General features: G+C 64.8%; 42 protein-coding genes, 1 tRNA gene and 1 pseudogene. 16 read left to right on the top strand and 28 right to left on the bottom strand.

Features of this window, described 5'->3' with window-relative positions:
• Positions 1-264 precede the first annotated feature (264 nt).
• Both GOPIP_RS27930 and GOPIP_RS27925 read left to right on the top strand, forming a co-directional pair.
• Positions 265-867, top strand: coding sequence for a hypothetical protein (locus tag GOPIP_RS27930; protein WP_006373272.1), 603 nt, complete (start codon positions 265-267; stop codon positions 865-867).
• Entirely contained in the window at positions 864-3,215 is a 2,352-nt protein-coding gene (locus GOPIP_RS27925; protein WP_006373271.1) for a HelD family protein, read from the top strand. Before GOPIP_RS27930 ends, GOPIP_RS27925 begins: the two co-directional genes overlap by 4 nt.
• Before the next feature lie 88 nt (positions 3,216-3,303).
• On the opposite strand, the gene GOPIP_RS27920 is transcribed toward GOPIP_RS27925, so the two are convergent.
• Complete coding sequence (locus tag GOPIP_RS27920; RefSeq protein WP_006373270.1) at positions 3,304-3,747, bottom strand: universal stress protein; 444 nt, start codon at positions 3,745-3,747, stop codon at positions 3,304-3,306.
• Between the two features lie 136 nt (positions 3,748-3,883).
• Positions 3,884-6,046 carry an excinuclease ABC subunit UvrB gene (uvrB, locus tag GOPIP_RS27915; RefSeq protein ID WP_020171021.1) on the bottom strand — a complete coding sequence of 721 codons (2,163 nt, stop codon included), beginning with the start codon at positions 6,044-6,046 and terminating at the stop codon, positions 3,884-3,886.
• A 76-nt stretch (positions 6,047-6,122) separates the two neighbouring features.
• On the opposite strand from uvrB, the gene GOPIP_RS27910 reads away from it, so the two are divergent.
• Positions 6,123-6,689 (top strand): ribonuclease FAU-1 family protein, encoded by a 567-nt coding sequence (locus GOPIP_RS27910; protein WP_006373268.1) that lies wholly within the window; start codon positions 6,123-6,125, stop codon positions 6,687-6,689.
• 7 nt (positions 6,690-6,696) lie between these two features.
• Here GOPIP_RS27910 and GOPIP_RS27905 read toward each other — a convergent pair whose 3' ends face one another.
• Genes GOPIP_RS27905 through aztD form a run of 3 tightly spaced genes read right to left on the bottom strand, consistent with a single transcriptional unit; the run spans position 6,697 to position 9,638 of the window.
• Positions 6,697-7,404, bottom strand: a complete 708-nt coding sequence (locus tag GOPIP_RS27905) for a hypothetical protein (RefSeq protein WP_006373267.1) — start codon at positions 7,402-7,404, stop codon at positions 6,697-6,699.
• A 36-nt stretch (positions 7,405-7,440) separates the two neighbouring features.
• Positions 7,441-8,346 (bottom strand): dephospho-CoA kinase, encoded by a 906-nt coding sequence (coaE, locus tag GOPIP_RS27900; RefSeq protein ID WP_205741409.1) that lies wholly within the window; start codon positions 8,344-8,346, stop codon positions 7,441-7,443.
• Between the two features lie 53 nt (positions 8,347-8,399).
• Positions 8,400-9,638, bottom strand: coding sequence for a zinc metallochaperone AztD (aztD, locus tag GOPIP_RS27895; protein ID WP_035728949.1), 1,239 nt, complete (start codon positions 9,636-9,638; stop codon positions 8,400-8,402).
• Positions 9,639-9,796: 158 nt separating this feature from the next.
• Here aztD and GOPIP_RS27890 point away from each other — a divergent pair, with 158 nt between their 5' ends.
• Together GOPIP_RS27890 and GOPIP_RS27885 are read left to right on the top strand one after the other, a co-directional pair.
• A complete protein-coding gene (locus GOPIP_RS27890; RefSeq protein ID WP_006373264.1) occupies positions 9,797-10,444 on the top strand; it encodes a hypothetical protein in 648 nt (215 codons plus the stop codon).
• The gene (locus tag GOPIP_RS27885) at positions 10,441-11,844 is read left to right on the top strand and encodes a linalool dehydratase/isomerase domain-containing protein (protein ID WP_006373263.1); all 1,404 of its coding nucleotides are present in this window, start codon (positions 10,441-10,443) and stop codon (positions 11,842-11,844) included. Before GOPIP_RS27890 ends, GOPIP_RS27885 begins: the two co-directional genes overlap by 4 nt.
• A gap of 87 nt (positions 11,845-11,931) precedes the next feature.
• Here the strand turns inward: GOPIP_RS27885 and rpsA are convergent, their stop codons facing one another.
• Complete coding sequence (gene rpsA, locus GOPIP_RS27880; RefSeq protein ID WP_026920065.1) at positions 11,932-13,407, bottom strand: 30S ribosomal protein S1; 1,476 nt, start codon at positions 13,405-13,407, stop codon at positions 11,932-11,934.
• Positions 13,408-13,678: 271 nt separating this feature from the next.
• On the opposite strand from rpsA, the gene GOPIP_RS27875 reads away from it, so the two are divergent.
• Complete coding sequence (locus tag GOPIP_RS27875; RefSeq protein ID WP_006373261.1) at positions 13,679-14,239, top strand: 2'-5' RNA ligase family protein; 561 nt, start codon at positions 13,679-13,681, stop codon at positions 14,237-14,239.
• A 47-nt stretch (positions 14,240-14,286) separates the two neighbouring features.
• Positions 14,287-15,135 (top strand): class I SAM-dependent methyltransferase, encoded by an 849-nt coding sequence (locus GOPIP_RS27870; protein WP_006373260.1) that lies wholly within the window; start codon positions 14,287-14,289, stop codon positions 15,133-15,135.
• A 26-nt stretch (positions 15,136-15,161) separates the two neighbouring features.
• On the opposite strand, the gene GOPIP_RS27865 is transcribed toward GOPIP_RS27870, so the two are convergent.
• The 5 genes from GOPIP_RS27865 to GOPIP_RS27845 form a co-directional block, all read right to left on the bottom strand.
• Positions 15,162-15,617 carry a nitroreductase/quinone reductase family protein gene (locus tag GOPIP_RS27865; protein WP_035728948.1) on the bottom strand — a complete coding sequence of 152 codons (456 nt, stop codon included), beginning with the start codon at positions 15,615-15,617 and terminating at the stop codon, positions 15,162-15,164.
• A 26-nt stretch (positions 15,618-15,643) separates the two neighbouring features.
• Positions 15,644-16,426: an amino acid ABC transporter ATP-binding protein gene (locus GOPIP_RS27860; RefSeq protein ID WP_006373258.1), complete on the bottom strand. Its 783-nt coding sequence runs from the start codon at positions 16,424-16,426 to the stop codon at positions 15,644-15,646.
• Positions 16,413-17,381, bottom strand: coding sequence for an amino acid ABC transporter permease (locus tag GOPIP_RS27855; protein WP_006373257.1), 969 nt, complete (start codon positions 17,379-17,381; stop codon positions 16,413-16,415). The genes GOPIP_RS27860 and GOPIP_RS27855 overlap by 14 nt, the downstream gene beginning before the upstream one ends.
• Before the next feature lie 2 nt (positions 17,382-17,383).
• The gene (locus GOPIP_RS27850; RefSeq protein ID WP_006373256.1) at positions 17,384-18,316 is read right to left on the bottom strand and encodes an ABC transporter substrate-binding protein; all 933 of its coding nucleotides are present in this window, start codon (positions 18,314-18,316) and stop codon (positions 17,384-17,386) included.
• A 125-nt stretch (positions 18,317-18,441) separates the two neighbouring features.
• On the bottom strand, positions 18,442-19,536 hold the full coding sequence (locus GOPIP_RS27845; protein WP_170320251.1) for an isocitrate/isopropylmalate dehydrogenase family protein: 1,095 nt from the start codon (positions 19,534-19,536) through the stop codon (positions 18,442-18,444).
• 158 nt (positions 19,537-19,694) lie between these two features.
• On the opposite strand from GOPIP_RS27845, the gene GOPIP_RS27840 reads away from it, so the two are divergent.
• Genes GOPIP_RS27840 through GOPIP_RS27830 form a run of 3 tightly spaced genes read left to right on the top strand, consistent with a single transcriptional unit; the run spans position 19,695 to position 23,486 of the window.
• The gene (locus GOPIP_RS27840; RefSeq protein ID WP_006373254.1) at positions 19,695-21,212 is read left to right on the top strand and encodes an APC family permease; all 1,518 of its coding nucleotides are present in this window, start codon (positions 19,695-19,697) and stop codon (positions 21,210-21,212) included.
• Positions 21,193-22,830: an amidohydrolase gene (locus tag GOPIP_RS27835; RefSeq protein ID WP_035728945.1), complete on the top strand. Its 1,638-nt coding sequence runs from the start codon at positions 21,193-21,195 to the stop codon at positions 22,828-22,830. Before GOPIP_RS27840 ends, GOPIP_RS27835 begins: the two co-directional genes overlap by 20 nt.
• 35 nt (positions 22,831-22,865) lie before the next feature.
• A complete protein-coding gene (locus GOPIP_RS27830; protein ID WP_006373252.1) occupies positions 22,866-23,486 on the top strand; it encodes a TetR/AcrR family transcriptional regulator C-terminal domain-containing protein in 621 nt (206 codons plus the stop codon).
• Between the two features lie 10 nt (positions 23,487-23,496).
• Here the strand turns inward: GOPIP_RS27830 and GOPIP_RS27825 are convergent, their stop codons facing one another.
• The 9 genes from GOPIP_RS27825 to GOPIP_RS27785 form a co-directional block, all read right to left on the bottom strand.
• Positions 23,497-24,021: a hypothetical protein gene (locus tag GOPIP_RS27825; protein ID WP_006373251.1), complete on the bottom strand. Its 525-nt coding sequence runs from the start codon at positions 24,019-24,021 to the stop codon at positions 23,497-23,499.
• Positions 24,022-24,068: 47 nt separating this feature from the next.
• A complete protein-coding gene (polA, locus tag GOPIP_RS27820) occupies positions 24,069-26,810 on the bottom strand; it encodes a DNA polymerase I (protein WP_035728944.1) in 2,742 nt (913 codons plus the stop codon).
• A gap of 72 nt (positions 26,811-26,882) precedes the next feature.
• Positions 26,883-27,449, bottom strand: coding sequence for a GNAT family N-acetyltransferase (locus tag GOPIP_RS27815; RefSeq protein ID WP_006373249.1), 567 nt, complete (start codon positions 27,447-27,449; stop codon positions 26,883-26,885).
• A gap of 36 nt (positions 27,450-27,485) precedes the next feature.
• Positions 27,486-28,229, bottom strand: coding sequence for an ABC transporter ATP-binding protein (locus GOPIP_RS27810; protein ID WP_006373248.1), 744 nt, complete (start codon positions 28,227-28,229; stop codon positions 27,486-27,488).
• A gap of 67 nt (positions 28,230-28,296) precedes the next feature.
• Positions 28,297-29,274: an ABC transporter ATP-binding protein gene (locus GOPIP_RS27805; protein WP_006373247.1), complete on the bottom strand. Its 978-nt coding sequence runs from the start codon at positions 29,272-29,274 to the stop codon at positions 28,297-28,299.
• The gene (locus tag GOPIP_RS27800) at positions 29,271-30,476 is read right to left on the bottom strand and encodes a branched-chain amino acid ABC transporter permease (RefSeq protein ID WP_035728943.1); all 1,206 of its coding nucleotides are present in this window, start codon (positions 30,474-30,476) and stop codon (positions 29,271-29,273) included. Before GOPIP_RS27800 ends, GOPIP_RS27805 begins: the two co-directional genes overlap by 4 nt.
• Positions 30,473-31,519 (bottom strand): branched-chain amino acid ABC transporter permease, encoded by a 1,047-nt coding sequence (locus GOPIP_RS27795; RefSeq protein WP_006373245.1) that lies wholly within the window; start codon positions 31,517-31,519, stop codon positions 30,473-30,475. The genes GOPIP_RS27800 and GOPIP_RS27795 overlap by 4 nt, the downstream gene beginning before the upstream one ends.
• Positions 31,520-31,607: 88 nt before the next feature.
• On the bottom strand, positions 31,608-32,837 hold the full coding sequence (locus tag GOPIP_RS27790) for a branched-chain amino acid ABC transporter substrate-binding protein (protein WP_035728942.1): 1,230 nt from the start codon (positions 32,835-32,837) through the stop codon (positions 31,608-31,610).
• A 163-nt stretch (positions 32,838-33,000) separates the two neighbouring features.
• A complete protein-coding gene (locus tag GOPIP_RS27785; RefSeq protein ID WP_006373242.1) occupies positions 33,001-33,627 on the bottom strand; it encodes an ANTAR domain-containing response regulator in 627 nt (208 codons plus the stop codon).
• 146 nt (positions 33,628-33,773) lie between these two features.
• Between GOPIP_RS27785 and GOPIP_RS27780 the strand changes: the two genes are divergently transcribed.
• The 5 genes from GOPIP_RS27780 (at position 33,774) to GOPIP_RS27760 (ending at position 35,955) form a co-directional block, all read left to right on the top strand.
• Positions 33,774-33,847, top strand: a tRNA-Leu gene (locus tag GOPIP_RS27780).
• 248 nt (positions 33,848-34,095) lie between these two features.
• Positions 34,096-34,524, top strand: coding sequence for a hypothetical protein (locus GOPIP_RS27775; RefSeq protein WP_133092107.1), 429 nt, complete (start codon positions 34,096-34,098; stop codon positions 34,522-34,524).
• Positions 34,521-34,718 carry a hypothetical protein gene (locus GOPIP_RS27770; protein ID WP_006373240.1) on the top strand — a complete coding sequence of 66 codons (198 nt, stop codon included), beginning with the start codon at positions 34,521-34,523 and terminating at the stop codon, positions 34,716-34,718. The genes GOPIP_RS27775 and GOPIP_RS27770 overlap by 4 nt, the downstream gene beginning before the upstream one ends.
• Entirely contained in the window at positions 34,715-34,969 is a 255-nt protein-coding gene (locus tag GOPIP_RS27765) for a hypothetical protein (RefSeq protein WP_006373239.1), read from the top strand. The genes GOPIP_RS27770 and GOPIP_RS27765 overlap by 4 nt, the downstream gene beginning before the upstream one ends.
• A gap of 392 nt (positions 34,970-35,361) precedes the next feature.
• Positions 35,362-35,955 carry a hypothetical protein gene (locus tag GOPIP_RS27760; protein WP_035728939.1) on the top strand — a complete coding sequence of 198 codons (594 nt, stop codon included), beginning with the start codon at positions 35,362-35,364 and terminating at the stop codon, positions 35,953-35,955.
• A 61-nt stretch (positions 35,956-36,016) separates the two neighbouring features.
• On the opposite strand, the gene GOPIP_RS28545 is transcribed toward GOPIP_RS27760, so the two are convergent.
• On the bottom strand, positions 36,017-36,763 hold the full coding sequence (locus GOPIP_RS28545) for a hypothetical protein (protein ID WP_240523947.1): 747 nt from the start codon (positions 36,761-36,763) through the stop codon (positions 36,017-36,019).
• A gap of 108 nt (positions 36,764-36,871) precedes the next feature.
• A pseudogene (locus tag GOPIP_RS29955) lies at positions 36,872-37,030 on the bottom strand (DUF4236 domain-containing protein); the annotation flags it as partial.
• Between the two features lie 246 nt (positions 37,031-37,276).
• Between GOPIP_RS29955 and GOPIP_RS27750 the strand changes: the two are divergent.
• A complete protein-coding gene (locus tag GOPIP_RS27750; protein ID WP_006373236.1) occupies positions 37,277-37,657 on the top strand; it encodes a hypothetical protein in 381 nt (126 codons plus the stop codon).
• Here the strand turns inward: GOPIP_RS27750 and GOPIP_RS28950 are convergent.
• From GOPIP_RS28950 to GOPIP_RS27730, 6 genes are all read right to left on the bottom strand, one after another.
• Positions 37,616-38,356, bottom strand: a complete 741-nt coding sequence (locus GOPIP_RS28950; RefSeq protein ID WP_006373235.1) for a hypothetical protein — start codon at positions 38,354-38,356, stop codon at positions 37,616-37,618. The genes GOPIP_RS27750 and GOPIP_RS28950 overlap by 42 nt on opposite strands.
• Positions 38,357-38,371: 15 nt before the next feature.
• Positions 38,372-38,710, bottom strand: coding sequence for a hypothetical protein (locus tag GOPIP_RS27745; protein WP_006373234.1), 339 nt, complete (start codon positions 38,708-38,710; stop codon positions 38,372-38,374).
• An 815-nt stretch (positions 38,711-39,525) separates the two neighbouring features.
• Positions 39,526-39,669 carry a hypothetical protein gene (locus tag GOPIP_RS29235; RefSeq protein ID WP_165776295.1) on the bottom strand — a complete coding sequence of 48 codons (144 nt, stop codon included), beginning with the start codon at positions 39,667-39,669 and terminating at the stop codon, positions 39,526-39,528.
• Entirely contained in the window at positions 39,666-40,400 is a 735-nt protein-coding gene (locus tag GOPIP_RS27740; RefSeq protein WP_006373231.1) for a hypothetical protein, read from the bottom strand. Before GOPIP_RS27740 ends, GOPIP_RS29235 begins: the two co-directional genes overlap by 4 nt.
• A 27-nt stretch (positions 40,401-40,427) precedes the next feature.
• Positions 40,428-40,925 carry a hypothetical protein gene (locus GOPIP_RS27735; RefSeq protein WP_006373230.1) on the bottom strand — a complete coding sequence of 166 codons (498 nt, stop codon included), beginning with the start codon at positions 40,923-40,925 and terminating at the stop codon, positions 40,428-40,430.
• The gene (locus tag GOPIP_RS27730) at positions 40,922-41,173 is read right to left on the bottom strand and encodes a hypothetical protein (RefSeq protein WP_138944192.1); all 252 of its coding nucleotides are present in this window, start codon (positions 41,171-41,173) and stop codon (positions 40,922-40,924) included. The genes GOPIP_RS27735 and GOPIP_RS27730 overlap by 4 nt, the downstream gene beginning before the upstream one ends.
• Positions 41,174-42,028: the final 855 nt, after the last annotated feature.

The following is a 42,028-nucleotide window of genomic DNA, read 5'->3' as shown; positions in this document are numbered from 1 at the left end:
GAAGATCGGCGACCGCTCCGCCGAGGTCGCCGAGCTCATCGGTGACCGCGCACCGGAGTTGGCGGATTCGGCCAAGTCGCTGGCCGCGACCGCACAGGACAAGGCGGAGGCCGGCCGTCGCCGCTGGCGAAAGGCCGTGTCCTGACCCTGCCGCCCCGGCATCGATCCCCCACCGTCACGGGGAGCCTCGATCCTCATCTCTACCCCTGGTGCGACGAGCTCGTCGTCCCGACGTCGTCGGTATGTCCTCCGACGACGTCGGGAGTGGCCACCCTCGTGGTCGCCGTCGGTTCCAACACCTCGCCAGAAGTGCTGCGCCGCAAGTTCGTCGATGCAGGACTCGACACCGCCGACCTCCTGGACAGAGTCGTGCGGGTGTGGGTGGCCGACCTCGACGTCACCCACTCGGCGCACGTCGCCCGACGCGGCTACATCCCCGCTGCCCCCTATCGCCGACCAGGCGCCCGACTGGCCACCACCGCCGCATGGCTCGAGCCGGCACACCTCGCGGCACTCGACTCCACCGAACCCAACTACCATCGAATGACCGTGAGCTCGACGTCACTTTCCCTGCGCCCCGATGGGCCGGCACCATCCATGGGTTTCCAGCTCCCCGCGACCTTCTGCCTGTACGTCTCCCGGCACGGGGTGCTCGGCGACAGCCCGGACTCGTTGGCGCCCTTCGGCTCCCAGGCCGATGTCTTCGGCTGGCTGGACCGACGCCTTCATCTGAGCCTGTCCACCGACGCGGCAGAGTCATGCGCCGAGCTGGCGGATACCCACCGGGCCGCGCGGCTCGTCGCGGGCATCCGCGCGGCACGCCTCGTGCAGGACGCCGGCCTCACCGACTGCGCGGAGGCCCGATGAGTTCGTCACCCGCACGCACCGACGACCCCCGAACCGTCGAGGAGCAGACACACCTCGATCTGGTCTACGCACGTCTCGACCGCATGCGCGCCACCACCCGCAAGCGCCTCGCAGCGACCCTGCGCGAGTCCGGCGGGACGCCGCAGGCGCAGTCCGAACGCGAGTCCTACGAGCGGATGTACGTCGACGATCTCACCAAATTCGATGCCGCCGAACACAATCTGTATTTCGGCAGACTCGATCTGGAGGATGGCGAGACCCGGCGGATCGGCCGGATCGGGATTCTCGACGACGATGACGCCGACACCACGCTGCTCCTCGACTGGCGGGCACCACTATCACGGGCGTTCTACCTCGCCACGCCCGCCGCACCGGAGGACGTCGCCCGGCGCCGGCACATCCGCACCCGAAATCGCTCGGTGCAGGCGGTCAACGACGAGCTCCTGACCGCCGGCGATGCGTCCGCCGAGGATTTCGGTCATGGCGATGTCGTCAACGAGTCGGCGCTCGTCGCCGCGTTGAACACCGCACGCACCGGTGAGATGACCGACATCGTCGAGACGATCCAGCGCGAACAGGACCTCATCATCCGTTCCACCCATCGCGGGGTGACCGTGATCCAAGGTGGCCCGGGTACCGGCAAGACCGCCGTGGCCCTGCACCGCGCGGCGTATCTGCTCTACACCCATCGTGAGATCCTTTCGCGGAGCGGCATTCTCATCATCGGGCCGAACAGTGACTTCTTGGACTACATCGGCCAGGTGCTGCCATCCCTGGGCGAGTCGGGCGTGTTGCTCGCGACCATCGGCGAGTTGTTCCCGGACGTCCATGCCCGCGCCGACGAACCGCGGACCACTCGTGAGGTGAAGGGCAGACTTGCGATGCTCGACGTCCTCAAACGTGCGGTGCGTGCCCGGGAGTCCTTGCCGCGCACCTCGATCCCGGTCACCTTCGAGGGTTACACGGTCGAGATCGACAGCGAGCTGATCAAGGCCGCCCGCGGGAAGGCACGGTCCTCCCGACGCGCCCACAACCAGGCACAGTCGGTGTTCTTGCGCTCCGCGCTCGACGCTCTGGCGGCGCGCCATGCCAGGGCGATCGGCTCGAGCCTGCTCGACGGTTCCCAGATGCTCAGTTCCTCCGATATCGCCGACATCCGTGCCGATATGTCCCGTGACACCGACATCCGGGCGACACTGCTCGACTTCTGGCCGACCCTGACCCCGCAGGACGTGCTGCGAGATCTCTTCGCGGACAAAGCCGCCCTGCGCAAGTGCACGCCCGGGTGGAGCGACGAGGAGCGTGCCGCCCTGCATCGAAGCCCCGCCGAGGACGCGTCCGATCTCACCCCCGCCGATGTCCCGTTGCTCGATGAGCTCGCCGAGCTGATCGGGTACGGCACCGCCGAGGCCCAGGCGCGGGAGAAGGAGCAGTGGCGCCGTCAACTCGCCGAGGCCCAGGACGCCCTGGATATCCTCACCGGTTCTGCGCCACAGGATCTCGAGGACGAGCTGGACCCCGAGATCCTCATGGCCTATGACCTGATCGACGCCGAACAGCTCGCGGCACGTCAGACCCACACCAGTCGCGCGACCACCGCGGAACGTGCGTACGGGGACCGGACGTGGACGTTCGGCCATGTGATCGTCGACGAGGCGCAGGAACTCTCCGCGATGGCGTGGCGAATGGTGATGCGACGCATACCCAACCGGTGGATGACGATCATCGGCGACACCGCTCAGACCGGGGACTTGGCCGGCACCACCTCGTGGAGTGAGGTACTCACACCGTATGTCGCCAACCGCTGGCAGCTGCGGGAACTGACCGTAAATTACCGCACGCCCGCCGAGATCATGACCTACGCGGCGCGCGTGCTGAGCCGGGTCGATCCGGGGGCCACCGCCCCGACGTCGTTGCGCAGGAACGGAATCGAGCCCGTGGCCATCCGCACCGAGCCGCGTGGCCTGGCCGCGACCATCCTCGAAGCGGCCACCGCACCCGAGCTGACCGGTCTGACCGGCATCGTCGTGCCCGATGCGGTCCATCCGATGGTCGCCGAGGCACTCGAGAATGTCGCCGAGGCACTCGACAATGTCACCGAGGCACCGGAGGCCGGCACCGACGCATCCGGGGAGGTCGCCGACCCGCGGCCACGGTTACATACGGTCACCACGTGCAAGGGACTCGAGTTCGACACCACCATCGTCGTCGAGCCGGCCGAGCTCGTCGATCAGTCGCCCCGGGGCTTCAGCGACCTGTATGTGGCGCTGACGCGAAGCACGCAGCGGCTGATCGTCATTCACAGCCGGGACCTGCCCGCGGAGCTCGCAGATCTACCGTCGGCCTGAGCCCGGACACGAACAACCGCCACACCATCGGAAACCGACAGGGCGCCCCGCTGAGCGGGGCGCCCTGTCGGCTGTGAGGAGATGCTCTCTAGGTGGTGTGGACGATCAAGACATCCGAGGTGGACTTGCGTGCGGCGTCGGCGGGCACCGAACCGAGCAGGCGGCCGGCGATCGAGTTGAGTCCTCGGTTTCCGACCACAAGGAGATCGGCCTGGACGTCGGTGACGAGCTGCAGCAGCGCGTCGACCGGTGCGCCCTTGACCGCGCGCTGCACGATCTGGGTGGCCCCGGCCTTGGTCGCCCGTTCCTTGGCCCGACGGAGGATCTCCTCGGTCGGCGAGGAGCCGGTGACCTGGTAGGCCTCGTCCTTCAGCACGTCGGCCACCTCACCGGCGGAACGGTCGTTGGGGAAATATGCGCATGCGATCACCAGTTTTGCCGACTCTCCGGCGATCGCTCCGGCGCGATCGACCGCCGCCATCGATGACTCCGAGCCATCGGTTCCGACAACCACCGTGGTATATGCGCTCATTCGTACCTCCACTACGTGTTCGGCCCCGCACTTCGCGGGCGCAACCATCCCCCACACTTTAGGGAGCCCTGGGTGTGCAGGCTAGTGCGCCGCGGGGCGATTTGTCCCACGATCGGGCGAGGCACGCCCGTCTGCGTTACTTGATACCGGCGGCGTCCATACCTCGCAACTCCTTCTTCAGGTCGGCGATCTCGTCACGCAGGCGGCCGGCGAGTTCGAACTGCAGGTCGCGTGCGGCAGCCATCATCTGGTCGGTCAGCTGCGAAACCAGATCGGCCAGTTCGGCTCTCGGCATCGCCGACACATCACGCTTCTCGATCACACCGGCGCTGGCGGCCTTGGCACCGGACATCTCGCCCTGCGCACGTCGGCCACGGCTGGCGCTGCGGCCGGACCCGACCACCGCCGCCGAGGTGTCCTCGGCTTCCCGGTACACCTGATCGAGGATGTCGGCGATCTTCTTGCGCAGCGGCTGCGGATCGATCCCGCGCTCTTTGTTGTAGGCGATCTGTTTTGCCCGTCGGCGTTCGGTCTCGTCGATGGCGTTGCGCATCGAGTCGGTGATCTTGTCGGCATACATGTGGACCTGACCCGAGACGTTGCGCGCGGCACGGCCGATGGTCTGGATCAGCGAGGTCGTCGAGCGCAGGAATCCCTCTTTGTCCGCGTCGAGGATCGCCACCAGCGATACCTCGGGCAGGTCGAGTCCCTCGCGCAGGAGGTTGATGCCCACCAGGACGTCGAAGTCACCCGAACGCAGTTGTCGGAGTAGCTCGACGCGCCGCAAGGTGTCGACCTCGGAATGCAGGTACCGCACACGGATTCCGAGTTCGAGCAGGTAGTCGGTGAGGTCCTCGGACATCTTCTTGGTCAGGGTCGTCACCAGTACACGCTCGTCGCGGTCGGTGCGTTCCCGGATCTCGTGCACCAGATCGTCGATCTGGCCCTTGGTCGGTTTCACCACGATCTCCGGGTCGACCAGTCCGGTCGGTCGGATCACCTGCTCGACGAACTCACCGTTGGACTGGCCGAGCTCGTAGGGACCCGGGGTTGCCGACAGGTAGACGGTCTGCCCGATGCGGTCGACGAACTCGTCCCAGGTCAGGGGCCGGTTGTCGACCGCCGACGGCAGCCGGAAACCGTACTCGACGAGGTTTCGCTTGCGGGACATGTCACCCTCGTACATGCCGCCGATCTGCGGGACCGTGACGTGGGACTCGTCGATCACCAGGAGGAAATCCTCGGGGAAATAGTCGATGAGTGTCGCCGGCGCGGTACCCGCGCCGCGGCCGTCGATGTGGCGCGAGTAGTTCTCGATGCCCGAGCAGAACCCCACCTGGCGCATCATCTCCAGGTCGTAGGTGGTGCGCATGCGCAGCCGCTGTGCCTCGAGGAGTTTGCCCTTGCGTTCGAGCTCCGAGAGGCGCTCCTCGAGCTCGTCCTCGATGCTCTTCATCGCCCTCTCCATGCGGTCCGGTCCCGCGACGTAGTGGGTCGCCGGGAAGATGCGCAGTGAATCCACCTGCCGCACAACGTCTCCGGTGAGCGGGTGCAGGTAGTACAACGACTCGACCTCGTCGCCGAAGAACTCGATCCGTACGGCGAGCTCCTCGTAGGAGGGGATGATCTCGACGGTGTCGCCGCGAACGCGGAAGGTGCCGCGCGTGAATGCGGTGTCGTTGCGCGCGTACTGCACGTCGACGAGCAGCCGTAGCAATGCGTCCCGATCGATCTCGTCGCCGACGGCGATCTCCACCGACCGATCGAGGTAGGACTGGGGGGTACCGAGACCGTAGATGCACGACACCGACGCGACCACCACCACGTCCCGGCGCGACAGCAGGTTCGAGGTGGCCGAGTGCCGCAGACGTTCGACGTCGTCGTTGATCGACGAGTCCTTCTCGATGTAGGTGTCGGTCTGCGCGATGTACGCCTCGGGTTGGTAGTAGTCGTAGTACGACACGAAGTACTCGACGGCGTTGTTGGGGAGCATCTCGCGCAGTTCGTTGGCCAGCTGCGCGGCGAGGGTCTTGTTGGGCGCCATCACCAGGGTCGGACGCTGGACCCGCTCGATGAGCCACGCGGTCGTCGCCGACTTGCCGGTACCGGTGGCGCCGAGTAGCACGATGTCCTTCTCGCCTGCGGCGATCCGTTTCTCCAGATCGTCGATGGCTGCCGGTTGGTCACCGGCGGGCTCGTACTCGCTGACCACCTCGAAGTGGCCCTCGGTGCGTTCGATCTCGCCGATCGGGCGGTACTCGGAGTGCGCGATCACCGGTCGCTCTGCTGCAAAGGCCATGACGCCAGGGTAAACGCGCCCTACGACAAGTGTGTTCCATGCGATCGAGCGGTGCGGGCACGGTTAGGGTCGGTGCATGTCCGACTCGGCCGGTCTCCCGTCACACGAGGTCCCGTCTCACGAGCACCTCCATCCGCCCAAACGCGAGACCTTCGACGTGCCGGCGATGACCAACACCGACAACAAGGGTTTCGTGCGGCCGGTCGAACGGTACGAGGTCACCGATTTCGGGTTGTACATGTCACGGACCGCAGACCATCCGCGGTTCGATCACCTCGAGTCGTGGCTGCTCCCCGCGCTCGGGCTCCGTGCGAACATCTTCCATTTCGTGGAGGGACATCGCACGGGTCAGCGACTCTATCTGGACGTGGGTGCTTTCGACGGCCCCGACGGCGAAGGCCGCTGGCATTCGGTGGACTGGTATCTCGATCTCGTCGATGTCCCCGGAACCCCCTTGGAGCTGATCGACGTCGACGAGCTCTTCGCTGCACATCGCGCCGGGTTGCTGACCACCGATGACTGCGTGGCCGCCGTGGGGATCGCCACGCGAGCCCTCGCCGGTGCCGCCGAGCACGGCCATGACGTCGACGCATGGCTCGACGCCGCGGTCGGCGGGCGAGTGTTCTGGCTGGATCGTCCCTGAGTCCTGCTCAGACCGTTCGGTCGCCGTGCAGGAGCAACTGCGCCATCTCGTCGAGTGCCCAGCCGGTCTCGCTCGGTCGGAGCAGCCAGACCATGTCGAACCGGTCGTCGGGCCAGTCGCGTGGGCTCGGGGTGACCTTTCCGAACTCCTGGATCAGGCCACGGATTCGGTGGTGCTCCCAGCTGATCAGCGTCACCCCGGTCTGCCCACGCACGAAGGCGGCCGCACCGCTCAGGTCGTCCTGGGTGAATCGGGTGACCGGCTCGACGCCCAGCCGCGCGGCGAGTGGAGTGATCGTCTGCAGTGGCCGACGGCTCGCGCCGCCTCCACCGGCCGACGCGACGATCCGATCCGGGGTGACCAGACCTTCGCGCGGCGGCTGGCCGTCGGCACCGAACAGGGCGACGAGCCCGCCTGCGCGAGTCCATCCGGTGACCGTCAGCGACGCGGAGTCCCTGGCCCCGGACTCGGTGACGCCGTGCGTGTCCGCCGCCGGTTTCTCCGCGTGCCGAACGATCATCACCAGCGGTGCGCCAGGCGAGGTCGATGGCGTCGATCTCGCCGTCGCGGCGGCGGTCACCTCGCTGCCCGACGTGTCGGGTGTCGTGGCGCAGCCCGCGATCGCCGCGGCGCCTGCGCCGAGGCCGACCGCAGCGAGTAGCCCACGTCGCGAAACCGGCATACCCGGCGACTGGGATCGGTTGTCGCGCAACATTGTTGCGAGACTACGCCGACCGGTCGAGGATTCCGTTCAGCCGGCCGTTCGGATACCCACCGTCGCGGGCCGACCGGGGTCGGCAGACCCGAACCGGCCGTCTCCGATCGGTGCGAATCCCCCCGGCGGAAGCGCGTCGGCGAGTGCGCCCGACGCGTCGGCGTCGCGCGCAGTGATCACGAACCCCGGATCGGCGCCGCCGCTTGCCGCAGCATCGATGGCCGTGGCGTTCGCGCCCGCCAACGCCCACAACCGTTGGGTGATGCGCGTGGGCAGTGTCGAGGAGTTGGGTTCGGCCGCAATGAGTTCGGCGTCCATCACGGCCGGAGTACGGGTACGCACATTGGTCTCGAACGGCACGAGTCGGCGCTCCCACACCCGCACCGAGGAGGCCGCGAGCGCCTCCGGGCTGCCCGAATTGTCGAGCCAGACGTCGGCGACCGCCCGGCGCTGGTCGTCGTCGGCTTGGGCGGCGATGCGTGCACGAGCGTCGGATTCCGGCATTCCGCGCAGCTCGACGAGCCGACGCACTCGTTCCTCGGCGTCGGCGTGCACGATGATCACCAGATGGAAGAACGGGGCCATGTTGCCCTCGACCAGCAATGGGATGTCCTGGATCACGATCGCGTCGTCGGGCGCGGCCTCCAGCAGCTCCTGGGTGCGCGCCCCGACGAGCGGGTGGGTGATCGAATTCAGGGTGGAGCGACTCTCGTCGTCGACGAACGCCTTCGCCGCGAGCGCGGGGCGGTCCAGCGACCCGTCACCGGCCAGGATGTCCTCGCCGAACGCCTCGACGAGCTGCGCGAGGCCCGGAGTGCCCGGTTCGACGACTTCCCGGGCGATCTTGTCGGCGTCGATGTGAAAACCGCCGCGCTCGATGAACGTCTTGGCCACTGTCGATTTCCCGGCCCCGATGCCGCCGGTCAGCCCCACTCGGATCACGGTCCCAGTGTGGCAAACGCGCCCACGGGACCGTGATCCGGACCACCTCACCGTCAGCCGGTGACGCCGGTCAGCTCGATCGTCTGTGCCGGAAGGGTCGCCTTGTTCGCCACCTTCGCTGTGGACAGGTCAACGGCATACAGGGTTTTCGTCGCGGGGTCGCTGACGTAGGCCCGGTCACCCTGGACGAACAGATTCGGCATCGGCGACTGCCATTCGTCGGGTTCGGACCAGGCCGCGATGACCGGGATGCTCGCCGTCTCGGTGGCCGACACGGGCTCGTAGACGTGCAGTGCGCCGTCCGTACCGAGGATCACCGCCTGCCCGTTGGGGCCGCGCTCGATCGACCGGAAGCTATAGCTGGCCGGGAAGTCCACGAGGCGCAGGGTTCCGGTCCGAGTATCGGTGAGGGTGAAACGATTCGGGCGTTCGAGCTCGGCGTCCTTGTCGGTCTTGTAGTCGCCTAGCACGATCGGGGACTCGGCCGCGCCGGCCTGGTTGCCGATGCGGCCGTACGGATCAGGACTTGACACCTTCTGGATCTCGTTGCCGCGCACGATGAGTATGCCGTTCTGGCAGCCGAAGGTGAGTACTCCCCCGGCGGCCTCGGCCTCACCGTGAATGCCCGGGCATTGATCGTTGCGGGCGATCTCGTTGCGGGACTTGTCCAGGATCGCGATGCCCGAGCGGGTGTCCTCGTTGCCGACGGTGACCACCAGGGTGCCGTCGCCGCGCGACACCGCGACCCCGTGATGCGGCTCGGGTGTGCGGTAGGTCGTCGACGCGGCATTCCCTTGTGCCAGTTCGACGGGTTCGACGATGTTCACCTCGCCGGTACCGTCGGAAAAGAGGGTGAGGCGGTCCTCGAAGGACACGACGTGACCGGGTTCGGCACCGCCGAATCGCATGTCGGTGAGTACCGGCGATGTCGTGTAGTGATGGCCGTGGTCGCCGTGCTTGCGGGTCCAGGTGCCCATGTCGAGAACGCGGAACCCGTCGGACTCGCTGATGAAGACATTGCGGCCATTGTCGGCGCTGTTGAGTCGGGTGAACCCCTCGACGGGGAAATCCCCGACCTGCTTCAAGGTCTCGGCGTCGTAGACCAGCACACCGCCGTCGTAGCTCAGTGCGAGTCTCGGTGTGGCACTGCCTTGTTCGACCGGCGATCCCGACGCCGCACTGCTCGTCGCCGAGGTGTCACCGCCGCCATCAGAGCCACACGCGACGAGCGTTGCGGTCACCGCCGTGAGCGCGGCCACGGAAAATGTCAGTTTTGTCCGTTGTATGAGCACGCCGCACAGCTAAGCCGTTGATGACAATTATTGTCAAAATGCCATACACGAATACGTTGGCGAGCGCGTCGGCGCATTCCACGAACGTAGAGACATATTTAATATATTGTTCCAACAGATTCGAGGCCACCGGCCATCGTCCGGGAGAGGAGGCTGCGATGCTGTGTTGCCTGGTGATGGTGATCGTGCTGGGAGCCGGCTCACGCTTCATGCCGTGGCGCGCCGTCCGAGACGACGGCGGCTTCGCGCCGACTGCGGTGCGCAGCACCCCGGACGACACCGATCTCGCGGCCCTTGTCGACGCCCTCTGCGAGCGGCCGCCCAGGGCCGGCCCCGCACTGCTTGGTCGCCCCGCGCTGCACAGTCGCCCCACACTCCACACTGCGGTCCCGTCGGTGATGCAAGCGATCGCGACGGGCGTGGCCGCTTCGCTGCCCGTGACCGTGGCGCTCATGGCCAGTGGACTCGCCCGCACCAGCGCACCCGGCTGGGTGTGGCTGATCCACTGCTCGGGTGTGGCAATGCTCACCGTCGCCGTCATGGGTGCAGCGGCGTTCGTCGGTCTCCGGTGGCCGCAGCGCATCCGTGGGGTCGGGGCGCTCGGTGTCATGGCGATCGGGATCGCGGGCGCATTGTTGACCGTCGTCGAAATCGACACCCGTCTGGTCGACCTGTATCAACTCCGCTCGACAACCGTGCACCTCGTCATCACTTCAATCCTGTTGGGAGTCCTCATGTCCGGGTTCATCGCAGTACTCGCCGCAGCGTCGGTCATGCGCGCACGCACGCCGGTCGGGTCGGCGTGAGCACGGGCATCGCGCCGGTCGCGGTCACCGAGTCGTCCGCCGACGATCTCGCGTCGCTGCGGTACCTGCTCGATCTCGCGCTCCAGCCGATAGACGATTTCACCGGCTTCACCCGGCTCGAGCAGATCGGCGGCAGCGCGCTGCGCTACCAACTCAGTTATGCCGGGTACGCGTTGTCGATGGCGCAGTACACGCGCACACCGGCATTCGGCGGCTATCTCGCGGAGGCGCAGGCCAATCTCATTCGTAAGATGTGCGACAAACGCGTATGGGGGTACTGGGCCACCGAGCAACTGGCGGGATACCTTCGATGGAATCCCGATCCCATGACCTTCGGCAACGTGATGTACACGGGCTTCTTCGCCGCGATGCTCGCGCTCTACGAAAGCCTCAACGGCACCGGAGAATTCGACGATCCGGGAAGCCTGGAACTGCGGTGGAGCACCGAGAAGTCGTTTCACTATGGTTACGCCCCGATCGCCGAGGCCATCGCGCGCAACATGCGGCAGAGTCGTCAGACGTTGTATCCGTGTGAGCCGCACCTGATCTACCCGATGTGCAACGCCGTCGCGATGGTGGGACTGTGTGCCTACGACCGGCTCCACCACCGCGATCTCGCCGGCGATCTGCCTGAAAAGATGCGGCAATCGTTGTTCGACAACAAGTTCCGGCGTCGCGACGGACGCTTTGTCTTCGGACGCGGGCCGCTCGGCCTGGTCTTCCCACCGATGATCGCCAACGACGCCGTGATGACCTACTGGCTCAACGCCTTGACGCCGGATCTCGCGCACGACACCTGGGACACACTGCGTCGGACACGCATTCGCGACCGCTCGACGCGCATCGGACTGCGGACAACGCCCGTCGACCACCTCGACGTCGGGTCCTATCGGCCCGGTGATGGATGGGCGTGGGCAAATCTGCTCATCGCCGCGCGCGAGATGGGAGACACCGAGGTCGCCGACACGATCACCGAGAAGATCGCCGCCGACATCGGGTTCGATCACTCTCCGCACGGCGCGCACAAACTCCACGGCGTCTCGACATGGGTCAACTGCGCCCATGTGCTGGGACGCATGACCAGACCCGACGGCATGCGGGACCTCGCCTCCGGCGAGATCGCCGACACCTGGCGCCACGGCCCTCACCTCGATTCGGCCGGCTATCCGGATGTTCTGGTCGCCAAGGCGCTCACCGACGGCACGACACTCCAACTCGTGCTGCGGCCCGGAGCCGGTCCGACCCGAACTGCGCTGCGGCTCTCGAGACTCCGACCGAGCGCGACGTACGCGTTGCGCGGTGCGATTTCCGACGAGGTCACCGCAGACCACGACGGTCGGGCGATCATCGAGGTCGACCTGTCGGCGCGGCTGGAGGTGCAGGTCCGCCCGCACGTCTGAACCCGGCCACGATCAGGTGGACATACCAACGAGTGCGGCCCCTTCCGTTGTCGGAAGAGGCCGCACTCGTTTGTTCAGATCAGGCGATCAGGCGTTGCCCGACAGTTTCTCGCGAAGCGCCGCGAGCTGCTCGTCGCTGGCCAGCGATCCGCCGCCCGACGAAGAGGTCGACGAGGACGAGGTCGACGAGCTGCTACGGCTCTCCGACGCCGACGAGTAGTCCGTCGGGGCCTTCTCGGCCTCGGCCGCGGCAGCGGCGAACTTCTCGATCTGCGCGGTGTGCATCTTGTGACGACGCTCCGCCTCGGCGTAGCGCGCCTCCCAGGCCTCACGCTGCTTCTCGAAACCCTCGAGCCATTCGTTGGTCTCGGGATCGAAGCCCTCGGGGAAGATGTAGTTGCCCTGCTCGTCGTAGCTGTCGGCCATGCCGTACTTCGACGGGTCGAACTCCTCGGTGTAGTCCTCGTTGGCCTGCTTGAGGCTCAGCGAGATCCGGCGACGCTCCAGGTCGATGTCGATGACCTTGACCATCGCGTCGTCGCCGACGGCGACAACCTGGTCCGGGACCTCGACGTGACGCTCGGCGAGCTCCGAGATGTGCACCAGGCCCTCGATGCCCTCGTCGACGCGGACGAACGCACCGAACGGCACCAGCTTGGTGACCTTGCCCGGGACGATCTGACCGATCGCGTGGGTGCGGGCGAACTGGCGCCACGGGTCTTCCTGAGTGGCCTTGAGCGACAGCGACACCCGCTCGCGGTCCAGATCGACGTCGAGAACCTCGACGGTGACCTCATCACCCACGGTGACGACCTCGGACGGATGATCGATGTGCTTCCAGGACAGCTCGGAGACGTGAACCAGACCGTCGACGCCGCCGAGATCGACGAACGCACCGAAGTTGACGATCGAGGACACGACGCCCTTGCGGACCTGGCCCTTCTGCAGCTGGTGCAGGAATTCGCTGCGCACCTCGGACTGGGTCTGCTCCAGCCAGGCGCGGCGCGAGAGCACCACGTTGTTGCGGTTCTTGTCGAGCTCGATGATCTTGGCCTCGATCTCCTTGCCGATGTACGGCTGCAGATCGCGGACGCGGCGCATCTCCACCAGCGATGCCGGGAGGAAGCCACGCAGACCGATGTCGAGGATCAGGCCGCCCTTGACGACCTCGATGACGGTGCCCTTGACGGCCTCGTCCTTTTCCTTGAGCTCCTCGATCGTGCCCCACGCGCGCTCGTACTGCGCACGCTTCTTGGACAGGATCAGCCGGCCTTCTTTGTCCTCCTTGGTGAGGACGAGTGCTTCAACCTCGTCACCGACGTTGACGACCTCGTTGGGGTCCACGTCGTGCTTGATCGAGAGTTCGCGTGAGGGGATCACGCCTTCGGTCTTGTAACCGATGTCGAGCAGAACCTCGTCGCGGTCGACCTTGACGATGGTGCCCTCGACGATGTCGCCATCGTTGAAGTACTTGATCGTGGAGTCGATGGCGGCGAGAAAGTCCTCAGCCGAGCCGATGTCGTTGACGGCTACTTGCGGCGAGGTGATGGTGGAGGACGGCATATTGGTGAGTTGCTCCGGACAGATATGTAGTAGGTACAGTTCGTGTTGCTGGACAGCGGTGTCGGCGCACTCCCGAAATCGTGTCGGCCTCGGGTCCTGTGCACCCACGCCATCGCGTTCGATGGCACCCGGGTGAGGGCATGCTGAACCGCGCGAGAATGCTACACACGCGCGCAGATCAGCCTACTCCAGGCGCATTGTGCTGGGCAAATGCCGCCCGCGGCCGGTCGGTGCGCGGACCCGGCGGTGGTCGACGACGGGAGATGACCGGATGGCACACTCTGTGGAACTCCTCCTCGATGATGCCTGTGACCAGCACATTCGCCAGCAATGGGCGGCGTTGGGCGACGCCGGCCTGCCCTCTGCGGCCGACATCCGTTCGGCGACCAATCGCCCCCACATCACCGCGATCGCCGCGACCCGCATCTCCCCCGAGATCGACGCAGCTCTGGGCACCGTCGCGATGCGGCTCCCGATTCGCGTCACGCTCGGCGACGTGGTCGTGTTCGGACACGGGGTCCGCCGGGTCCTCGCGCGACTGATCGTGCCCAGCTCCGAGCTGCTGTCGGTACACGCGTCGATCGTGCGCGCGGGTGCGGTGCACACCGCCGACCGACACGGGCAGGAGTCGCTGTTCGCCCACACCCGACCCGGCTCCTGGACCGCTCACGTCACCGTGGCCCGGCGGATCGGACCCGACGAGATCGGGCGTGCGCTCGAGACGCTCGACTCCGTCCAGTCCGCCGACACCGACAGCGCGACGATCACCGCGGTGCGCCGATGGGACGGCGACGCGAAGGTCGACCACGTGATCGCCGGCCGGAGCTGCTGAACGTCGCCGACTGTCATCGGTTCTGCCGCGCTTCGTATCATCGCCACGTGACCGACGATCCAGCCGTCCCCGATGACGGTCGAAGCGCGCCACGCCAACTCGGACCGATCGACTCGGCGACCAGCGCCCGAGCCAACCGCGCGTGGTGGGACGCCGAGACCACCGACTATCACGCCGAACACGGCGACTTCCTGGGCGCCGGCACACCCGGGGGCGATTTCGTGTGGTGCCCGGAGAATCTTCGGGAGTCCGACGCACACCTGCTCGGCGACGTGCGGGCGAAGACCGTGCTCGAGATCGGTTGCGGATCGGCGCCGTGTTCCAGGTGGCTTGCCGTGCAGGGCGCCGACGTCGTCGCGACCGATCTCTCGCGGCGCATGCTGGGGTACGGGCTGGCTGCGATGGAACTCTTCGACGAGACGCCGGTTCCCCTCGTCCAGGCCACGGCTGAGGCACTCCCCTTCGCCGATGCCACCTTCGACATCGCTTTCTCGTCGTTCGGTGCGGTGCCGTTCGTCACCGATTCAGGGCGCGTGATGGCCGAGGCCGCACGGGTTCTCGTGCCCGGTGGCCGTTGGGTGTTCTCCATCAATCACCCGATGCGCTGGATGTTCCCCGACGACCCCGGACCCGACGGTCTGACCGTCGCGATCCCCTACTTCAATCGCACCCCGTACTCCGAGGTCGATGCCGACGGCACCATCACCTACGTCGAGCACCATCGGACCATCGGTGATCGCGTCCGCGAGATCCGTTCCGCCGGTCTGATTCTCGACGACATCGTGGAGCCGGAATGGCCCGACGACCTCGAACGCGTCTGGGGTCAATGGAGTCCGCTTCGGGGACAATACTTTCCGGGCACCGCAATCTTCTGTTGCCGCAAGCCGGACAGCTGACTTCGGTCAGCCCTCTGGCCGTCACGTCACACGGGATCGAACCGGAACACCGCGCACCGACCGGCGAGCGCCTCGAACTCGTCGGGGGTGCCTTCGGTGACCAAACCCGACCGCGTCATGAACTCGACACCGGAGGGCACGAGTTCGGGAAACCGTCGGAGCAATGGACGGGCCTGCGCCGCATCGAGTTCCACCATGCGCACGGTTTCCGAACGCCGACGGGTGCGCAGGGTTGCGCTGTCGGCGGCGCGGGCGTTGCGTTCCCAGTCCGAGCCGGGGAAACCGGACACGACGTAGCGATGACCGTCCACGGTCATCGGGGTGATCGGCGTCGATCGCGGCTTACCGCTCGTGCGCCCGGGCACGGTGAGGATCACCGGACCCTCGTCACCGAAGATCGGTATCCCGACCCTCGTCACCGCCATCAGCACCTTGTTCATCGGTTTCAACCACCACGGTGGCCGCGGGCTCGCATTCGTCATGCCCTCCGAGGATAGCCGCGCCCGGCTCACAGGAGTTTGGACAGGAAGCTCTTGGTCCTCTCGTGCTGCGGATTCGCGAGAACCTCACGCGGATCGCCCTTTTCGACGACAACACCGCCGTCCATGAACACCAGCTGGTCGGCCACCTCGCGCGCGAAACCCATCTCGTGGGTGACCACCACCATCGTCATCCCGGACGCCGCGAGCTCCCGCATGACGCCGAGTACCTCGCCGACCAATTCGGGATCGAGCGCCGAAGTCGGCTCGTCGAAGAGCATCAGCTTGGGTTCCATGGCGAGGGCACGAGCGATGGCGACTCGTTGTTGCTGCCCGCCGGAGAGCTGGGCCGGATAGGTATCGGCCTTGTCCGCCAGCCCCACCCGGTCGAGCAGTTCACGGGCACGCGCGAGTGCGGCGTCCTTCTTCTGCTTCTTGACCTGTGTCGGTGCCTCGATCACGTTCTCCAACGCGGTGCGATGCGGGAACAGGTTGAAATGCTGGAACACCATGCCGATGTCGCGCCGCTGCTTGGCCGCATCCTTCGGGCTCATCTCATAGAGCTTGTCGCCGCGTTCGCGGTACCCGATCAGATCACCGTCGACGTAGAGCCGCCCGGCATTGACCACCTCGAGATGGTTCACGCACCGCAAGAACGTCGACTTCCCCGATCCCGATGGGCCGATCAGACAGAGGACCTCACCCCTGGCGACCTCGAGGCTGATGCCCTTGAGCACCTGCAGGGTCCCGAAGCTCTTGCACACCCGATCGGCGCGAACCATCGGTGGCGCAGCGGTCTCAACGGCGCTCATCACTCTCCTCGTCGACTGCGAGCACTTTGTTCTGTGCGGCCGCCATCGCCTTCAATTGTCGGCCGGTCAACTGTCGCGACGCCCCTCGTGAGTAGTAACGCTCCAGGTAGAACTGGCCGACCATCAGCACGCTGGTTACTGCGAGGTACCAGGTCGAGGCCACCAACAGGAGCGGGATCGGCTGGAAGTTGACACCCGAGATGTCGTGCGCGACACCGTAGAGCTCGAGGCTGAACGGCACGGCGGTCACCAGGCTGGTGGTCTTCAGCATGCTGATGACCTCGTTGCCCGTCGGCGGGATGATGACCCGCATCGCCTGCGGCAACACCGTCCGGCGCATCGTCTGGGTCCATGACATCCCCAGCGCCACCGACGCCTCGGTCTGCCCCTCACCTACCGAGGAGATACCGGCGCGCACGATCTCGGCCATGTACGCAGATTCGTTGAGCGCCAGTCCGATCATCGCGAAGGTGAACGCGGCGTTGAGTGACTGGATGTCGAAGTGCGCGAACTGGACCACGAACGGGATGCCGAGGTCGATTTGCTTGTACAGCGACGGGAAGAGACCCCAGAAGACCAGCTGGACGTACACCGGGGTGCCACGGAAGATCCAGAGATACACCCACGACACCGATCTCAGCACCAGGTTGGGCGAGAGCCGCATGATCGCGAGGAGCACACCGAGCACGATGGCGATCACCATCGAGAGCACGGTCAGCGCAAGGGTGTACCCGACGCCCTTGAGAATGCGGGTGTCGAACAGATACTTGGCGTAGGTCCCCCAGCCGTATGCACTGTTGGTCGCCGCTCCCCACACGAACAGGAAGACGAGGATGAGCACGATCGCCGCAGCGATCCACTGCCCGGGATGTTTGAGGGGTACGGCCTTGATCGGTGCCGGCCCGGGCGAGGCGTCCGGGTCGGCACCGATCGGGCCGGTTGTCGGAGCGGTCACCGTCAGCTGGTCGCGCCGTTGACGGTAGCGGTCGGAACGACTCCCGCCTCGACGCCCCAGTGCTCGGCGATGGCCTTGTACTGGCCGTTGTCGATGAGGTACTGGACGGCCTTCTGAACCGCTTGCACGAGTGAGGATCCCTTGGCGATCGGGTAGCCGTAGGGCGCGGAATCGAAGACCGGTCCGGCGGCCACGATCTTTCCGCCGGCTTGCTTGATCGCGTAGGCGGTCACCGGGGAGTCAGCCGACATCGCGTCGACGCGTCCGAGGACCAGGGCGTTGGTCGCCTCCGATTGGTCGGTGTACTTCTGGATCTGGATGGCGGGCTTCCCGGCGTCGGTGCACGCCTTGCTCTTTGCCGGTACCTCGTCGGTGTCCTCGACGGTAGTCGACTGCACCGCAACCTTCTTGCCACAGGCGTTGTTCGGGTCGATGTTCCCACCGGCCTGCTGCGCCCACTGGATGCCGGCGCTGAAGTAGTTCACGAAGTCGACCTGAGCCTCGCGCTCCTTGTTGTCGGTGAACGAGGACATGCCGATGTTGAAGGTGCCCGCCTGGATCGACGGGATGATCTTGTCGAAATCGGCCTCCTTGTACACCGGGGTGACGCCGAGGACCTTGCCGATCGCGTTCATCAGATCCACATCGAAGCCGATGATCTGACCGTTGCTGTCCTTGAACTCATTGGGCGCGTAGGGCACGTTGACACCGACGATCAACTGTCCGGACTCCCGGATTCCCGCCGGCAACAGTGCCGCGATGTCGGCTTGCTTGGCAACATCGACGGTTGTCGGCTGGATGGCCGAGCTACCGCCGGCACCCGTCGACGAGTCATCGTTCGAGCAGCCCGCCACCACAAGGGCGATCACCCCCACGAGCAACATGAAGATCCCGGGCAGACGTCGTAGGCTGCCGAACGATCGGAGATCGCGCATCACAACTATCCCTTCGCGCCTCGGAATCACTCACCGGGGCAGGTCGGCCGATCAGAAGACAGGGCTGTCCCCCGCCGTCTGAACTTACTTCCTCGGAGCTGCTTTCACCGGTTGGTTACGAGAGATTAACCGGTTCGGCCTTGCCGACTCAGATGATCGACCACGGCGCGGCCGACATCGGCCGTCGTGGCAGTACCGCCGAGATCCGGTGTCCGGGCACCGGCGGCGACGCTGTCACCGACGGCGGTGTCGATGGCCGTGGCTGCCGCGAGCATCCGACTGTCGTCGTGGCGGGTTCCCCACCACCGCAACGCCATCGCGGCGGAGGCGATGATCGCGATCGGATCGGCCACGCCGCGTCCGGCGATGTCGGGGGCAGCACCGTGCGACGCCTGCGCCATCACGACCGTGTCGGAGCAGTTGACCGAGCCCGCGGTGCCCAACGATCCGGCGAGTTCACCCGCGAGATCGGACAGGATGTCGCCGAACAGGTTCTCGGTCACGACGACGTCGAAATCGCCGGGGCGACGAACCAGCAGGGCCGCCATGGCATCGACGTGTTTGTCGTCCACCACGAGTCCCGGGTACTGCTCGGCGACCTCCCGACACACGTCCCGGAAGAGCCCGGTGGTCATTCGCAGCACATTCGCCTTGTGCACGATGGTGAGCCGACCCGAGCGTTCGCGCGCGAGTCGGCACGCCTGATGCGCGATCCGTTCGGTCGCCGCACGCGAGATCACCCCCACGGCGAGTGCGACGTCGGGGGTGGGCATGAATTCGCCCGACCCGACCGTCATGTTGCGATCGGCGTAGAAGCCCTCGGAGTTCTCCCGGACGATGACGACGTCGAGATCGGGCGCGAGCGCGCCGACACCGGGTATCGCCCGGCACGGTCGCAGGTTGGCGTAGAGCCCGAATCTCTTGCGGATGATCGCACCCGGGGTGAGGTCAGCGGCGAACTGCGCCGGGTAGCCCGCCGAGTCATGTGGGCCCAGGACCCAGATGTCGAGATCGTCGAGCGCCTCGAGCGTCTCCTCGGGGACCGGACGCCCGTGTGTCTTGATCGCCGACACCCCGAGTGGCAGTGACACCCAATCGAATTCGATGCCGCCGAGCTCGCCCGCCGCGGAGACGACGTCCCTGGCGACGGGCACGATCTCCGGCCCGATTCCGTCGCCGTCCATGACACCGATGCGTCGTCGCGTCCTCGTTGTGTTCATCGGCCCGAGCGTATCGGCTGAACCGACCTTGACAGGGCAGGCGTGCGGACCCATCCACGCCTGCTGTTGACACCGGGTGTGACGTGCCTCATGCTCTTAACCGAATCTGATTCGTTTAATCCTCCGCAGATCTCACAGCTTGCGAAAAGAGCACTCCCATGACGCGACAACCGGCGACCCCATCGATTGACACTCCGCCCGAGCCGGCACGCCCCGAGGGCATCGACACTCCACCACCACCGGAGATCGGCCTGAAACAGAATGCGCTCGGCGCGCCCGCCATCGCCTTCATGGTGATCGCGGCGGCCGCACCGCTGACCGTGATGGCAGGCGTCGCCCCCTTGGCACTGTCCATCGGCGGGGCCGGGGCGCCGGTCGCCTACCTCGTTGCCGGTGCCGCGTTCGCGATCTTCGCCGTGGCCTTCATGGCGATGACCAGGGCAACCGGTGGAAAGGGAGCGTTCTACTCCTACATCACGCTCGGTCTCGGCCGGTCCGTCGGACTCGGATGCGGGCTGTTGGCCGTCGTCGCCTATAACGCCCTGCAGATCGGCGTCTACGGCTTGATGGCCATCCAGACTCAGGACGCGATCACCCGCCTGTTCGGCATCACCATCGAGTGGCCCTATCTCGCACTCGCCGCGATAGCGATCGTCTGGTACGTCGGTCGGCGCGGAATCGACGTCGGGGCGAAGTTCCTCGGGGTGCTGCTCTCCCTGGAAACCGGGATCCTGCTGATTTTGGCGTTCGCCGTGCTGGCGCAGGGCGGCGCCCACGGGATCGGCTTCGACTCCTTCCATCCGTCCGCGGTGTTCGCTCCCGGGATGGGTGGCATCCTCGCCTTCGCCTTCGCCGCGTTCATGGGATTCGAGTCCACCGCGCTCTACCGCTCGGAGGCGCGCAACCCCGACCGGACCATCCCCCGGGCGACCTATTGGGCGGTCGGTTTCATGGCCATCGCCTACTGCTTCATCGTCTGGTCGATGGTGCAGGCCTTCGGTGCACGCGAGGTACAAGCCGCGGCCACCAATGACGTTGCCGGCCTGTTCTTCTCCGCGATGACCCATTACGTCGGAACGTGGGCCACGGACGTCATGTCGATACTCATCGTGACCAGTGCTCTGGCCTCACAGATCGCTTTCCACAATGCGATCACCCGATACACGTATTCACTGGCCCGCGACGGCGTGCTGCCCGCCTATCTCGACCGCACACACCCGGTGTTCCGGTCACCGGCGCGCGCCGGTGCACTGCAAACCGTCATCGCCGCGGTCGTCGTGGGCGCCTTCGCCATCGCCGGCGCCGACCCCTACTACCGTCTCCTACTCCTGGTGAACACCCCCGGAGTGGTCGGGATCATTGCGCTGCAACTGATCACCGCGATCGCCGTGGTGGCCTACTTCGCGCGCAAACGCCTCGTGCGAGTCGAACGGGTCGCCGTCATCGCCGGAATCGTCAGCATCGTGGTACTCGGTGTGGCGCTGGCGGTCCTGATCTCGAAGATCAATCTGCTCACCAATGCCGACTCCACCACCAATACCTGGTTGGTCGGCCTCGTCGGTGCCGTGCTGCTCGCGGGAATCGCGGTGGCCCAGTACTTCCGGCTGCGACGACCACGAATCTTCGATCGCATCGGCGGGCTGTACGACGACCCGCATGCCGACACCGAACGCTGAACACACCGAGGAGATCACCGAAATGAGCCCGGCAGACACCGTCCTGTTCGCCCGCACCATCCATACCCTGCGTACCGGCGCGCCCGTCGAGGCGCTCGCCCTCCGGGACGGCCGGGTCACCGCCGTCGGCGACGCGCGCTCGATCAAGACCGAGATCGGTGGCGCCACCGACGTCATCGACCTCGGTGACGCAACCCTGACGCCCGGACTGATCGACGGGCACATCCATCCGGTACTCGGCTTGAAGATGACCGCCGGACATGACCTTTCGTCGGTGACGAACCTCGACGAACTCGCCGTCGCGCTACGCACTGCACCCCGCAACGACGGGTGGGTGCTCGGCTGGGGGCTGGACCCCAACGTTTTCGGCGACCGGCCGATCACCCATGCGCCGATCGTCGAGGCACTCGGTGACGGTGTCCCCGTGTTCATCTATCTCTTCGACGCGCACTCGGCGCTCGCGAGTCCGGCCGCGTTGCACGCGGCAGGGGTGAGCGGACCACGGCCCTTCGCGGGCAACGCCGAGATCGTGTGCACCGACGGGATTCCCACCGGGCACCTACTCGAACTCGAGGCCGTCGAGCTCGTCGACGGCGCCCTACCGAACGAACCGGCGACTGCTCGTCGTCGGCGACTGCACGAGGTGCTGACCGCCATGGCGCAGTCCGGGATCACCTCGGGCAACGCCATGGATTTCGAGGCGGACAGCGGAGAACTCGTTGCCGCCCTGGAGGACTCGGGAGACCTGCCGATCCGGCTGCGGTTCGCGCCGTTCTGTATGCCCGGCACCGACCGTGCACAACTCGACCACATCGTCGAGTTACAGAGGCGTGGCGGGCGGCGATGGCGGGTCGACGGGGTGAAGTTCATGATCGACGGCACCATCGACGGCGGGACCGCGTGGCTCGAACACGCCGACGCACACGGCGAATCGACCGCGCCGCTGTGGCCCGATCCGGCCGAGTACCGCGAAGCCGTCCGTTATCTCGCCGCGCGTGGGGTGCCGACGGTGACCCACGCGATCGGCGATGCGGGCATCCGATATGCCCTCGACACCCTCGCCGACACCCCGGCGACACCCACCGGCGTCCGGCATCGGATCGAGCACATCGAAACCCTGCCCGACGATCTCGTGTCGCGGTTCGCCGCGACCGGCGTCGTCGCCAGCATGCAGCCCAACCACTGCACCCTCTACACGCGTGGCGATCAGAGCGACAACTGGTCGGTCCGGCTCGGTACCGAGCGCGCGAACCGGGCGTTCCGCACCCGCGACATCCGCGATTCGGGAGCACTGTTGGCGCTCGGATCGGATTGGCCGGTGGCACCGTTCGATCCGCGCAAGATCCTCGCCGACGCACAGTTGCGGCGTCGCGCAGGCCATCTCGACGAGATCCCGGTGTGCCCGGAGCAGGGGCTGACCGCCTCGATGGCCTTGGAGGGGTACACCTCGCACGCCGCCCGCGCCCAGGGGTCTGCCGACGCCGGCTGGATCGGAGTCGGTGCCCGCGCCGATTTCACCGCGTTCGCCGTCGACCCGTTGACCGCCCCACCCGACGAGCTGGCCGACGCTCCCGTCGTTGCGACGATGGTCGACGGCCGGTTTGTGTTCCGAGCGTGATCGGTTCGCGCCGGATGATGTCCTAGGCTGACGTCGTGCCCCGACCGACCTCGCCGCTCCTCGACCGCGAATCGATTGCCCGCGCCGCGCTCGCCGAGCTCGACGCGAAGGAGACCTTCACCATGCCCGGCCTGGCCAAACGGCTGGGCGTGGCGGTCTCCTCGCTCTACCACCACGTCTCCGGACGCGAAGAGGTGCTCGAGCTGGTTCGCGGAACCATCGCGGTGGCGATGGCCGACGACGTCGACTGGTCCGGCGGCTGGCGTGCGGCGGTCACGACGTGGGTGCGCACCTACCGGGACGCGTTCGGGGCGCATCCGGCGCTGGTGCGTGCGCTGACCGGGCAGACGGTCGAGGCTCCGGCGATCCTGAACAGCTACGACCACCTCGCGCGATGTCTCAGGGCAGCCGGATTCGCCGACACGGAGATCCTGCACCTCATCACGCTCCTCGACACCTTCGCGCTCGGCTCGGCACTCGACGCCGCAGCACCGGCGACGGTCTGGTCGGTCGCGTCCCTCGCCGACGACAGTGCGCTCGCCCGAGCGGTCGCCGCCGCCCCGAGCGGTCGCGAACGCGCCGATGCGGCCTTCGATTTCGGGCTCGGCCTGTTACTCGACGCGCTGGAACGTCGGCTGCTTCAGGAAACGCGTTGACCCACCCGCGTCACTCGACGCGTTGCTTGACCACGCACGATCCGGAGTCGAAGTGCGCGCAGACGTCTTCGGCGTCGGTGCGCGACTCGGCGGGACGGGCCACCACGTAGCGACTGCCCGATCCGAGCATCTCACCGGGCAGGATCAACGAACCGTAATGGTTGTCGCGGGCTTGTTCGGCCCGCCGATAGCTGCCGAACGCACCGAACTGCGCGTACCAGACGGTGTCGGCGACCGGTGGCACCGGAAGCGATGGGGTCGGTGCGTCGCTCGGCTCGCTGCCCTGGGGTGTGGTGTCCTCGGGTGTTGTGTCGTCGGGGGTGGTCTCGGTCGGTGTGGCCGACTCGGTCGTCGTCTGAGTGACGACGACCGTCGGAGCCGTCGAGCCTGCGGCCGTACTCGGACCTGTATTCCATTGACCCCCGGACAGTTTGAGTCCCACGATGACTGCCGCGACAGCGATCAGACCGACGACACAACCCACCACGACCGGGATCACCCACGGCGGTCGGGACGGACGCCGGTCGTCATACATGCGCTACTCGTGATCGTCGCTTGTTCATCATCGTCGGAGGGTGATCGTCAGTGCGCGGCGTCGTCCCACGAGCGACCGTAGCCGACCGATACCTCCAACGGCACCGACAACGTGATGGCGTTGCCCATTTCTTCGCGGACCACGGTCTCGACCTGATCGCGCTCGCCGTCGGCGACCTCGATGACGAGTTCGTCGTGCACCTGCAGCAGCATCCGCGAGCGCAACTCCTCGGCGGTGAGCCGCTTGTGCACGTTGATCATCGCGACCTTGATGATGTCGGCGGCGGTGCCCTGGATGGGCGCGTTGAGGGCCATGCGTTCGGCTGCCTGTCGGCGCTGCCAGTTGTCGCTGTTCAGATCGGGGAGATAGCGTCGGCGGCCGAACAATGTTGCGGTGTACTCGTTTCGGCGCGCCTCGGCGACGACGTTGTGCAGGTAGTCGCGCACCCCACCGAACCGGGCGAAATAGGCCTCCATCTGTTCCTTGGCCTCGTCGCGACTGATCCGCAACTGCGCGGCGAGCCCGAAAGCGCTGAGCCCGTAGGCAAGTCCGTACGACATGGCCTTGACGCGGTGGCGCATCTCGGTGGTCACCTCGTCGATCGGCACGCCGAACGCGCGGGACCCGACGAAGTTGTGGAGATCCTCGCCGGTGTTGAACGCCTCGATCAGCCCTGCGTCCTCGGACAGGTGTGCCATGATGCGCATCTCGATCTGGCTGTAGTCGGCGGTCATCAGACAATCGAACGGCGTCCCGTCCTCGGCACGACCGACGACGAAGCCATGACGGATCTCGCGGCCGGCCTCGGTGCGCACCGGGATGTTCTGCAGATTCGGTTCGGTCGACGACAGTCGTCCCGTGGCCGCGACGGTCTGATTGAAGGTCGTGTGGATCCGGCCGTCGTCGGCAACGGATTTCAGCAACCCGTCGACGGTCACCTTCAGCCGGGTGGCATCGCGATGCTCGAGCAGATGTGCGAGGAACGGATGCTCGGTCTTCTCGTACAACGTCTGCAAGGCGTCGGCGTCGGTGGTGTAGCCGGTCTTGGTCTTCTTGGTCTTGGGCATCTCGAGTTTGTCGAACAGCACCGTCTGCAGCTGTTTGGGCGAACCGAGATTGATCTGTTCTCCGATGACCTCGTAGGCCGCTTCCGCCGCGGCGCGGATGCGCTCGGAGAAACCTTCCTCCAGGGTGCCGAAGTGATCGACGTCGACCGCGATGCCTGCGGCCTCCAGATCCGACAGGACGAACAGCAGCGGCAGCTCCATGTCGGTCAGCAGGGGCCGCGAATCGATGCGATCGAGTTCGGTGTCGAGGGTGTCGGCGAGTTCGGCGACCGCACGCGCCTCGAGCATGTGCTGCTCGGCCTGCTGGGCCAACCCACCGTCCTCGTCGAGCAGCGAGAGCTGATCGTTGCCTGCACCGTCGTCGGCGCGCAGCTCTCGACGCAGGTAGCGCAAGGCCAGATCGTCGAGGTTGAACGAGCGTTGGCCGGGGCGCACCAGGTAGGCGGCCAGCGCGGTGTCGCTGGTGACGCCGCGCAGCGTCCAGCCGCGCGAGCGCAGCGCGTGGATCGCCCACTTGGTCTCGTGCAGGGCCTTGGGCGTGTCGGGGTCGGCCAGCCAGCCACCGAGGGCCTTCTCATCGGCCGGGTCGAGCTGGGTGATGTCGACATACGCCGACACCCCGTCCGCTGCGGCCAACGCGATCCCGGTGATGTCGGCACCGACGACGGTGTGTGGCGCGGTCACGGTCAGCCCGGTGCGCCCGGTCCGTGCGTGATCGTCGAGCCAACCGGTGATCTGTCCGGCCGCCAGCACCGAACCGTCGAGGTCGAAGCCTGCCTCCGCCTCGGGCTCGACCGAGCTGAGCGTGGAGAACAACCGATCCCGCAGCACCCGGAACTCGAGATCGTCGAACAGCTGGTGGATGCGGTCACGGTCCCAGCCGACCCGGGCGAGATCGTCGGGCCCGGCAGGCAGCTGCATGTCTCGGATGAGTTCGGTGAGTTGACGATTCGTCTGTACCGACGCGAGATTGGCCCGCAGCGCGTCGCCGACCTTGCCCTTGACCTGATCGACGTGATCGACGAGGGAGGCCAGTGAACCGTATTCGCGAATCCACTTCGATGCCGTCTTCTCCCCCACGCCCGGGATACCCGGGAGGTTGTCACTCGGGTCCCCGCGCAGCGCCGCGTAATCGGGGTACTGCGATGGCGTCAGCCCGTACTTCTTCTCGACCTCTTCCGGGGTGAAGCGGGTCAGGTCGGAGACACCCTTGCGCGGGTAGAGGACGGTCACCGAATCGTCGACCAGCTGCAGCGAGTCCCGGTCACCGGTGACGACGAGGACCTTGAAACCCTGCGCCTCGGCCTGGGTGGCGAGCGTGGCGATGATGTCGTCGGCCTCGTAGCCGTCGATCGCGAACACCTGGATGCCGAGCGCATCGAGGACTTCCTTGGTGACGTCGACCTGCCCGTTGAACTCGTCCGGCGACTTCGACCGCTGCGCCTTGTACTCCGGGTACATCTCCGAGCGGAAGGTCTTCCGGGAGACGTCGAACGCTGCGGCGATGTGCGTCGGCTCCTCGTCGCGCAGCAGGTTGATGAGCATCGAGGTGAAGCCGTACACCGCATTGGTGTGCTGACCGGTCTCGGTCTTGAAGTTCTCGGCCGGTAACGCGAAGAACGCCCGGTAGGCCAGGGAATGCCCGTCGAGGAGCATCAGCGTCGGCTGGGTGCTGGCCTTGGTCTTGCCGCGGGTGGCGGTCGAACTCTGTGCGGGACTCACCCGGACGAGTCTAGTGGCGACCCCCGACAGACCTTCGCCGCCCGCGACCACCGGCCGAACCCGGCGAGGCGGTCATCCCTTGCGGAACATCGGCCACACCGACGGGCCGCCGGGAAGCCGCACCTCGCGCACCACCTCAAACCCGAAGCGCTCGTACAGCGGGATGTTGGCGACGTTGGAGCTCTCGAGGTACGCCGGTCCGTCGACGCGTGTGATCCCGGCCTCGAGCAAGGCGGTGCCGATGCCCTCACCATGCCGGATCGCGCCGAGCTGCCCGAGATACCAGTGCGGTTCCTCGGGTCGCAGCCTCGCGAAAGTCGACTCGACCACCGCACCGCGACGAACGCCCGTCCGCAGCGAGGAGACGAACCCGGGAAGCGCACGGATCTCGTCGAGACGCGACACCCGGTACCCGGGCGGATCCCACACCGCGACCCCGACCGGCTCCCCGGCACGTACCGCGAGGTCCGGCGCCACGTCACTGCGGTGCGTCCACCGGACCAGGGTGCGGAACATCTGCACGTCGCCGCGCGGATCCGGCGCGATCCACCGGGTGACCGGATCGTCGATGAAGGCTTGCGCCAGAAGCGAACTGGTCACATCGAGATCGCGGGTGGGAACAACCGTCGTATCGGCCATGTCCCGACTCTACGTGCAGGCCGAGGCGAACCGGACTCAGGCGACGCCGAGGTAGGCCTCGCGCACGGCGTCGTCGACGAGCAGATCCTTGCCTGCCCCCTCCTTGGTGATCGACCCGGTTTCGAGGATGTAGCCGCGGTCGGACCGGCTCAGCGCCTGCTGCGCATTCTGTTCGACCAGCAGGATCGTCGTGCCCTCGCTGTTGATCTGTCCGATGATCCGGAAGATCTGTTGGATCACCATGGGCGCCAGCCCCATCGACGGTTCGTCGAGCAGGAGCAGCTTGGGCCGAGCCATCAGCGCACGCCCGATGGCCAGCATCTGCTGCTCACCACCGGACATCGTTCCACCGAATTGTTTTCGGCGTTCACCGAGCCGCGGAAACACCTCGAACACATGCTCCAGGGCCTCGTTGTAGGCCGTCTTGTTCTCGAATTTCCGCCCGTAGCAACCCATGTCGAGGTTCTCGAGGACCGTCATCCCCGGGAAGATGCGCCGTCCCTCCGGCACCTGGATGATGCCGCGTTTGACCCGCTCGTGTGGTGCGAGGCGGGTGATCGACTCTCCGTTGAAGCGAATGTCGCCCTGTGTCAGCTTGTTCAGCCCGGAGATCCCGCGCATCGTCGTCGACTTGCCGGCACCGTTGGCGCCGAGCAGCGTCACGAGTTCGCCCGCCTCGACCCGCAACGAGATGCCGTGCAGCGCCTGGATGCGTCCGTAGTGGATGACGACGTCGGTGAGTTCGAGAACCGGCGGTACCGAGACCGATTTCCCTGACACAGACTGCCCCGACTCTCGCGGCTCTGACTCTCGCGGCTCTGGCTCTCGCGCTGCAAACTCGTGCGGCTCAGACATGTTCGTCGATCTGATCATCGGGTACCCCCAGGTAGGCGGCGATCACCGCCGGATTGTCGCGGACGTCTTTGGGTGACCCCTCGGCGATCTTGCGGCCGAACTCGAGCACCACGATCCGGTCGGTGACGCCCATGACCAGTCGCATGTCGTGTTCGATGAGCAGGATCGTGTACCCGTCCTGTCGGATCTTCTCGATCAGGCCCATCAGCGCCGTCTTCTCGCTCGGGTTGAATCCGGCGGCGGGTTCGTCGAGGCACAGGAGTTTCGGTTCGGTGGCCAGTGCTCGTGCGATCTCGAGTCGACGCTGATCGCCGTAGGGCAGGTTGGATGCCTTTTCCGCAGCGCGTGGACCGATCCCGACGAACTCCAGCAGTGCCATCCCGCGATCCACGGCATCACGCTCTTCACGGTAATGCCGGGGCGTCCGCAGGATGCCGCCGAACACCGAGGTCTTGTGGCGCGCATCGGTGCCCACACAGACGTTTTCCAGCGCCGTCATCTCTCCCCAGAGCCGGACGTTCTGGAAGGTGCGGGCGATACCTCGGCGGGTGATCTTGTGCTGCTTGAGCTTTCCCAGCGGCGCATTGTCGAAGGTGACCGTGCCGCGGGTGGGCCGATACACCCCGGTGATCGCGTTGAAGCAGGTCGTCTTTCCCGCACCGTTCGGCCCGATGAGGCCGAGGATCTCACCGCGGCGGATCTCGAAACTGACGTCGTCGAGGGCGGCCAACCCACCGAATTCGACGGTGAGCCCCTCCACCTTGAGTAGGGTCTCACCTTCGTCGACTGCGATATCACGTTGCGGTGCAACGGCTTCGGCGACCGCTTCGGGATCGGCCAGATCCGGGTCGATCTCGGCCGGATTGACCAGGGTGGTGGCCTCGGGGTCGGAGTTCACCTCGGCGATCTGCTTGGTGAGATCCGGTGTAGCAGATGCCGGGTTGGGCTCGTCGGGCGTGCGGTGACTCATGCGGCCGCCTCCTCGGTCGGCGTCGCCCGTTTGGGGGTGCGCCGGATCGCGGCATACACCTGGCGTCCGAACGTGATCAGTCGGGCGCGTGCTGGGAACAGCCCCTGCGGACGGAAGATCATGAGCACCACGAGGGCGATCCCGAAGAACAGATACTTGTACTCGCTCAACGCTTCTCCACCCACCGAGATGCCCTGCACGCGGGCCGGCAGGTAGATGATGATGAACGCTCCGGCGATCACGCCGAGCTTGTTGCCCTGGCCGCCGAGGACCACCGCACACAGGAACAGCATGGAGTTGATGACGGTGAACGCCGTCGGGTCGACATACTGCACCTGCCCCGCGTAGAACGCCCCGGACAGGCCGCCGATGCCGGCTCCGATGACGAACGCCCACAGTTTGTATTTGAAGGTCGGCACACCCATGATCTCGGCGGCGTCCTCGTCCTCGCGGATGGCCACCCAGGAACGACCCACCCGGCTGCGTTCGAGGTTGCCGATGACGATGAGCACGATGATCACCGCAGCGATGCCGAACCAGTACCACCACACGCCGTAGTTGAGTGACGAGGTGTTGTTGGCGGTCGAGAACACACCACCGGGGCTGTCGGCGGACCGGCCGATCTCCGGGTAGAGCACGCTCTGCAACCCGGTGGCGCCGTTGGTGACGTCGGTGAGGTTGTCGGCGAGCAACCGCACAATCTCACCGAACCCGAGGGTCACGATCGCGAGGTAGTCGCCGCGCACGCGCAGCGTCGGGGTACCCAGGATGACACCGGTGATCCCGGTGATGATGATCGCGAGCGGCACACACGCCAGCCACGCCCACGGACCGGAGAAGAATCCGTGGTCGGTGCTGCCCCACAACGGGCTCGACGGGCTGGTCAGCAGCGCGACGACGTAGGCGCCGACGGCGTAGAACCCGACGTACCCGAGGTCGAGGAGACCGGTCTGCCCGACCACCACGTTGAGACCGATCGCGATCAGGGCGGTCATCGCGAAGGTCGCCATCACCACCCCGAAGTTGGTGGCGGTCGTGGTGATCAGCGGTGGATTGATGACGGGGAGCAGAGCGATCAGGATGATCAGCGGAACCCCGACGAGCCACTGCATGACCCGTGGGAGGCCTTCCCACCAGGTTCGGATGGCGTCGCCCAGCCCATGACGTTCGGGCGACGTGAGCGATGTCGGTGCAGTCGTCATACCCTCGCCTTTCCGAGCTTCTCTCCCAGGATGCCCGTCGGACGGAACATGAGCACCAGGATCAGCAAGGCGAAGGCCACCACGTCCTTCCACTGGTTGCCGAACACCACCGACCCGTAGTTCTCCATCACCCCGAGCAGCAGGCCGCCGAGGAGTGCGCCGCGGACGTTGCCGATGCCACCGAGTACCGCGGCGCAGAACGCTTTGATGCCCAGGATGAATCCGCCGTTGAAGATGATCCCGTTCGGTACACGCAAGGTGTAGAGCAGTGCCGCGGCGCCGGCGAGCAGGCCGCCGATCAAGAAGGTGACCAGGATGATTCGCTCCCGCGAGACCCCCATGAGCAGGGCCGCATCGGGGTCCTGGGCCACCGACCGGATGCCGCGTCCCAAACGTGTCTTGTTGATCATGAAATCGGTGCCGAGCGCCAACACGATCGCCGACAGGATGATCACCATCGTCAGATTGGTGACCGGCGCACCGAAGATGGTGAACTCCTCGACGGCCTGGGCCAGCCGGATCGTCGGCTGTGCGCTCGATCCGCCCAGCGGCGGGTCCACCGGAACCTTTGGCAGCACGTAGTGCACGAACTCCTGGAGCACGAACGACATGCCGATCGCGGTGATGAGGAATGCCAGCGGTTTGGCGTTGCGACGTCGTAGTGGTCGATATGCGACGAACTCCAGTCCGACGGCGGCACCGCCGGCCACGACCATGCCGCACAGTCCCGCGAGCGCGAGATACACCACGGTCATCAGCGTGCCCTCGGCGTAGACGTTGCCCGACGGACTGAAACCCATGATGAGCAGGCCGATGTAGGTGCCGAACATGCCGAGCATGAACACCTCGGAATGCGCGAAGTTGATCAGTCTCAGTACGCCGTAGACCAGTGTGTAACCCACTGCGACAAGGGCATACACCGATCCGTAGGTCAATCCCTCGATGGTCAGACCCCAGAAACCGTCGACGAGCGAGTGGACGTCGAAGCCGATGGTCGACGCCACGTCGGTGGTCGTCTGGGCCGCCGCGAAGAGTGTGCTCACGTTTCCTCCCCTTCAGCCGGATGAGAGCAGCAACATGCGGTGCGCCCGGACCACCGGACGGTGGCCGGGCGCACCGGATGTGTCGGACTTACTTGACCTCGTAGACCCAGATCAGCGACGAGGTGAGCTCGCCGTCCGGTGTCCACGAGTACGGGCCGGCCAATCCCTGGCCCTTGTAGGTCCGGATGAACTCCAGCAGCTTCGGACGCGTGGTGTTGCCCTCTTCGATGCCCTTCATCATGATCGAGGCGATGTCGTAGGCCTGCACCGAGTAGACGCCGGAGGCCTGGTTGAACGCCGCCTGGTACTCCTTGGCCAGCGTTGCCGGCGCCGGACCACACGGGCACGACAGGTAGGCACCCTTGGCCGAATCTCCGGCCTGGGCAACGAATTGCGGGTCGTTCGTGCCGTCACCGGACGCGAAGGTCACATTGGGTGCGGCCGACTTCAACTGCTGGGCCAGCGGTGCTGCCTCGGCGTAGTACCCGGCGTAGAACACGGCGTCGGGACTCGCGGCGGTCACCTTCGAGATGATCGCGGAGAAGTCGCGCTCACCGGTCTTGACGTTGCCCGAGCAGGCCGAGTCGGCGGCCGAGCCGAGCGACTTGGTCACCACCGCGGCCAGGCCGACACCGTAGGCGCTGTCGTCCTCGATGACACAGACCTTCTTCTTGCCCAGGGTGTTGGTCAGGTACTTGCCGACCGCCGCGCCTTGGGCGTCGTCATTGGCCAGCCCGCGGAAGAAGGTCTTCCAGCCGTTCTGCGTCAGTGCGGCGTTGGTGGCCGAGGCGGTCACCGACACCAGACCGGCCTGATTGAAGATGCCGCCGGTGGCCTTGGTCTCGCCCGAGAACGCCGGACCGATCAAGCCGATGATCGAGTTGTCGTTGGTGATCTGCGGGGCGACCTGGGTGGCCTTCTGCGGGTCTCCCTCGGTGTCGAAGCGCTTCAAGGTGATCTTGCAGTCGGGGTTCGCCTTGTTGTGCTGATCGACGGCCAGCTGTGCACCGTTGACGATGTTGATACCGAGTGCCGCGTTGGCGCCGGTGAGGGCGCCGGCCATGGCGATGGTCGACGGATCGCACTTGGCGCCGCCGGGCTGGGCCGGGTTCAGAGCCGCCGACTCCGCGGCCGGCGGGACCTCTTTGCCCTCGGTATTGATCTGATTGAGAGCCGAGATCGTCAGACCCGAATTACTCGCCGACGAGCCGCCACTCGCACCGGACCCAGAATCAGTGGACTTACTACTACACGCCGAGACTGCGAGGATTCCCGTCAGTGTCACCGCGATCGCTGCGGTCGCCATTCGACGTCGCATACTTGTTGCCTCTCATCCGCCCGCCCGGCGTCGCCGGGAGATCTACCCCGTAGATCCTGAGAGGAACATAGACCCGACGACCGGCCGGCGCGGGGTAACTGAGGGAAACCGCGCAGATCGGCATCGAGCTTGTTTCAGAGATTTAACGAACGACCCGTCGAGGTCACTCCTGCGGACCGAGTGTCTCCACCACAACCTGCGCCACGGCCTTCATCGTGGTACGGCGGTCCATCGCCGCGCGCTGAATCCACTTGAACGCCTCAGGTTCCGACAACGACTGCTTCTCCATCAACAGGCCCTTGGCCCGCTCGACGAGTTTGCGGGTCTCGAGACGGTCGGTCATCGACGCGACCTCTTTCTCGAGTTCGCGAAGTTCCTGATACCGACTCACCGCCACCTCGATGGCGGGCACGAGATCGGCCTTGGTGAAGGGCTTCACCAGATAGGCCATCGCTCCGGCCTCGCGGGCCTTCTCGATGAAGTCGCGCTGACTGAATGCGGTGAGCATGACCACCGGGGCCAGCCGCTTGCTCGCGATCTCGCCGGCCGCATCGATTCCGTCCCGCACGGGCATCTTGATGTCCATGATCACCAGATCGGGGGCGAGCTGTTCGGTCAGCTCGACGGCCGCCTGACCGTTGGGTGCCTCACCGACGACGTCGTAGCCCTCTTCGCGCAACATCTCGATGAGGTCCATCCGGATCAGCGAGTCGTCCTCGGCCACGAGAACCTTGTGGCCCGCCTGCGCTCCGTCCTGCGTCACCGGCGCACTGTCCACCACCGTCACCATCCCCTCCTCCACGTCGAGCGATCGACCTGCGTGAACACCCAGGCCACGCCCGTCGCGCACGACGGACGATGAGGGGAAGAGTACCGGTTGGATCGCTGCTCGGCCGATCTACTAGACTCGTCTCTCGCAGCTTGGCGCAGTTGCATGCCCTCGTAGCCCAATTGGCAGAGGCAACGGATTCAAAACCCGTACAGTGTGAGTTCGAGTCTCACCGAGGGCACGTGAAACCCCTGTTCATCAGGGGTTTTTTAGTTCCGCGACTTGTCCCACGCCACTCTCCGTGGGACATCGATGGGGCAAAGGGGTGTCCCCAAGCGGGTTTTTGTGACCTGTCCAACCGTGCGAACTGTTGGAAGGAACACCCTTGAATCACGCCCGAATCATCGTCAGCGCGCTACTCATCTTCGCGTGCTTGTACCCGCTCCCGATCACCGTAATGGCTGTATGCATCCGCATGGGGTGGCACGCATGAACAACGACGCTGCAGTCATTGCCGCCACACAAACCCTGCTCGACCAAGCCGCAGACCGCGCCTGGAACCGAATGATCGACGCCCAAGGCACACCCCTCCACAGCATGTGCCGAGATATCGCCTTCGCTGCGAAAGACCGCGCCGACACCTACCGCCACACCCACCGCACGCCGATCAACACCGCCATCGAAGCGCTCAACACTGCCGCATGGCAAGCCCACGACATCGACCCCAGCAACCCGCAAGCCGGGCACCTCCGAGCATGGTTGGGCCAGTTCGAAGACGCTGCCGACAACCTCGCCCCTGATCTGAAGGTCACCGCGTGTGAGGTGCTTCGTGCGCTGTCGTCGCTGACGGGTGTGAGCGTTCGCGAGTATCTGGCCTCGTTGCCTGCTGTCGCCGCATGGATCGGTGGTCAGTCGTGACCGCAGTCATCGGACCCGATCAGTTCACCAACGGCTACCGGGCAGCGACCGAAACGTTGGCGCAGCTCCCCGGCCCACTATTGGGAATCATCACCAACAAACTTCTCGCGGTCACACCCGACCCCGATGACGATCCTGACTATGACGACGGATACCGCCAAGCCCTCCGCGACGCTGTAGGTGGTGGCCAGTGACCACCCCGCACATCGATCCACCGGAAGACGACGGATGGACCGCCTACACGTGGGTGCGCGCCGCGATCGGTGACCACCTCACCGTCGACCTGATCAGTGGACACAACCTACTCACCGACAAGACCGACGCGCCCGTCATCGTGATTGGTGATCGTCGCGACACCGTGGAAGTCAACAACCGTCGCGAACTCGACGGACTGATCGCTGCTCTCAACGATGCTCGTGCCGTCTGGGACGCCCTCAACTCGTAACCCTCACCTGTGTTGGTGGCGTGGATTTTGTTGCGTCACAGGCTGAATGAGAGCCCCTTGTGGGGTGGCCCTGATGGTCGTTGCGGTGGTTCGACTCCACCGAGGGCGCTGCGCACACCGACCGATTCGACCGAGTGTGCCCGTCGTTCTTGTACCGCTCGACGTAAACCAGCGGGCAGCACGTAGCCCAGTCCCCCACCGTGCTTGGGGGCCACCACTCTCGATGTCGCGAACCGAGTACGGGTGCCACACGGTTACCGCCTACCCGTCGGGTCAGGTGTCAATCGGTCGTGGCCTGACGCGATCAAGGGCTCGGGTTCGTGGGTCGGTCCGGGATGGGGTCAACGCGCGAGCACCCGTCAGGGTTCGATCCGCCGGCATACGCTCGGACGATGACCGACAGTTACCGCGACCAAGTAGTAATCGAGTTGTACGAGAACCCGGATCACAATCAGGTGCTCGACAACTACAGGATCGTAATCCAACCGAATGGGAAGATCGACCTCGACTGGTTGAACGACGCTCTCGAAGCGATGTTCCACAAGGCCGATGAGAACGGCACAGTCGTACTCGCGACACCCTACGTACTGGTCCAGCGCCGGTCCGAGACACATTGGGGAGCTGCAGGAGCACAGGCGCAGTTCTTCATCGAGACCGCAGCACATATCGGCTCAATCGGGCTCGATACAACGATCGGCATGGCAATCGGCACCCTTATCAACGAGCTGCGAAACCGGGGATACACCGTACATCACGGCAAACTCGAAGATCTCACGCAGGACGAGATAGCCGCCTACGGAATGCGGGCCGTCGAGAGCAAATTCGGCATTCCGGTATCCCAGCTAAGTCTCAAATCCGACGGCATCGACGATTCAGGCCAATACGCCGTAAGCGCGATCGACAATCAAGGCATCACATACGCGGTCACCTTCGTCATCCGTGGTGGACTCACCGAGATTCGGCAGTCGTCGCGAACGATGCCCTGACCACTTAGCGGGGTCGGTGCGCCTCGGGGGCACCCGTCAGGGTTCGTTTAGCAGTCAAGCCTTACTCGTCCTGCAGAGCAGCGAGCGCCGCTTCTAGGCCAGGATAGCCAGGATTCCGTGCGCGCAACGACTGCAACGTCATCCGTGCAACGGTTGTGCCTCCGGGCCGCGCCGCATACGTTTTCGCCCGCTCGAAGTCGCACAAGTCCATGAGCGGTCGACTCGACACGATTCCATGTATCGCGCCATCCATCGCCATCTGAGCTTCGAACGGCCTACCCAACTCCCGCAACGCGCAGCCGCGCAGAATCAACGCCAGGCCGCCGAATGGGCTATTGACACCCGACTGGACCCATCGAGTTGCATGTAACACGTCCTCGTGCCGCTCAAGGTTGTACAGAAACATCGCTTCCATCGCTGTTCTTACGTCCGATTCTTCAGCTTCTGCGAGTGCCGCTAGCGCACGTTCGAACTCTCGGCTCTGGTTGTGGATAGCCGCCAGAAGCAACGATGCACCCGCCCGGTTGACGCCAACCTTCGCGGTGGCCCCAGCCATCTCCAGCTGAATTTCGATCGGATGCCGTGCATAGAACCCTTCAGACGCCGGAGACGGAGCTACGGACAGAGCGTTAGCAAATCGGCCACCAGCCCACGCCGAGTGCCCACCTACCCAGTAGGCAGCCCCCATCATCAGACCCGCAGCCTCTCCCAACTCCGGATGAGTCAACCACTCGCGCAACGCGTCCGGATTCTTGGCCGACTTCGCTACCACCTTTGTGAACTTCTTCTCATCGCGGGACTTCGGCAACGAAGCGCCCCTGTGGCCCGCCTGTGGCGACCCAGCGCCGCTCGCAGCAACCGAAGATACCGTGTGACCACTTTGCGTGGTTACCTTTTTGGTTGTCCTGTAGGCCACGCCAGTCCCCGGCAATCCGACGCTCGTGGTCCGCTGTCCCTTCGAGTTGTACGTAACACGCGCACCTGGCACACCTGCTGAGATACTTGCGGACTTCGCGTTCAGGTTCACTTTGACGCCGCCACCAAGGTTGATGCTCTTCCGGAATCGGGCTCCCATGCATGAGAAAGATACGCCGGTAAGGACATGATGATGAAGCGATGCCCGACATGTCTAGATACCTCAGATACAACGAAAGCGCCCCGCCCAGCCATCACCGAGCAGAGACGGACCTATTGCCGTGTCATCTGACCGTTGCCCGTGTCATCTGACCGAACTCTTCTGTGCTCCGAATGCCCGAAACGCGAACCCGTGATGAGAGCATGAGCTACCCGACCCATGCACCGGAAGTAGAGCACCACACCGATGAAGCGCTCAGCAGTAGCCGCCACCCTCGCAGCCCTCGCCGCAGCCACGACGATCGCCACAACAGCGCCGGCAACCGCCTCCACCAGCATCGAAGTGAAGTACGTGTTCTACACCAATACGACCAGCGTCGACTACCACTACACCACCCCGACCGACAGCTTCACACGCACGAACAGGAAGTTCCTTCAGAAGACCGAGAAGGGCAACTACTACCTGACGAGGACTTATCGCACCACCGATGAGTACGACATCCCGTCCTCGTGGATTTCAACGAATTTCGAAAGCGATGGTTCGTACGTGCAATGCAACATCTACGTCGATGGACACTTGACTGACCTACATCGTGGTTACGGCCCCTACGCTTCCGCCTACTGCTGAACCTGCCCAAGCGGCACCTACGACCTTCTTAGCGAGCATGTCAGGCACATCGGCATAAAGGTGTTCAAACCTGTACATGCTCGTCACACCGCCGACTTCGATACGTTCCGAATTAGTCAGCTTTGTGGAATCGACAATAACTTCTGCGCTGTCATCGACAGCCACAATCACACGCCCATGCGCAGGCAGATCAACCGTTCGCCACAATGGCGCTGCTCCTGCTGCGGCACCACGCTCATACCAAACGATCCCCAGAACAGCCTCAGGCGGAACAACCGAGCACCACAGTGTTCCCGTCGACTTCCCACCATGCAGCACCAGGTGTGAATGACACGACCGCGCATCAGTAGCCCACGATAAACCCTGCCGCCAATCGTCAGCGACACGCCACAGCAGTATCGGATACTCGGGTCGACTATCGGCCCAGATCACTGTGCGTCCATACATTGCCCGAAAACCAAGACGACGAAACAATCGCCGCCATTCACGTGGCGTCTTTCGTGATACAGCGTCAGCAACAAACTCCGCGAAAACTCGGCACGCCCGCTCATCTTCTTTGCGTTCACGAACCTCTGGATAAAACTCATGTTTCACAAAGTCGAATTCGTCTTGCACAGTGTCGCCACCAAGTGAGTCCGCGAACCGACGACCCGAAAACCATTCCAAGACACTTTCAGCCTCTTTACCCATACTTGCCATAAACGTCCCCTTATCTCAATTCATGTTCTTGTTATCGCCCGCTGCCTGCTTCCACCAGTCCTCAGGATCGTTGTCACTACCCGAAGTGTGGATCACATCAGCAGCAGGCTCGTTGACCCGCTGAGTCGGTTGCGCTGCGGCCACCGGAGTTGTCCGGCCCTGCCCGTCTGCCATCCCAGCCTTGTAGGCCATCGCGACCGAGTTCTCCACCACCTCCTGATAGTGGCCGCGCATCTCCCGGCCAATCTCGGTCTTCTCGGGGTGCCGTTCGAGGTACGCGCCATACATCGCCAACGCGATGAACACACCGACTACGACGAACCCGACCAAAATCAGAGCAGAAATGACAGACATGAGAATTCCTCTCGGAGGTGGATTTTGCGCCGAGACGAGTGCGGCGCATTTCCAATGTAATCATCATCGCGATAGTCGCGCAACCCTCACCCTCACACCCCGTAATTGACCCCACCCACCCCATCACAAGGCGCAGCAACAATCGCCCGCAAGAACGACCCTCAGCGGCCCGTAATCGTGCCGTTCGTGTGAGTGGCGGACGAGTGTCCGAGCGTCACCGCACGCCACCCGAGATCAGCATTTGCGCAGGTCAGAAGTCAGGGTGGGGGGTGCCCCCTCGTCGGCGAGACCGGTCTATATCTGCCTCCCAGCGACCTTTTCTCTCGCCAGGCCAAACGCTACGCGAGAACACCCCGTAAACACTGGCTCAGACGCCCATATGCAGACGAATTCCCCCTAGCCATAATTGGACTAGGGGGAATTCGTTTTGCCTGTCAGGGCGCTTCTGAGGCGACGATTTCACGCAGTCGTTGCGTTTCTTTCCGCCAGTATCTCGCGCTCTGCCGAGCTAATACCAATTGCCTGTTGCGGTGATAATAGTCGGCGGATTGCTTTCGGTCACATTCGGTGCATTTACTCGCTAATCCGTCTTTAGTAGATCTATCTTTCGGGAATTGTTCACGGGTTTTGTTTTCGCCGCATTGGGGGCACAGTTTCTCAGTCACCGTAGAGGAACCCGCGTGCGCTACGCTCTCGTTCGCTGAGTCCCTGAGTGCGGGAGTCGTTGTCACTGGCGAGAACCGCGTCCACAACGTTGGGGGTTTCGTCGTGAATTGTGATGGTCCCTGCCGCGAACGGTCCCTGCCTCTGGGCGGTCACAGGTTCAACCATTTGAACAGTCTGTCGACCAAACCGGGATCGACTACAGCGTCGTCACTGTGGTCGGGATCGTGAGGATCGTCGGGGTCGTTGGCGTGGTCAGCGATGATCGCAGCCACTTCCGGATCGAAGACGGTCATGCCGCGTTCCCCCATCCTGCGCCGATCGCCAGAGCTTCATCTCGCGTAGTCGGGCAATACGGGCGGCGACGAAGTTCTTCGGCGAACCGACCCAACTCGTCGGCTCCGAGGGCCTGCATCCGGTCCTTGGGAAGCCGGAATTTCCAGTGCTCGCCGTGTTCTGAGTCCATGCGCGGCGTCGGGATCAGATGGTTGTCTCGGGCCAGGGCGTGGATCTCACGCAACGCGTTGTAGCTGTCCTGCAAGTGGTGGAACTGGCGGAACTCGTCAACCTTGCCCGCGTCGATCGCGGCCCGATCTGATCGGACACCGCCGAGGTCGAGGGTATGGAACTCGTCGCTGATCTGCTCGTACTGTTCGGTGAGGGTGCCGGCGATCTGGCCTGTGTTTGCGAACGCGATGTCACGCGCAGCGATAATGCAGGTCTCGTAGATTGAGGTGGCTACCGCGTCTACAGCGTTTTGTGATGGCAGGTCGGTAGCGGCTTTCAAGATGCGCACCGAGTCCACTTTGTCGTCTGCGGCAAGTTTCGTTCCTACGGTGGTTGCTGCGGCCAGGGTGAGGGACGCTGCCTCGTAAGCGGTGCGCGAGGCCATCTCAGCCCGGTCGATCAGGGCGTGCACCCGGTCGAGGTCAGCATCGGTCAGCAGACCGAGAGCGTGCAGCACCGGGCTCATGGTGACGATGGCGCGCTTGTCGCGGCCTGGGAAGTAGCTTGGTGAAATAGGCATTTCGTATCTTTCAGAGGTAGGGATCGGTCACCACGGACCGTGTGACCAGCCGGAACCGGCGTAGAACGGGTCTCCGAGGCCTTGATTGATGCCGTCAGCGACGTACGAGTCAGGATCGGCGGGCTCGATGATCCCGCTGCCGTCTTCCCGAGTGGACTCAATCGTCCACACCGTGCCGGGACGAAGCCGGTGCATGGTGAGGGCTGCGACCTCAGCAGCTAAAAGAATGTCGCCCGTGATGAAATCGCTGATCGGCAGGGTCGCCGCGAACGTTCCGGCTTGATTGGTAACGAATCGATCTGGATTGCGGAACAGACGTTGCGCTGCAGCGAGCACCACACGTTTGACACCCTCGGGTACGGTCTGGCCCGGACCCGACCAGTCAGTTTCAGTGATCTCGACAGCGCGGACAGAGGCATCCCAGATCGCAGCTTCGGCGCGTTCGTACTCCGGACTGCCTTCGTGCAGAATCTTTCCGAGACGGACGGCGATGTCATCGACGGTGGCCAATGGTTTTGTGCTCATTGAGCGGCCTCCTCGGAGGATCGCATAACCCGATCGACAGCATTAGTCAGGTGACGGATCGCTCCATCGTGGTCGAAACGCGCTGCAGCGGTGAGTAGTTGCTCTCCGGCGCGCATGGCCTCCTCGACACTCAGCGAGATTGCCAGGTCGGCACTGGTGGCGCGGATCTCGATCAGATGCACCGGGTTACCGGGGATGCCGGCGACCACGATCGGCGTGTGACGCTTCCATTTCAGCCGCGCCATCACCGCTCCCCCGTCAGGGCGTCAACAACGCGCGTGAGGTGCGAGATGGCCCGCTCTCGATTCTGAGCGCCCGCCCGGATGAACAGATGCTCTGCAACGTGTAGGGCTTCGCCTTCGGTGAACCGTAGGAGCGTGCGCCCACTGGGGATATCGGTGACGGCGTAGGGGTAACGCTGCCCGATCTGGGGGTGCTCAACCCGGATGCTCGGACGGTCGGGACTGGCTGGGATTCTCGCCACGGTCACGCCTGCGCGGTGTGTCGGATGGCTTCGGCAATGCGCGCAGCATCCTCAATAGGGAAGGTGATCCCGCCACCGCCCTGGCTGATGACGACGCGTTGGCCGTTCCCGAACTGGTATTTCGATAGGTGGAGGGGTGGCGCTTCGGCTCCCGAAGTGGAGATCGTTTCGGAGGTTGAAATATATGTCATGCGGTTTCCCGTCGTTCTGTTTGTTCTTTGATTGCTACGATGAGGTCGGCGAACTCATACGCCTTTTCAAGTGGCAAGTGGATTGCTGTTGAATATGAGTCTCGTTTGAGAATGATGACTCGTTGTTTGGTGGCAATTTTGTGTCCAAGGTTGATCTCGCAGATTTGTGTACCTTTTTGGTCATGCAAAAGGACGTTCACTTGCTTGAGTGCTCGCTTATCCGATGTCGTGTCTTCCAGCTTACGATTCAGGTGCCTGATTGCGTCGTAGAGCGATTTTTTGCCGTTGCGAGGGTGAATACAACTGACAGGTCGATTCTTGGCTTATGATTCATTACAGCCACCGATTGGCGTATCTGCGTGGAAATCGGATGATCGCCAACCAGCGATCAATTCTCGCCTGATGAAAACTGACGGTCTCGCAGGGGG

Origin of the sequence: Gordonia polyisoprenivorans NBRC 16320 = JCM 10675, assembly GCF_000241325.1 — a bacterium.
GTDB lineage: Bacteria > Actinomycetota > Actinomycetes > Mycobacteriales > Mycobacteriaceae > Gordonia > Gordonia polyisoprenivorans.
The sequence above is the reverse complement of the archived record's forward strand: the minus strand, read 5'-3'. Positions and strand labels throughout refer to the sequence as shown.

What these genes read in the sequence shown, in the direction of transcription:
- GOPIP_RS27925 (WP_006373271.1), top strand. Translation starts at nt 864, where the DNA reads ATGAGTTCGTCACCCGCACGCACCGACGACCCCCGAACCGTCGAGGAG.
- GOPIP_RS27920 (WP_006373270.1), bottom strand. Translation starts at nt 3,747, where the DNA reads ATGAGCGCATATACCACGGTGGTTGTCGGAACCGATGGCTCGGAGTCA.
- uvrB (WP_020171021.1), bottom strand. Translation starts at nt 6,046, where the DNA reads ATGGCCTTTGCAGCAGAGCGACCGGTGATCGCGCACTCCGAGTACCGC.
- GOPIP_RS27910 (WP_006373268.1), top strand. Translation starts at nt 6,123, where the DNA reads ATGTCCGACTCGGCCGGTCTCCCGTCACACGAGGTCCCGTCTCACGAG.
- GOPIP_RS27905 (WP_006373267.1), bottom strand. Translation starts at nt 7,404, where the DNA reads ATGTTGCGCGACAACCGATCCCAGTCGCCGGGTATGCCGGTTTCGCGA.
- GOPIP_RS27890 (WP_006373264.1), top strand. Translation starts at nt 9,797, where the DNA reads ATGCTGTGTTGCCTGGTGATGGTGATCGTGCTGGGAGCCGGCTCACGC.
- rpsA (WP_026920065.1), bottom strand. Translation starts at nt 13,407, where the DNA reads ATGCCGTCCTCCACCATCACCTCGCCGCAAGTAGCCGTCAACGACATC.
- GOPIP_RS27875 (WP_006373261.1), top strand. Translation starts at nt 13,679, where the DNA reads ATGGCACACTCTGTGGAACTCCTCCTCGATGATGCCTGTGACCAGCAC.
- GOPIP_RS27865 (WP_035728948.1), bottom strand. Translation starts at nt 15,617, where the DNA reads ATGACGAATGCGAGCCCGCGGCCACCGTGGTGGTTGAAACCGATGAAC.
- GOPIP_RS27860 (WP_006373258.1), bottom strand. Translation starts at nt 16,426, where the DNA reads ATGAGCGCCGTTGAGACCGCTGCGCCACCGATGGTTCGCGCCGATCGG.
- GOPIP_RS27850 (WP_006373256.1), bottom strand. Translation starts at nt 18,316, where the DNA reads ATGCGCGATCTCCGATCGTTCGGCAGCCTACGACGTCTGCCCGGGATC.
- GOPIP_RS27845 (WP_170320251.1), bottom strand. Translation starts at nt 19,536, where the DNA reads ATGAACACAACGAGGACGCGACGACGCATCGGTGTCATGGACGGCGAC.
- GOPIP_RS27840 (WP_006373254.1), top strand. Translation starts at nt 19,695, where the DNA reads ATGACGCGACAACCGGCGACCCCATCGATTGACACTCCGCCCGAGCCG.
- GOPIP_RS27835 (WP_035728945.1), top strand. Translation starts at nt 21,193, where the DNA reads ATGCCGACACCGAACGCTGAACACACCGAGGAGATCACCGAAATGAGC.
- GOPIP_RS27825 (WP_006373251.1), bottom strand. Translation starts at nt 24,021, where the DNA reads ATGTATGACGACCGGCGTCCGTCCCGACCGCCGTGGGTGATCCCGGTC.
- GOPIP_RS27815 (WP_006373249.1), bottom strand. Translation starts at nt 27,449, where the DNA reads ATGGCCGATACGACGGTTGTTCCCACCCGCGATCTCGATGTGACCAGT.
- GOPIP_RS27805 (WP_006373247.1), bottom strand. Translation starts at nt 29,274, where the DNA reads ATGAGTCACCGCACGCCCGACGAGCCCAACCCGGCATCTGCTACACCG.
- GOPIP_RS27800 (WP_035728943.1), bottom strand. Translation starts at nt 30,476, where the DNA reads ATGACGACTGCACCGACATCGCTCACGTCGCCCGAACGTCATGGGCTG.
- GOPIP_RS27790 (WP_035728942.1), bottom strand. Translation starts at nt 32,837, where the DNA reads ATGCGACGTCGAATGGCGACCGCAGCGATCGCGGTGACACTGACGGGA.
- GOPIP_RS27785 (WP_006373242.1), bottom strand. Translation starts at nt 33,627, where the DNA reads ATGGTGACGGTGGTGGACAGTGCGCCGGTGACGCAGGACGGAGCGCAG.
- GOPIP_RS27775 (WP_133092107.1), top strand. Translation starts at nt 34,096, where the DNA reads ATGAACAACGACGCTGCAGTCATTGCCGCCACACAAACCCTGCTCGAC.
- GOPIP_RS27760 (WP_035728939.1), top strand. Translation starts at nt 35,362, where the DNA reads ATGACCGACAGTTACCGCGACCAAGTAGTAATCGAGTTGTACGAGAAC.
- GOPIP_RS27750 (WP_006373236.1), top strand. Translation starts at nt 37,277, where the DNA reads ATGAAGCGCTCAGCAGTAGCCGCCACCCTCGCAGCCCTCGCCGCAGCC.
- GOPIP_RS28950 (WP_006373235.1), bottom strand. Translation starts at nt 38,356, where the DNA reads ATGGCAAGTATGGGTAAAGAGGCTGAAAGTGTCTTGGAATGGTTTTCG.
- GOPIP_RS27745 (WP_006373234.1), bottom strand. Translation starts at nt 38,710, where the DNA reads ATGTCTGTCATTTCTGCTCTGATTTTGGTCGGGTTCGTCGTAGTCGGT.
- GOPIP_RS29235 (WP_165776295.1), bottom strand. Translation starts at nt 39,669, where the DNA reads ATGACCGTCTTCGATCCGGAAGTGGCTGCGATCATCGCTGACCACGCC.
- GOPIP_RS27740 (WP_006373231.1), bottom strand. Translation starts at nt 40,400, where the DNA reads ATGCCTATTTCACCAAGCTACTTCCCAGGCCGCGACAAGCGCGCCATC.
- GOPIP_RS27735 (WP_006373230.1), bottom strand. Translation starts at nt 40,925, where the DNA reads ATGAGCACAAAACCATTGGCCACCGTCGATGACATCGCCGTCCGTCTC.